Source organism: Clostridioides sp. ZZV14-6009, assembly GCF_020658095.1.
GTDB lineage: Bacteria > Bacillota > Clostridia > Peptostreptococcales > Peptostreptococcaceae > Clostridioides.
Map to the genome: position 1 here is coordinate 1 of NZ_JAGWDG010000017.1, position 57,671 is coordinate 57,671.

Sequence of the window (57,671 nt, forward strand, 5' to 3'; positions counted from 1 at the left end):
TTATCAAAATATCTGGCTTTATGGTTTGTTTCTTGTTTTATAAATTAACCTACTGTTTAATTTTCAAAGTTCATTTTGCTCTCTTTCGAGTACAGTAATAATAATATCACCTTTTAAATAACAAGTCAATACATTTTTTTATGTTTTTTTACATTTTTTCTATTCTTTTGTAAAAAACAAATTTATCTTGTTACACATTCATGTAGAATCAATACTTATTTTGTTTCTACTTTATTATCTATTAATTGTAAGTTATAACTTCTAATAACTTCTATCAGTAGTTCTGCATATATACGATTCCCACTTTTGTCTTCAGCTGTACTATATCCAGCATCTTCTAATGCTTGTGCTTGACTAATATAGTCTTTTGATTCAAACAATCCATTTTTTCTATACCTTTTATTATTCACTAAAAATAAACCATGGTCTTTTACAGAGTCCTCCAGTGAACCATATGACCTAAAACTTGCTACAATCTTTTCATTATAATGTTCAGAAGTTGAAATTGCTACACTTTTTCCCTTCCATGCTTTATCTGCCTTTATACCAAATAAATTATTACTTTGCTTTGTAAGTTTAGAATTACCCCACCCAGATTCTAATATTGCTTGTCCAATTGTTATAGATGGTAATATGCCATAATCGATATACTCTCTTATAGCTGAGTCTTCTAATTTCTTTATAAACTTAATTTTTTCATCACTATCTTTTAATTCTTTATTTCCAAGATACGTGTATTCTAAATCCTTCATGTATTTTTTTGCTCTACTTTTTTGAGAAGTGTCAAATTTCAATTCATTCAATACTTTATTAAACTTTTTTACCTTGTATACTTTTTCTCCCTTATCATTTTTGTCTTCTACTATAAATTTTTCACCGACATTTAATGTATCTTTCTTTTTTATATTACTTAAATCTTCATCATATATTACCATATCTATAGCAAGTAACTCCTTCCAGCTTAATTGAACTTTTCCGCCCCCTGCTTCATCAGCTACATCCATATAGTATTCAATTTTAGTAGTTTTTATATCTCTTACCTTGTATAAGTCTTCAAAATATTTTGTTATATTAAAAACAGCTATTATACTTGCTATTATAAATACAGTAATAAATATCTTTTTAAATATAAGCTTTAATCTTCTTATAGTTTTATTTTTACCTAAATTTTTTATACATTTTCTAGCCATATTATTCCCCCTTGCTAATTGTATTCCTTATCTTATCATAATTTTTATATTAAGTGGTTATATTTTAATTCTATCTTATATATAAAATTTAAATTAAGTTAATAAAAGCTAATTTAAGTATCTTCAATTAAATTTTTTCACTATTACATCCACTATATACTTACTTGCATTTCCATCCCCATATGGATTAGACGCTTTACTCATTTGAATATAATTATTTCTATTTGTTAATAATTGTTTTACAGAATTATATATATTTTCTTCATTTGTACCTATTAATTTAAGTGTTTTTGCTTTAACACCTTCTATTCTTTCTGTCTTTTTTCTTAACACAAGTACTGGTTTTCCTAGTGATGGAGCTTCCTCTTGTATTCCTCCACTATCAGTCATTATCATATAGGATTTGTTTAAAAAATTATGAAAATCAACTACTTCCAAAGGCTCGATAATGTGAATTTTTTTAGAATTTTTCCCAAATACTTCACTAGCTATACTACGTATTTCAGGATTTAAATGTATAGGATATACTACCTGTACATCTTCAAATTCATCTACTATTCGTTTTACAGCTCTAAATATATTTCTCATGGGTTCTCCTAAGTTTTCTCTCCTATGAGAAGTCAATAAAATCATTCTGTCATCACCAAGCTTATCTATTATAGGATGAGTATAATTTTCTCTTATTGTCATCTTTAATGCATCAATTGCAGTATTACCTGTTACAAATATATTGTTTTCAGACTTTCCTTCTGAAATTAAGTTTTGTTTTGCCAAACTAGTAGGGGCAAAGTGTATATCAGCAATAATTCCTGTAAGCTGTCTATTTAGCTCTTCTGGAAATGGAAAATATTTATCATAAGTTCTAAGTCCTGCTTCTATATGACCCACTAGAATTTTACTATAAAATGCAGTTAAACTAGTAGCTAGAGTTGTCGTTGTATCTCCATGTACTAAGATTATGTCTGGCTTTTCTTTATCTATAATCATGGGAAGTTCATTTAAAACTTTACATGTTATATCATTTAAACTTTGCCCTTTTTTCATTATGTCTAAATCATAATCTACATTTATATTGAAAGTTTCTATAACCTGGTCAAGCATTTCTCTATGTTGTGCTGTCACACACACAATACTGTTTATATGCTCTCTTTTTTCAAGTTCCTTAATTAAAGGAGCTACTTTGATAGCTTCAGGTCTAGTTCCAAATACAGTCATAACCTTGATGTCATCCATTTATATCTCTCCTAATCAACTATTTATATACTATAATTGTCTATTTATATAACAAGTTTATTTATACCAAGATTTAATAATCTTTATACTCTCTTTTGATGGATAAAAGTTTTTTTCTTCATCAATTTTACCTACACAAAATACAGAAAAACCATTTATCCAATCTTCTTTTTCAAAAACTCGCCTATATGCTTCAAAGCATCTTGCTTGTTCTTCATCATTTATAATTTCTGAAGGAACATGATTCCATGGTTGAGAGCTTGCATTTTCTCTATTTGAAAAACCTAATTCTCCAAAAAATATCGGTTTACGATGAACCTTATAAAGATTATATAGCTCTTCTTTTATATTTTGTCCTCTATTATTCACAGTAGATGAATGTAGAGCAGAAACCAATTCATCAACTGTATTGACAGATTTATCACTTAACTCAAAATACGCTGCTATGGATATAAAGTCTAACTTATCAAAAAAATTATTATTTAGTTTTTGTTCATAAGATAATTTACTATTTAAATCACCTTTTCTCGTATACCACCAATTAGTTCTATATGTTACAAGACCATCAAATTTTGATTGTACAAAATCTATTATTTCACCCCAATTTTGTTGATATTCTTCTAAGTATACAAAATTAGAGCCTACATTTAAAACCTTTACATTCAATGGATTTGATACATCTTCTATAAGTTCATTTAATACAGTATTTTGCCAGTTATAAAAAAATCTTTTTTTATTCATAGGATTCCAATCGGTCTCATATAACTCTCCATTTTTTATCCATGGATATGCTTCTAATATTGTGGAAATACCCTTCTTATTTAATTTTTTTATTAGTTTAATTGCCTTTTTTTTGCTATTATTATCTATTGACATGATATAAGAATTAATATCATCCACATTTATAACTATAGGTACATTTATTGTATTCAATCCTAGCTTATCTATATCCTTCATAACTTGATTTATTTCATAATCTATAGATAAATTGGCTGATTTAATCTTGCCCTCATACTGGCTATTTACTAAACTTCTATTTTTTAATTCAACATTTACAAAATAAATTATAAATATAAAAGTTAAAATAATTCCTAAGATTAAAATATTTTTCTTAAATTTAAATTTGTTTACATTTTTATTCAAATCATATACCTCATTTTAAAATAATACGTTTACTGTATTATCTTCTTTTATATTTCTTAATAAATAACATTGATAGAATTACAGCTACAACTATAACAATAAAAGAAACAACAAAAAAAACTTTAGCTGTTTTACTTATATTCAATTCTCTACTCGAATCTTTTATTTCTTTATTTATTTTTGTATTATACGTTAAATCTTTTACTTCTCCATATTCATCAATTGTTAATGTATCTCCTTTTAAATCATTCACTTGACTTTTATTTAATAAATAATCCATTCCTAAATATAAATTTTTTTCATCTATTGAACTTATTACCATAATATTTTTTTGATTATTGTAAGGTGATTTTATCAATTGTATTGATGAAATATTTTTACCATAATCGTCAATAAAGCTTATCTTATCATTTGATAAAAAGTTAGAATAGTTTTTATTGAACTTTATATTTAAGTTGCTATTTATCATCTTTATAACAGAGCTGTTAAGTGGTACTCCAAAAACTATAATATTCGTATCTTTATATTTATTGCTAAACTCTTTACCTCTAATTACATTTATGTTTCCCTCATGCGAATTCATATTTGCACCTAAATTAACACCTAGTCTGGACATCCATGTCATTGCTTGGGACCCTGAATAATCTGGCATTATCACAGTTAAATCATTAAACTTATCATTCTTAACAAATGGATATGGATAACTTTCAAAACTCAGTGACTGATTCTCTTTTGTTGATAGTTCCAAATAAGAGCTATTTGACACATATGCCCAAGGATTATTACTTTCTCTTGTAACACAATTTAAATTTTTTATACTTAAATTAAACACCAGCTTAACTTGATAATAGTTTTTATTATCTATATCTTTAGGTATTTTTAATTCTAGTTTGTCATTATCTGAATATGCCCTATCTAATTTTTTACTTCCTACGACAACATCATTTATATACACTGTAACTAATGATTTGTCAAAATCCAAATTATCAGAATATCTTAAATTTAAAACAATCTTTGAGCCATTATCTAACTTTCTACCTTTTGGTATTCTAACATCAAATAAAGCTTGTTGACTAAATGCACCTTCCAGCAAAATATCTGTATATCCTAGGTCTTCTAAAGTCATATGACCTAAATTTAATTCTTGTTCACCAGCAGTCTTTATATTAGTATCTTTATTTACAAGTATTGATGATGATAAAATTTGATTAGAAAGTCTATTGTCTATCAATAAATTTGATGCTTTTATTAAATCTTCTTCATTACTACCTATTACTACTAACATCTTCTTATTATTGTTGTATGGAGAATTTATCTGTTTAATTATACAATTTGAAGATAATAAAGTTTGTTCCTTTGCACTTAGAATATTTAAAATTTCTTCTGCCGTATTTTCAGGTTTACCAATGTATATAATGTTATCATCTGACCAGTTCTTCATTTCTGAATATAATTTAACATCAAACTGTAACTTATCGTTCTGTGTTATTTTTCCAAATTCCGATGCTAAATTAAACACAGCTGTAGATTCACCCCTACTCATATTATCTGGAACTACTAAAGTTGTGTCTAATTTAAAATTTTCTTCAATTTCTATATATGGATATGGATACTCATTTATTGAATTGCCCAATTTTTTCTGCTTATATCTAATTGATGTATAAGATTCCTTATGAATAACCATCCAGTTTCCAGTGTTAGAATCATCTTGACATATTTTATCAGATATTGTTTTATATGCTTTTACTTTTATTTCATTATATCCTTGTATTATATATTCTTTTGGTATTAATACTTTTAGTGTATCTTTATAATCTTTTTTGGCATTTAGTTTAATTGATTTTATTGGTACATTATTTATTAAGATAGTTAAACTTGAAACATCTCCATTTAATATTTGACTCTTACTAAAATTAAGATTAAATGACACTTCCTCAACGTCCCAATTTTTGTTTACTTCAAAAAAAGTACTATTGCTCCCTATAACTCCATCAATAGTTACATCTCTTTCAAACTTATAATTTTTGACTTTAGTTTCATCAGCTTTTACTTCATCTACAAATGCGATATTTGAAAAAAACAATACTAAAGATACAATTAATACAACAAATTTTTTCATATTAATACCTCCTGTACATGAATTAAAATCTTTCCGTTTTATACCATTTGACCTCTCTTTTAAAAATTATATCTTTTAAATACTCTACCATTCCTTTTATAGCAACAAATAGCCATAGTTGAGAATATGTAAAATACATAAGTGCTACTATAAATATATTCTCGATTGTAGCCTCACCTTTTTCTATAGTTAAGCTTATACTCACTTCTATGATAAATAAAATGTACGATAGTATCCATATTATGATAAAGTTGATTGGAATAGAAATCTCTATTAATTTAAATACACTTAAGACAAATAAAATATCTGAGATAATAACAGATGTTAAAAATAGAAAATATACAGAAAAAAAGTAGGCTATATCAAATACAATTTTATTTTTCCCTTGTTTAAATATATTTTTTATATATTTCATTAAAACGTATATATTACCTTTTGCCCATCTAGTCCTTTGCTTTATCCAAACTTTAATAGTTTCTGGTTCCTGCTCCCATGTTATTGACTGTGGCACAAGTTTTATCTTATATCCTAACTTATATATTCTAAAGCTAATTTCTGTATCTTCTGCAATTGCTTTGCTATCCCATCCCCCAATTTCTTCTATAATACTTTTTCTCAATATAAAGTTAGTTCCTGGTATTGTACATAAATTAAATAATTGCCATCTACCAGCTTGAGACATCCATTGAAAGCTTAAAGTTTCTATATTTATAAATTTCGTCAATAGATTTTTACTTTTATTTCTGGTTCTAAACTTTCCAATAACAGCACCTAATTCATCATCTAGAACTATTGTTTGTATTAAATACCTAAGTGCATCTCTATCTGGAGTATTATCTGCATCATAGACTGCTATAAACTCTCCTTTTGAAATTTTATATCCAATATTTAATGCATTTGATTTTCCCTTACCTCCAGTTATGCTATCTGTATTTATAATAGTAAAATTATAATTTTTATATTTATTCTTTATGCTTTCTAAAATTTCTCTACTATTATCAGAAGAATTGTCATTTATCACAATAAGTTCCATTTTATCTTTAGGATAATTAAGTAGTAGTAAAGATTCCACAGTCCTACCTATTACCTTGGCTTCATTATGAGCAGGAACAAGTATTGATACCATTGGATATCTATCAATTTTTTTTATTTTTTTATCAAAGTTCCTAAAATAAAATAAATACCCCCCCATAGCTAAAACTATATTTATAAGTAGTAAAGACCATATACTAAATAAACTAAATATAAATAGATACTCTGATACATTTAATCCTCTCATAAAATTCTCCTAAAATCTTTTTAAATCTTAGAACTTAATCTAAAATTTTTTATTTTAAAAATTTCTTTTTGTCTATTTTTTTAAAATACATAAATATAATTACAAAAACTAAAACACTTATGGATACTATTGATATTAAGATTTTGCTGATTTTAGATATAGATTTAAACCTAGTTTCATCTTCTTTATTTTTTTCTAAATTTCTATCATAGTTGACTTTAATTTCATTACCATCATTTCTTATTTGTATCTCATCAACCTTTACCCAATTATCAAAATCTCTTAAATCCATAAACTCTATATTTTGTTTTTCTAGGTATTCTATTGTATCTTTCAAATATTTTATATCTAAATACGAATGAAAGAAAAAACCGCCACTAAAGCCTCTGACAATAGATACTGTATCTAAATTTTCTTTTATATTTTGAAAAGTAAACTTATCCTCTGGGTCTATATATCCCAAATTCTCAGGTACAAATATATTAAACTCTTCTGTATCCCTAATAACATAGGGATATGTATTTGTGCTAAATTTTTTATCATTATTTTGATGTTGTCCTACATAAGTAGAAAAATATTTTTTTAATTCTTTATATCCTTCAGATTCTATTGCATAATGAGGAGCTTCAAATGCAAGAGGATAAATCCCATTTTCTATACATATTCTAAGCCCTTTTAAAACTCTATCTTTCACAAAAATTGTCATATTTTCTTTTAATGGAGCATCTTTTTCCCCATCCCAAAATTCATATCCTTCTCCAGAAACTTCTTCATTTTTATATTGATGAGTGTATCCATGTAATATCACTGTACCACCCTTATCTTGCATGTATTTTACTGCTTTAACAATCTCAGGGCTTTCTGATAAAGTAGTTATTCTATGATTTTTAGGATTTACATAAGCTGGTATTAAAGCAATTGTAAATGGTATGTTCTTATTGCTTAAATAATCAGCTATTTTTATTAATTCTTTTGGTTCTCTAAATGCATGTACATCTTCTATTCTTACAAATATGCGACCATTATTGAAGGTTTCAATATCAAACACATCATTTAGTGAATCACAAAATATATAAAATAAAACACCATCTAAATCCAACTTTGACACATAGAAAAGATTTTTGTCATTTACAATATACGGATATTCATTTACTGTATCACTAATAGTTCCTATAATTTTATTGCTTTTATCTGTTGATTTTACAATATTAAATAAATGGTGTTCATCTAAGTTATACTCTTTACCTTTATAGGTTACACTGTTTATATTATTTGTTTTTTTTACATATTCTAAATTATATTTCTTATATTCCAACAGATTTTCTATACCATATCCTAACCAACAGATGACTCCTTTATAGGAATCTAATGAATTAATTAAGATGTTAGTTTTTTCATCATTAATATATGAATTTTCATTTATCCCTATAATAAATATATGACTATAATAAGTTTTATTTATCTCATTATCATAGTTGCTTAATTTTAATAACTCGATATTTGAGCTAAATCTACCTAATAGAGTTCTTACAATTTTCAATATGTCTTGATTGTAAGATGTTTCTTTCTTAGAATCATAGATAACCAATACCTTATTTGTATTAGAATAAGTTTCTAGTGCATATGAGTGTATATTAAAATTTGACATTATCAATACTATTAAAAGCACAATTAATACTTTAGATAAATTTTTATTGTAAGTTTTAAACATCATACTGCAATTCCTCTTCAACCATATTCTTAAAATTTATACTATCTCCAAAAGTATCTCTATACTCTAAAATTGCAATTTTCACATCTATATTTACATATTTTCCTTTATCATTTAAATCTAAGTTTAACTCTTTTATCCTCTTCTTTATTCTATCTCTAACAACCTTTGAACCTTCTAATGCTGTGTTTGGCATCAGTATTCCTATCATATCTTTTTGTAAACTGTATATTATATCTTCATTTCTTGTACACTCTACAATATTTGAACTAATATATTTTACTATTTTGTTAGTTTTACTTTCACCAAATATAGTCTGTAGGTTTTCATAATATGGTAGTTTTACTATCATAAGAGAAAAAGTAGTAGTATGTCTGACTGACTTACTTATTTCCATATTTACATCATTATAAAAAATTTTTAAGTTTCTAAGCCCAGTTTCATTATCTATAGTTACTAGTTCCTCATATTGTTCAGTTAATTTTATATTTGTAAGTTGTAATTCATTTATATTTTTATTTATATTTCCCATTATAATTGAAGATATTGGTACTGCTATTATCCATATATATGATATAAACTCAATATCTATATTATGAGTAATATTGTTATATAAAATATAGGACGTATATATAAATATAATTATTGAACTTGTTATTAAACCAACTACTGAGTTTGATAAATAAGTTAACATTATTATAAAAAAAATAACTGATAACATTATAAATACATTCAATTTATTTTCTGTTCTAATAGATAGTATTACTATCCCAACAATTAAAAATATAAAAACAAACAAACTTAACATTAATAAATCTATCTTTTTATTTGTCCCATTCATTTTTTATAAATTTACACCTCCAATTATTTTATTAAGTTGCCCATTTTTTCTAATTATTATTAAAATCAATATGCAAATAATTTTTTAACTTAGTAAAAATAAATTAAATTATATATGTATATAAATAATAAAAAAACAAACAAATATTTAACATTAATGTTCTCTATTTGCTTATCTTCAAAATAATTATCATGTATGTATTCATAGTAAATAAATTATATATATCTATAACATATACATATATAGATATAAGTAAAAAAAATAAAACTGTTCAATAATTAGAAAATAATTTCTAAATAAGAACAGTTTTATTAAGTAAATATTATTAAATAAATAATACTCTATTTTGATTTTAACTCTATCCAAGCTTTATCGTATAACTTGATATTTTCACCAATATCTTCAAAAGTTTCACATTTAGCAAGCACATCTTTAGATGGATATGCAACAGGATTGCTAGTTATTTCTGGGTCCAATAACTTTAGTGCTCCTGTATTAGGTGTTGAATATCCAATGTATTCAGCATTTACTTTTGCATTTTCTGGGTCTAACAAGAAGTTTATAAATAACTCAGCTTCTTTTTTATTTTGTGCTGTTGTAGGTACACACATAGCATCCACCCACTTGTTCGTACCTTCTTTAGGTATAGCATAGTCAAGGTCAGGATTTTGATCCATCAATGTAACTGCATCTCCAGAATACAACATCCCCATTGCGACTTCTCCACCTAATAATCTGTCTTTTCCTTCATCGTTTACATATGCTAGGACTAAATCCTTCTGCTTTATTAAAAGATTTTTTGCTTCATTTATTTCTTTTGGATTTACACTATTCATACTGTATCCTAATTTTTTAAGAGTTATCCCTATAGTATCTCTAACAGAGTCAAACATCATCATGTTTCCTTTGTATTTTGGATTCCAAAGTATATTCCAACTATCTATAGGCTCTTTAACTTCTTTTTTATTATATAATATTCCAAGAGTACCCCACATATATGCAACACTATATTCGTTAGTTTCATCATATACAGGATTTAAAAAACTCTTATCTAAATACTTCATATTAGGTATGTTTTTAAAATCTATTTTTTCCAAAAGACCTTCATTTTTCATTTTTTCCACCATATAATCCGATGGAAAAACTAAATCATAATGAGTACTACCACTCTTAACCTTTTGATACATCATTTCATTAGTATCATAAGTTGAATATTGAACTTCTATTCCTGTTTCTTTTTCAAACTTATCTATAAGAGATTCATCTATATAATCACCAACATTATATACATTTAGAACCTTTGTAGAATCTGTTGATTTATTGCATCCTGTAAATAAAGTAGCTGTAATCATACCTACAGTTACAAGGGATATTATTTTCTTAAACTTAATCATTATTTAGTCCCCCTTACTATAGATTCTTTTTTATTAGCCAATAGAAGTAATCCTAAAACCACTGCAAACATTATCGTTGATAATGCATTTATTTCAGGCTTTATACCTCTTCGAGCCATTCCATAGATTTCTATAGAAAGATTACTTACACCATTTCCAGCATTAAAGAAACTTATTATAAAGTCGTCTATTGACATAGTAAATGCAATTAAAAATCCAGAAACTATACCTGGTTTTATTTGTGGTAAAATTACTTTTCTAAGAGCATACATAGGTGTTGCTCCCAAGTCCATAGCTGCATCTTCTATATTATCAGGTAATTGCTTCATTTTTGGTAAAACTGAAAGTATAACATATGGCAAACAAAACATTATATGTGCTAATAACATTGTTGTAAAACCAAATTCCATTTTTACAAATACAAATAGACTCATAAGGGCTACTGCTGTAACTATTTCTGTATTTAAAATAGGAAGGTAGTTTACATTCAGTATTAATTTTTTACTCTTCCCTCTCATCTTATGTATTCCTATAGCACTTATAGTTCCTACTATTGTTGATATTACGGATGCTAATATAGCTATCACAACAGTGTAATATAAAGCACTCATTATACTTTCATTTTGAAGTAATTGACCATACCACTTCCATGTAAATCCATTCCATCTTGCCATTGATTTTGAATCATTAAAAGAAAATAGTACCAATGCAAATATGGGTGCATACAAAAATAAGAATACTAATGCTAAATATATATTAGAAGTTATTTTCTTTAATTTTAAAATAGTAACCCACCACCTTCTTTGTCAGATTCATCTCCAAATTTTGACATTATCGACATGGATATTAATATTACTATCATCATAAATATTGATATAGCTGAGCCAAAGTTCCAATCTCCAACAACTGTGAATTGTTGTTCAATCAAATCTCCAACTAACATTATTTTGCCTCCACCTAGCAGTCTTGATATTGCAAAAGTAGTAACTGCTGGCATAAATACCATAGTTATTCCAGACATTACCCCAGGCAGACTCAAAGGAAATATAATTTTTCTAAATACTGTCATGTTATTTGCACCTAAGTCATGAGCAGCATTTATTAAATCATTATCCATCTTTGAAAGTGCTGTATATATTGGAAGAACCATAAATGGTAAAAAGTTATATACCATACCTAAAAGTATAGCAACATTAGTATACAAAATTGCTAATGGCTGTATTCCAAACCATCCTAAAAACGTATTTAAAAGTCCATTTTTTCCTAATATAGCTACCCATGCATATGTTCTTAAAAGAAAGTTCATCCACATAGGAAGAATAAACAACAGTATTAATGAACCTCTTCTACTTACATGAGCTTTTGAAATTATATATGCCACTGGATAACCAACTACAAGACATATCAATGTAGCTACTCCTGCTAAAAGAATAGAGCGAGCAAATACTTTAATATATATAGGGTCTATTACTTCTTTATAATTCTCAAGTGTAAACACATAACCTGTACTTGAGTCTTTTGTAAAACTGAAAAATACTACTAGTATTAAAGGAATTATTACAAATATCGCACTCCAAACTACATATGGATATGCTAAAAAAGATTTCTTCTTCATATTAGTTACTCTCTTTTCTCATTATATGGATGTCTTCTGGATATATATCCATGCCTAGTTCTACTCCAACTTCAGCATTTTTGGTATTATGAAGTATCCACAATCTTCCATTTTCATTTAATTCTATTTCATAGTGCACTCCTTTAAATACTGTAGATGTAACTTTCCCCTTTAACATTCCTTCTTCTGGCTTTACCATTTTTATATCTTCTGGTCTTATTACTACTTCTATATTTTCATTTTTTTCAAATCCTTTATCTACGCATTCAAACTCTCTCTTACAGAAATTTACTTTATAATCTTCCATCATAATTCCATCAAATATATTACTTTCACCTATAAACTTCGCTACAAATGAATTTTTAGGTTCATTGTATATGTCTTGAGGTGTACCCATTTGTTGTATTTTACCTTTATACATTACAACAATAGTATCTGACATAGTAAGAGCTTCTTCTTGGTCATGAGTTACAAATACAAATGTTATTCCTAACTTTTTTTGAATTCTTTTTAATTCTATTTGCATTTCTTGTCTTAATTTTAAATCTAATGCTCCAAGTGGCTCATCTAACAACAACACTTTTGGTTCATTTACTAAAGCTCTTGCTATTGCAATTCTTTGTTGTTGACCTCCACTTAATGAGTCTACTTGTCGTCTTTCAAATCCTTCTAATGCAACAAGTTTTAAAACTTCTTTTACTTTAGTATCTATTATATCTTTTGGAGTTTTTTTAATTTTCAAGCCAAAAGCTACATTTTCATATACATCCATGTGTGGAAATAAAGCATATTTTTGAAAGACTGTATTTACTTGTCTTTCATATGGTGGTAAATTATTTATTTCTTTACCTTCAAATAAAACTTTGCCATCATCAGCATACTCAAACCCTGCTATTATTTTTAATGTAGTAGTCTTTCCACATCCACTTGGCCCAAGTAAAGTTAAAAACTCATTTTTCTTTATATCTAAATTGAAATTATCTAAAACAGTAAGTTCCTCATAATGCTTAGATATATCTCTTAATTCTATTATATTTTCTACCAATTATTAAACACCTCTATTCTAAAATGATGGTGGCGTACTTACCCAAATCACTTTTGCTGTCGTTTTTCCTTCGTTTGATATATAGTGATTTGCTCTTGGTCTAAAGTAAAAGCTTTCTCCTTTTTTTACCTTATTTTTCTTTTCGCCTATATGAACATATATTGAACCTGCTAGTACATATCCAAATTCTTCACCTTCATGTGGCTTTTCTTCTTTATATTGTCCACCTGGATACAATGTTATTATTATTGGCTCCATTTCATTTTTTTGTGAATTTGGAATTAACCACTTTAATTTATATTTTAAGTCCTCATCTTCAGTTTCAAACATGTCTTCTTTTGTAAAACTAATTCTTTCGTCATCTATTTCATTAAAAAATTCCCTTAAATTTGTACCTAATATCTCAAGTATATCTATAAGGGTAGCTATGGATGGTGATGTTAAGTTATTTTCTAGTTGAGAAATAAATCCTTTTGACAATTCACATCTATTAGCTAACTCTTCCTGGGTCAGTTGTTTTTCTGTTCTTAATCTTTTTATCTTTTCACCTATATCCATGTTGCACCTCCTAATTTGTGTTTTATTTTACTAAACATTTTGTTTACTAAACATTGAGTTTAAAATTTGTAAACAACATAGGTAATTATATATAAAATTCAGATATAATACAAGACTTTTTTGCTAATTTTTTTATTTTTTTAGTTAGAATAAATACAAGTATTTTAAAGGCTTTGAAAATACACAATTTGAATGTGTTTATATTAATATCTATAAAGTTTAGTATCTCTAATTATAAATAAATCAATTCATCTAACATATATAAAAGCTTTTAAGGTCTTAGAATATGTTAAGTAAATAAAAAATTGCTAAAAATCTATATTTTATAGTTTTTTAGCAATCCATATCTTTTAATATTTGAAATTTTATATATTTACAAGAAAATTTTTATTTATAATTACTATATACTCTTAATTAATTCTTTATAGGACTATTTAGCCATATTTTGAGTGGCAGGTTTTTTATCTCCACTCATATATAATTTTATAAATTTTATATCATCTATTATAAATCTATGTTTAATTTTACTACAATCTAATTTAAACAAATTAAATAATATTTGTGTAAGATATCCTAGGCCAAATGCACTTATTATAGTTCCTATACCAACTTTTCCACCTAAGAAAAATCCAACTATTAATGCACCAACTTCTATAGTTCCTCTTATTAAGTTAAGTGATTTTCCTGTTTTCTTTTGAAGAGCAACCATCAAACCATCTCTAGGTCCACTTCCTAGACCACTTCCCATATAAAATACCATTCCAAGAGCTAAAAGCCCCAAACCTAAAATCAACATAATTATTCCTATTAATACACTATCAGTCTTTGGAATTAAGTTAGTGTATAGAAGTAAATCCATAAAAAAGCCAATTAATAACATATTAAATACAGTTCCCCATCCTACATTTTCACCAAGAATAACATCAGCTATAACTACTATAGAGCCTACAATTATAGAGGCAGTCCCTATAGTTATTCCTACATGATTTGAAAGACCTTGATGAAACACATCCCAAGGAGATAAACCAAGGTTACAATTTATCGTCAATACTATACCAATTGAACATATAAATAGACCTAAAACCAGCTTTGAAAATTTCCATAATACTTTTTGTAACAAAATCTACCCCTCCTAAACATAATTTAACTACTCACCTTAAATACCAAAAGTCAGCAGTTTTCATACAAAAATCCTATTTTATAAATTTTATAATACAACTCTATGATACATCATTTTATGCTAAATAACTACCATTTTATTACAATTTGGTTACAAATTTTCAGATTATTTTTTCGAAGAGATAATTTATATATTTCTATGTTGAAATTCTATATTTTAAAATCTTTTTTAGGCCTATTTATAATGAAATAGTAAAACCTAATGTGAGATTTTAAATTAATATAAAGCAAAAAAATACTGTTAAGAAAGTAGTTGCACTTAACAGTATCAGTATTTATCTATTTTTATTTTATTTTGACTTTATAAATTTTCTTCTATTTATTTTTGATATACATACTAACATAACCGACATAACTAACATAGAAGTTCCGCCTAAAACCAATTTAGAGCATGCTGTTGTTTTACTCATAGAACCTCCTCCTTTGCCTCCAAAGTTTCCAGCTTCTTTTGGACTACCTTGATTTCTATCCATTTTCATATTACCATTTTGCTTATTATTCGTATCGCCTTTATCCATATTTCCCATACCTGGCGGCGTATTACCATCCATTCCTTCAGGTGGTTCTGGCATTCCATTCATACCTTCATCAGCTTCTTTCATGTCTTTATTATCACTTGAATTCTCACTATCAGAGGTTTCCTTCGTTGAAGAAGACTCTCCACTTAATTGAGCTTTTATTGTTTTACTCATACTTTCTGCTACCTCTAAAACTCCTGGTATTGATTTTCCTCCTTTACCCATAGGACTTTCTAAATTTTCTTTACTCTTATCGTCACTTTCATTGTTATTTGTACTATCTTTGTTATTTGTATTATTCTTATCTTCATTATTGTCTACAGCTTGACTATCTGCATTATTTTTAGTTTCACTTAAAGTAAGTTCCGCATTGACTTCTTTTTCATCACTTTTATTTTCGTTATTTTCATCATTAGAATCTTTATTATTAAATTCTTGATTGCCAAAGCCCTTATTACCACCTTTATCATCATTAGAACTTTCAATTGAAGATGTTATATTTTTTTCAAATTCTTCATATGTATAAAATGCTGTTGGGTCTTCTTTTACATATGATACTATTAAGTCATGTACTTTTGTTGTCATATTTTCTAGATAATCTGAACCTAAATATTTTGTTACTATCTCTTCTAGATATTCATGGTATTTTGTTTTATATGTCTCATTTTTTAATAATGCAGATATTAGAGGTCTGTCTTCTAAATTACTTGTCGTTGGTTCATCAATATATATTGATTGCCCATCTCCGCTTTTACCAGTACCACCAAACCCACCAAATGACATATTAAAATCCCATGGTAACATAGAAAATACTCCATCTTGCTCATACAGATAGTAATTGTGAGCAAAATTACCTTGATAGCTATCGAGATTTAACAAAGCTGTATTTATTGCTATATTTTTAAGAACAGAATCTACATCAAGATACTTTTCAATGTCTTCACCTGTATCTAGAGATTTTAATAGTTTTGTGACCTTAGACCAATCAGCTGTTTTTTTATCACTTTCAACGATTAAATTTGAATAACTTTCTGAATCATCTCCATTGTACTGCAATGAAGCGCCTTCATCAGACTTGTATAAATCACCTGTTACATCTCCAAAGTTATTTTCAAGATAAGATTCTTTTAATCCTTCCACTGCTAAATATAAACCATGATATTCACCATTTATAGAAACCTTTGCATATGCAAATTCTGGAGTAGCTAATCCCATATCTTCACAAATACTATATGTTATAAACTCTCTCATATAAGAGGGGTCAGAGTAACAGTTATTAAGATTTAATTGAGTAAGCCCTTCCATACTTTTACTAGTGTTATATTTATCAAAATTAATCTTATAACTATATCTATCACTATCACTATTTGCTACAGATGTAAGACTTGAATTTCCTTTAGTCCTGATTCCAACATTTCCATATGCATCACCATCTACGGTTACTTTTGCAACTTTAAATTCTTCTTTTATAGCATTTTCATTCATATCTTTTAAATCACTATCATCTATTTCTATATTAATTTCCATAACTTTATCTCTATCAAAATATTTTTCAATATACGCATCACTATATAAATCAACACCTTTATTTCCAGATATACTGTATATTCCAACTATTGCGCATAAAAATACAACCATAAATGAGATAAGAAGGGTAAGTTTTTTATCTTTCATAAAAGATTACTCCTCTCTATGCTACATAATCACCATTGTAACTTACAAGAACTGCATTAGTAACTCCATCTACTTGACTTAAATCATTTATAAGACTTGTTTCTCCATCTTTCATTCTAACTTCAAACACCAACTCTATTCCTTTTTCTGGTGTCACGCTCTTTGATTTTATTTGATATTTAGAAAATACCCTTTTGATTTTGTCAGTTGCAATGTCTTCTGAATCTTCATTATTACAATTTACCATTAATATATATGGTGTTTCAGAGATTGTTTTGTTTGAAAAGAAGATTAAAATTAATCCCATAATTACTGAACCCATTACAGCTAATGGAATTAAACCTGCACCCAAAACTATACCTGAACCCAATGACCAAAATAGAAATACTAAATCCATTGGGTCTTTAATTGCTGTTCTAAATCTTACTATAGATAAAGCCCCAACCATACCTAGAGATAAGACTACATTTGATGTAACTGCCAATATTACAAAAGTTGTAAGCATAGTGAGTGCTACAAGTGATACATTAAATGGTCGAGAGTACATAATTCCCATATATGTCTTCTTATAAACCATATATATAAACAAACCTACTAAAAATGCTGAGCCTAGAGCTAAAGCACTATCCACAAATGAAAAACCTGATACGTTTTCTATAAAACTTGACTTAAAAATATCGTTAAATGTCATAATTAAAATCATCCTTCCTATTTCTTCGTTTTTTCTTTAAATTTTATTTAAACATGTCTTTATCTAAATCTTAAATTTTTATTCTTATGTATATAACCTACTTGATGCATACTTTGAAACAGCTGTAGAAGTAGTCTTATTAATTTGAACTAAATCTTTTATAAAGTCTGGTATAAATTCGTCATATTTAACTTCCAATACAGTCATATTTTCGTCAATAACTGAAACAGTTGGCAATTCTTTATTAAATAAATCTGTTGAGTTTACAGCAGTTTTAATGTCACTATCAATTGTCACTCTTACATTCCCAACTGGATAAACAAAAGCTTCTCTATCGTAATCGACTATACTTTTTGCCTCCAATCTTTCACATTTTATCTTTAGATAAAACTCCCTTAATAAACAGTTTGTTGATTCTTTTAAGAATTCAATATCATTATTTAATATCTTCAATACTTCTTTTTTAGTTAAACTAGCTGACAGCTTTGATGTCATATTATAGTGCTTTATTTTTTTTTCTAATTTTATAAAAGAACAATCATTATTATAAAATCTTATTCTAAACTTTTCTCTTATTGCAACACCATTTAACTTATCAAGAAGAGCTTTATCTTCTGGTGTATCAAAATATAAACTTCTAATAAGATATTTTCCATCTTTTGATGCATTTGCATCTTTTTTCATTATTGGATAAAGTCTTGATTTCAAAGCTAACACATCCGCTTCAGTTATTTTATGTTTCATTTCAAATCTGTAGTTTAACTTTTTATCCATTTTTATCACCTCTCAATTTCTTAACTATATTTGATTTATTTTATATTTAGAGTATACTTTACTCGGCTTTGTTAAATCTCCGTAAAATAAGTGCATCTTTATGGCATATATGTGGCAAAGAAAGTTTTCCAGATAATTTAATGTTTCCAATTTTATCTCATGCTTAAACTTTACATTGTAATGACAAAATAAATAGGCTATATAGAATACACCAATATTTTGTATTCTACATAGCCTTTATTCATGTTACTTATTTTCAAAGTAAGTCATTGAGTTGGATTTATTCTCTAAAAATCATGGAATATAGATTATGAATCTTCCATTAAATTATACAACTTCTTCATCATATTCTCTTGAAAATTGACTATTATAAAGTTCCTCATAAAATCCTTTATTCTCAAGAAGCTCTTTATGGCTTCCTTGTTCAATAATAGTACCTTCTTTCATTACTAATATTAAATCTGCATCACGAATAGTTGATAATCTATGTGCGATAACAAAGCTAGTTCTTCCTCTCATCAAGTTATTCATAGCCTTTTGAATTTCAACTTCTGTCCTAGTATCTACACTAGAAGTTGCTTCATCTAGAATTAACACTGATGGGTCTGAAAGTATTGCCCTGGCAATTGTTAAAAGTTGCTTTTGACCTTGAGATAAATTAGAAGCATCTTCAGTCAATATAGTATCATATCCTTTAGGTAAAGTCCTTATAAAATGGTCTACTCTTGCTGCTTTTGCTGCTCTTACAACATCTTCCATTGTAGCATCTGATTTACTGTATGCAATATTTTCTTTTATGCTTCCATTAAATAGCCATGTATCTTGAAGTACCATTCCAAACATCGTTCTAAGTTCTCCACGTTTTAAGTCCTTTATATCAATACCATCAATAGTAATTCTACCCTCTTGTATCTCATAAAATCTCATAAGTAAATTTACAAGAGTCGTTTTTCCGGCTCCTGTTGGTCCAACAATTGCAATCTTACCTCCTGCATTTAACTTAATATTAATATCTTTCATAAGAATAGAATCATCATTATATCCAAATTTAACATGTTCAAATTCTACCTTACCTTTAGGTATATTTATAACTTTTGAAGGCTCTTTATCTTTTACCTCCTCTATTTCATCCATTACTCCAAATACTCTCTCAGCAGATGCAATTGCTGCTTGAAGCATATTTGTAATATAAGATATTTCTGTGGTAGGCTCTGATGATTGATTTACATATTGAATAAATGCCTGTATACTACCAAGAGTCATTGTTCCATTTGCTGCAAATATACCACCTACAACTGCTATAACCACATACCCAATTTGATTTACAAATCTAATGATTGGAGATATTGAATATGATGAGAATTGTGCTTTTCTACTAGCATTATAAAGATTTTGATTTACTATTTTAAAGTTTTTAATAGTATCTTCTTCTTTACTAAACGCCTTAACTACTACTTGACCAGTAAACATCTCCTCTATATTACTATTTAATTCACCTAAAGCCTTTTGGTTTTCTGAAAATCTTTTTTGTGATTTCCCCGCAATTACAATAGTAATGCATAGCGAAACACCTAATGTTATAGCTGATACTATTGTAAGTGACATACTTATGTTTATCATCATAACTATAGAACCAATCACCGTAACTACTGCTGTAATAAGTTGCATTAATCCTTCTTGCAGGCTATCTGCAACCTTTTCTAAATCATTTGTAACTATACTAAGAGTTTCTCCCTTTTTATGTGAGTCATAATACTTAAGAGGAAGTTTATTTAGCTTATCACTTAAATCTTTTCTCATACTAAGAACTAAATTTTGTGCAACTCCTGACATAATATATTGTTGTATATATATAAATACTGAACTAAGAAGATACAAGCTTAAAAGTACTGATATTATACCTCCCATAGTACTAAAGTTTACACTAAATTTTGTGCCAGTTTGAACTGCCGTTTTTATTCCATTAAATAGTTGGTCAATAGCTTTTCCCATAATCATTGGTACTAAAACCGTAAGAGCTGAACTTATTAATACTGCAATAAAAATTGTCAGTATTTTAAACTTTTGTTTTGCCATATATTTTAATAGTCTTTTTGTAGTTTTTTTTGCGTCCTTAGCTTTTTCTGCTGACATACCATCTTCAAAACTAAGTACATCTACTTCTTTTTTTTCTACTATATTTTCACTCATATTACACCTCCAAATAAACAAATTGAATTTCTCTTTTGCTATGCAAGTTCTTCTTTACTAAGCTGTGAATCTGCAATTTGCTTATAAACATCACATTTTCTAAGTAAATCTTTATGTTTACCAATACCTACAATTTTACCTTCATCTAAAACTATAATTTGATTGGCATCCATGATTGTACTTATACGTTGTGCTATAATTATAGCTGTTGAATCTTTAATTTCATTTTTTAATGCTCTTCTAAGTTTTTTATCTGTCTTAAAATCTAATGCAGAAAAACTATCATCAAATATATATATTTCTGGCTTTCTAACTAATGCCCTTGCAATAGAGATTCTCTGCTTTTGTCCACCAGATAAATTATTTCCACCCTGAGCTACAAATGAATCATAATTATCTTCCATACTAGAAATAAATTCATCAGCTTGAGCTATGTTTGCTGCATGTTTTATTTCTTCAATACTTGCATCTTCTTTTCCATACTTTATATTTTCTTCTATTGTTCCACTAAACAAGAATGCTTTTTGTGGTACAAATCCAATTTTATCTCTAAGCTCTTTTTGAGACATATTCTTAACATCTTGACCATTTATAGATATCTCACCTTCTTGAATTTCAAAAAAACGTGGTATTACATTTGCAATCGTAGATTTGCCAGAGCCAGTACTTCCTATAATTGCAGTTACTTCTCCAGATTTTGTTTCAAATGTTATATCGCTTAAGACAGGTTCCTCTGATTCTGAATATGAAAATGTTACATTCTTAAAGACTAAATGCCCTCTTTCTGAAATAATATTTTCAGAATTATTTCCATCTACAATTTCAGGTACTATGTCTAATATTTGATTTACTCTATCTGCACAAGCCCCTGCTCTGGGTATGTACATAAATACCATTACTGCCATGATTAGATAAAATAAAATTAAAATACAATACTCAACTAAAGCCATTATATGACCTATTTCCATATTTCCATTACTTACTCTTATTCCACCAAACCAAATAATACTTACTATACCTAAATTCATTATTAACATTACAATAGGCATAAGTACTGCAAATATCTTATTTATTGAAATTGCTGTTTGAGAATAATCCACTGCTGTTTTATCAAATCTATTCTTTTCAAAACTAGTTCTATTAAAAGCTCTTATAACTCTTACTCCAGTTACAGCTTCACGTAACACTCTATTCATATTATCCATTTTTGTTTGCATTATCTTAAATAATTTGATAACTCTTTTACCAACTAAGCATGCAAACAGCATGAATAAAACCATTATTATAACAATAATAATTGTCATTACTCTATCTATAGAATAAGCTAAAAATAATCCAGAAATAGTTATAATTGGTGCTGGTAACACCAACTCAATAAACATAAATAAAGATTGCCCTATTAAAGTAATATCACTAGTACTTCTAGTAATCATAGATGCTGTACCTATTTTATTAAAGTCATTTATTGATAATTCTTGAGCTTTTATAAATACTGCTTCTCTAATATCTCTACAAAATCCTGATGAAAGATTTGCTGATACTTTACATACTAATACAGCTGATAGAGCTGTTATTCCTGCTACTATTAGCATTAATACACCTGTTTTTACAATATAATCTATATCTCCTTTTACTACACCGTTATTTACTATACTCGCGGTAAGAGTTGGTATATATAAAGTTCCAAGTGTTTGCAAAAACGTAAATATTAACATTGTAACAATTAAAATCCTATAAGGTTTTAAAAAACGAATTAATTTTTTCATACTTTCACACTCCTTTACAAAATATTATGATAAACTATACTGTAACAGGATAGTCAAGGAGGAATTTTAATTATGAGCCAAAATTCAAAAAATTACTTTACCACTGGTGAGTTTGCAAAGATTTGTGGAGTCAATAAAAAAACACTTTTTCATTATGATGATATAGGTCTTTTCTCTCCAGAATTGAAAAAAGAAAATGGGTATAGATACTACTCATACCATCAACTTAGTATTTTTAGCATAATCTCATCACTTAAAGAAATAAAAATGCCTTTAAAAGAAATTAAAACTTATATAGATAAACGAACTCCTAGTTTGTTAATTGAACTTTTAGAAAAAAAGAGTATTGATATTAACAATGAAATTGAAAAATTAAACAATATTAAGACTTTAATGGAATCCACTATTGCACTTACTAAAAAAGCTTGTGATATTGATATAAATACTATTACTTTAGAAGAACATGAAGAAGAATACATAGTTAAAAGTCCTCTTATAGAAACAGAACAATTTATGGGAGATGATGAAGAGAAATTCTTATATGAATGTATCAATTTTATGGATAACTATGAATTAAGTGATGATTGCTTGATTGGTTCGATTATTAAAGGTGAGGATATACTAAATAAAAATTTCGAGTCATATTCACACTTGTTTACTAAAGTTAATCGTGAATACAAAAAATGTCCAATATCAATCAAACCAAAAGGACTCTATGTAACTGCTTATCATAAAGGAAGTTATGATACACTTGAAACAACTTATGAAAAACTATTAAATTTTTTTAAGTATAATGATTTACGTATAGGAGACTTTGTTTATGAAGAATATCTTCTATATGATATAAGTATTCGAGATATTGATGAATATATAACTCAAATCTCAGTTGAAGTTAAACAACTTTAAAAATAACTACAACTGATTTTGCTTTTACACAAAACTTAAACTTAAATTAGTATAATTATCAGAAATCACCCTATTTAATTCTTTGACTCTTTTATATAAGTTTATCTCTATAAATTAACTATATAGACAAATAAAAAAGTGATAGTTAAATATAGCTATCACTTTTTCATCCATTAATTATAAGTATATAAATTTAAAGTTATTCTAAACATTAACCAATTTATATATGTAAAGGTACTTCTTTCTATTCTATTAGATTCATTTTATTTTCTTCTTTTCCCATCTATTTTTTGATTTTTGATAAATTAAATAAGCAGTAATTGTATATAAACATGAAAACAAAGAAGCAAATCCAGAAACTCGTGTAAGACCTAAAATACCTCCAATTCCAAATCCAAATGTAAAAATTATAACAGCAATTCCACCTAAAAAAGCAATGCTTGCAAGAATAATCAAAATAATTTTCTGCCAAAATATAGTCACACACAAAGTAATAACAAAATATACTACTGCTTCAATCAACAATAATGAACCAAGATAAACAGGTGATACGTGGATTAAGTAACGTGAAAAAGCTATTGAGTGAAGTCCAAACACAATAAGTAAAATTGCTATAATAAGACTTCCATAGTTAAAAAGGTGTTTTGCACCATTTTCTAAGATAAAATCCACAATCCGCAAAACACCACATAAAATCATATATCCAACAATAACATAAAACATGCCTCCAAGAAGAAATTCAGGGAATATTAAAAATGCAATTCCCATGCCTCCAAGAAAAACCGCTCGCAGTATTGCATGCTTTGTAAACTGTTTATAGAGTAATAAATTCATAATCAATCCCACCTCTCTTGGAAGGTATGATACCATGTAAACATTACTCTCACATGAATCTCTACTTACAATTTTGTAATGTTAACCATCTTTCTGCATCTTCATAAAGCTTATCAACCATTTCTTTTCTATCTATTCCAGGAAGTTCTTGATTTATTTTATATCCATCCTTACTCAACATATAAGAAAGATTTGCATACGTTGGTCTATAATTTTTTATTTCACTCTTAGAAACTTTGACATCACTATTCTGATAAACTGGTAAAAGTATATCTTTTTCGTATATAGCATCCATAGATACTATATACCACATATCATCTATCTTTTGAGTTTTATACACAAGCTTAACATCTGACTGAAGTTCAACTAAATTTCCATCTATCTCATTTCTAATATGAATAGCCGCCATTGTAATTGATACTGCCTTATTATTATTTATCCAAACTACTGTATTATAAACTTTATGAGGTGCATAAGACTTCATCTTACTTGATTCTTCTACAAAACCTTCTCCACTCCCTTGGTACCAAGATATTGATACTGTTGAATCTTTTGCAAAACATTTTTTCATTTCATCCCACAATGCATTATCTCTACAAAATCTCTCAAATTCTATAAGTTCTTTTACACTATTTTTATCTATTATATCTTGTATAGAATTATTCTCTAGTCTTTTTAATAACATATTTTTAATCTCCTTTAGTATAATATTTCTTTTATTTTTTTACCTATATTCATCTAATAATACTCAAGCTACTATCTTACTCTCTTACCTTTTATCCATACACCTTCTATATTTCTAGTTGCTGTTATATCTTTAGTTGGGTCTCCCTCAACCATTACTAAATCGGCTCTTTTTCCCTCTTTTATTACTCCACGGTCATCAAGTTCTAATAATTTTGCTGGTAAACTTGTTGTACTCTTAAGTACTTCAGTTGTAGTAAGCCCTGCTCTAACTAATAATTCAAACTCACGATGAATGGATTCTCCATGCTTTACTATGCTGACAGAGTTTTCATCATTATTTGAATCAGTACCAGCTAGTATATCTACTCCAGCTTTTTTCAGTGCTGCTGTATTTTCTATTGCTGTTTCTAATCTAATATCTTCTCTTCCTGTGACTTTATTTATATTTGATGCTATTTTTTCCATCATAACTATTGTTGGAACTGAAATAAGATTTTTATCTTTTATATTTTTAATTACCTCATCAGATAATTTACCTATAAATGGAATGTGATTTATTACATCAACACCTGCTTTTTCTGCATATTCATAAGCTATAGTTGTAGGTGCATGAGCGAATACTTTTTTACCATTTTCATGAGATACTTCAACTACTCTTTTTATAGTTTCAAAATCAAAAGCTGTATTTGATGTTTTTGGATCTTCTATTATAAGCTTTACAAAATCTGCTCCTTGTTTAATTTGTTTCTTAGCAAAATTTTCAGCATCTTCAATAGTGTATATTTTACTGTCTTTAAATCCCATTCCCATAAGGTGAGGATGTGCTGCTGGTGCTACAGGTTCATATACACTACGAATATCTGTTAATCCCTCTCTATTTCTCAAATAATCTACTATCTCTTTACTATCAGTTGCCATATCAAGCATAGTAGTTATACCCCAGTTAGTTGCATCCTCCAGGTTTTTTATACTATCTAAATGTATATGAGAATCAATAAATCCTGGAAGTAAAGTACATCCTTCCCCATCTACAATAATGTCACCAGTTGTTTTTGATGATATTAATCCATCTTCTATAACAATACTTTTTGCTTCTAAGAGCTTTTCTCCATCAAATATTCTAGCATTTGCAATTTCAGTTGTTGCCATAGTCTTACACTCCTTTTATTTTTGAATTTATTAAGACATTTACCTTTTATTAAGTTATTATTTTTATTACTTTGAATCTTTCTTAATTTATATAACTAATTATATATAAATAATTTTATCTAAACTATGTATTACAATTTAAACTTTGTTGTAAAATATATTATAGTGATTGTGCTATAGCACAATCAAATATGATTATAGGAGTTTTAGAATGAAACTAATAGATTTAATGAAAGAAATATCTCAGTATATATCAGTTTTAAAGCCATTTTCAGACGAAGATATAGATATCACCAGCTTAAATATTTATAAAAATAAGCAGACTGAATTTATTTCAGGATGTTTGTATTTAGGAAATATATCGGATATTCCTGTAAATTTGACCAATATAAATTTTTTAGGTATATTTATACAGAATGAAAATAACAGTGATTTGAAAATATACAATTTAAATTCAAATATTTGTATCATAAAGTCTAAAAAAGAAAAATATGACCTTTTTAGTGAACTATTAAATGTCATCAATCAAGAAATACATATTAGTTTATCTTCTCAAAAATTTTTTAATGTAGTCTCTGAAAATAAAGGCATACAATATTTAATTGATATAGCATATGAGGAATTTGGCTATCCTATAATAGTTAGAGATTCTAGCTTCAAAGTCTTAGCTTATTCTTGTAATGTTAAGGATATATTGCAACTTAATGAAGATTCTAATGGTGACACATATTTAAATGAAGAAACTATAAATTACATAAAATATCAAAATATACACAAAAAAATATATTATAACAAATCTACTAAAGATGAAAATAAACCAAATAACTGGCTTGGCACACTAATTTCATCAGTATGTGTAGAAGAAATCGAGGTAGCTCATATAGCCGTCTGTGAATTGAAAATACCCTTTAAGAATTTTCACTTTAAACTATTAGAATCACTTAATAAAGCCATCTCTCTTGAACTACAAAAAAATAATTTATTTAATATAGATAAAAAACTTATTCCTAATTATATACTTTCTGATTTATTGGAAAAAAAATATATAGATGATGATACTATAAGTAAAAGATTTCACTATTTAAATTGGACTAAATCAAATTCATTAAATATAATGGTAATAGTAAACAAGGATAATAATTCTTTTGACAGTAAAGTACCTTTTATTATGCAATCTTTAAGTGCATTTATACCTTCTAATAACTGTGTAGTATATAAATCTGCTTTAGTTGTTTTTATTAATGATTCCTTGATTCCTAATTTAATCGATTGTGAAAATAAGGATTTTATTGATTACTTAAAGCTAAATTCACTTTATGCTGGTATAAGTTCAAAATTCTCAAAGTTATCTGATAGCCATAAATATTATAATCAAGCTAAAAGAGCCAGTGAAATTGCTCAAAAATATGGTATAAATTTTTCTCCATTTGGAAAAAGCATACCATATATACTTTACGAGCTACTTAGTGCAAACTATGATTTATATGATCTTAATCATCCTGCTGTAACTAAATTGATGGAAGAGGATAAAAAAAATGGTTCTAATTTCTTAGAAACTTTAAAACAATATATATACTTCAGTAACTCCCCCAGTAAGGCAGCTAAGATTTTAAATATTCATAGAAATACTTTATTTTATAGAATTAATAAAATAAAGGAAATTACCGGTATTACATTAAATTATGCTGATGAAATACTTCAAATTTATATTTCTATAAGGATGCTTGAAATTAATAAAAAAATAGACTACTTGCCTAAGTGATGTTTACAATTAAAAATAACTACAGCTAGTTTTGTATTTTCACAAAATTAACTGTAGTTCCAAGTTATAATTATATTCTAAAGATTTATATAATCATCTATCACATAACTATACATATTAATCAAATTTTTATTGTATTAAAATTAATGTATATAAATATCTTCTTCAAATAAACAATATGAATTTTTTCCAGATGCCTTTACATTATAAAGTGCTCTATCTGCATTTTTAAACAATTCTAAAAATGAATTTCCATTTTGAGGATACCTTGCAATACCAATACTAACAGAAGCATCAAAGCTAAAACTTAAATCTTTGTAATTATCTGTAAGAACTCTGTTTAATTTTTTTGCTTTTTTATGTATATTTGCTTCTGTATAATAATCTCGCATATATACCACAAATTCATCTCCACCAATTCGACCAATTAAATCTTCATTATCAAAATTAGCTTGAATCTTCTCAGCAAAAGTTTTTAGTACAAAATCTCCAAATGGATGTCCAAAATTATCGTTTATCTCTTTGAAATCATCTAAGTCAATAATGAATAAAGCATCTTTTTTATCACCTTTATTCATGACTATAGCTTCTTCTACTAATTTTTCAAATACCCCTTTATTATATACATTAGTTAGGGAGTCTCTTTCTGCTCTAGTTTTTAATTCTTCATATTTTTTTATATCATTATCTACATCTACAATTACTCCCACAACTTTTAAAATCTCATTCTCATTATTACAAATATTTGTTGCTGATGTTCTACACCAAATATACTCACCACTAGATTTTCTTAAACGATAAACTGCTTGATTATGTTTGTTATTCTTTTGAATACTTTCAAAAAAACTCTCAAAGATATTATAATCTTCATGATGAACTAAATCTTTATCTCTAATTTCTTTAAAAATATTTTCACAAACACTACTATATCCAAATTTTTCAGTCCAAATTTGAGACACAAATGACTTCTTCTCCTTGATGTTCCATTCAAAAACAACAGAATCAGTCTGTTCAACAATAGTTTTGTAACGCTCATTACTAAGCCTTAATTCTTCCTTATGAACTACTTCTTTTTCAAGCATTTCATATTTCATAGACAATTTAGTCTTTTCTATAATAGATTTAAATAAATAAAATACAATAAAGTTGATATATAAAATACCAACACTTGATATTAAGTTTAAAATTTTTAAACTTTGAGCTGGAAAAAATTTATTTATATCAAAAATAGAAATAGATAAAAATACACTAAATAAAGGTATTACAAGTAAAGGAAGCCAATATTTTATTGGCATATCTGAATGTATGTCCTTTTTAAAAAGGCAAACAATTTTACAGATAAATAAAAAAACAATTTTTGATAAAATTACAGCTAATACTCTTATGCTATTATTTTCAAACATTATTTTAAAATCTTCTTTTATAAATAAAACAAAGATACTTGTAACTACAACTTCTGATAGTATAAAAAATGAACTTAGTAATACAGTCGCAAATAATCGTGTCTTTATATTTCCTTCATACAAAAATGAGGACGAAAAAATAAGGATAAAAATTAAAGGCATTGTTACTATAGGATTTAAAGTTACTAAATTAGAAATACCTAAACATATCATAAAACCCAATCTAGCATATTTTATAGCTTTTGTATATTCTTCTCTTTGACCTAAAAAATCTGATAAAAACATATGGACAACAAAGGCTTCAAACACAACTGTTACTAAATTTGTAATATCAAAAAGCAGTTGTTCTTTCATAAATAATTTTTTGTAAAATCAAGGGTCTCTTTAAACTTAAATACTCCTCAGATTTTACTTTTCCTTTCTCTATCTATATTTAAACACGTACTTTAAATGTCAAATTTTACAATATATGTCAGCTTGATATTCTTCTTTTTTCAACAGTATACAATAGATATATGTAAAAAACAACTTTAAATATTACTATATTTTCTTTAATTACTCTTTATATTTTTTTATAACTTAAACACTATAGTAAATTTAGCACCCTTTTTCCCATTTTCTACATATATACGACCTCCATGCTTATTTACAATGGATTTAACTATTGATAATCCAATTCCATGATTTCCGCCAACTCCCTTGTAAAATCGGTCAAATACATGAGGTAAATCTTCTTTATTAATTCCTATTCCATCATCTTCCACTATTACAACTATATTTTTTTGATTATGTTTACATATTATTTTAATTTCACTCTTAGCATATCTTAAAGCATTTTCTATAAGATTCATAAATGCTTTGGATATATTTTTTTCATCACATTCAAATAGAACCATGTCTTCCTCAAATTCATAATTAAACTTTATTCCTTTATTTATAGCTCTTACATTTTGCCTAGAGCCACAGTTTGAAAGCACTTCTCTTAAATCACATTCTACCATTTCATAATCTTTAGTGATATTATCTATTTTAGAAATATACAGTAAATCTTCAACCATATCATTTAACCTATCACTTTCTTCAAGTATGATATCACTTGCATGTTTGCTATCTATAATATTATACTTTATAGCTTCTGCATATCCTTTAATAGACATAAGTGGAGTTCTAAGTTCATGAGATGCATTTTGGAAAAATATTTTTTGCTCATTATCATACTTATCCAGATATTCAGCACTCTTATTCATAACATTTGAAAGCTCTACTAACTCCTTATCCGAAAAATCAAAGTAATTTCTTTTAAAATCTCCTTGACCTATTTTTTTTGCAAATCCACATAACTCTTTTATAGGTTTTGCAATTTTTTCAGATAAAATCACAGCTGTAAATATCGCCAATATCCCAGCAAAACACATTACAGATATTAATACAATATTTATCTTCTGGGCTAAATTTAAAGTCTTTGATATATCTATAAAAAGTATTAAATAATTATCTTGTTCATCATTTATACTAGTAATTTTTACAGTGGAAATATAATAATCTCTATTTCCAGTAGAAACACGTGTATTATTATCTGAATTTAAATCCAATTTTTCATTTTGAATATAAGTTCTAATCAAATCCATTTCATCAATATTTTTTAAAAAATCATCCTCTCTAGTTGGAAATATCAGTTTATAGTTAGAATCAACTACCATTGCATCTGCATCTGATTGCATCTCTGCCATTCTAACCTTATCTTGTACATTTCTAATAAAGTTCGATAATTCTTTAGGAGGTAGCTTTCCATCATTCTGCGGAGGCTTAATAGGCTTAAAATTACTATCCATATGTTCTATCATTTCTGTAGATTTTGTAAGTTCTTCATTTGCTGTTGTTTTTATATATGTATTGACCAATATGTTAAAAGATACTAATATTATCAAGAAAACCACTACTGTCAAACCTAATATGCTCACTAAAATCCTAGTTTTTATACTTATATTTTTCCTTGAAAATTTCAATTTAAATAATGATTTAACTTGATTTTTTATACTTTTATTATTTTCATTTTCCATCTGATTTTTTCTCCTTTAATCTAAACCCAAATCCCCAGACAGTTTCTATTAAAATATTTGTTTCTAAAATTTTTTTACGTAGTCTCTTTACTGACGTATAAACTCTATAAATTTATATAAATACTTTATATTTTTTATAGTTTTATTTCCTTTTTCATCCTGCCCTATTTTGAAATTCATAAGAATATCTACTCTAGTTTAATATGGCAGTCCAAAGGCTTAAATTCGACCTCGTCAATGTCTACATATTAGCACAATCTTTTTATTTGATTTTCTATGCTAATTTAAGTAACCACACTGGCGATTACTTTTATAATTTGCTAAATTAATACTTGCATTTTTATCCCTATCAATCACAAGATTACATTTTTCATTAGGACATACATAAGTCCTATCTTTTAACTTTAAATCTTTTTTGATAGTTCCACAACATGAACACATTTTACTACTTGGATAAAATCTATCTGCTTTAACAAATTCAATTTTGTTCCATTTGCATTTGTATTCAAGTATAGTTATAAACGTATTAAAACATTGCTCTGAAATTGATTTAGACAAGTGTTTATTTTTCAATAAACCTCTTACATTTAAATCTTCTACTACTACTCTACAAGGCTTGGTTTTCACTATTGTATTAGTAGTTTGGTGTATATGATTTAATCTAATATCAGAAAGTTTTTTATAGACAAGTTTTATCTGCTTTTCAACTTTTATGATATTTTGAGTTTTTAAAAGTTTCTCACCTTTTTGAAAGGTGTTACCACTTTTCAACATATCATATTTCCTTGAAACTTGCCTTTGAAGTTTTCTAAGTTTTTTATTTAATCTTTTAACTTCTTTTGATTTATTAATGTTTTTAAAAGGCTCATCTATATTACTAACTATGGCTAAATCCTTGATACCTAAATCAACACCAACACTTTCATTAGTGAGTTTAATATCAGTTTGTTCCTCAACTTCCATTGCTAGTGACAAGTACCAATACTTTCCATTAAACTTTACCCTTGGATTTAGAACTTTTATAATCTAATTATAGCCATTGTGAAAATTACAGGAACACTCATAAATAGAGAGTTTCTTTTTTTACAAGTTTATTTAATTTAACATTTGACGAATTATAAAGTATTTATATTAATTTATAGAGTTTATACATTTTTATCTACAATCGCTACTTTGTAGATGCTATTTCGCTCACGCTAATAACCACTTCCTTTCAGAACGTGCAAAGACTATTTCTTCATCTTCAGCATTACCTGTTAAGAGCCACCCATTTCTTCCCTCAATCGCTTAGGGCTTTACGACCTCTCGGTCTAGTCGTTTGACCTTCCTATTTCTAGGCTTGGCGACCAAATCTCCATTGTATAAGCACTTAGGATTTAACCTTATGCCATCTCTACACTTGTTATGATTTCTCCCCATCATAAAGGTTTCTGATTCTATCCTTTATTGTGGTAGTAGAGCTTTAGGGTTTACTGGTTTTAAAGTGGTGTCCTATGCAGATTTCTCTACATACGCAGTATAGTTTATATTTTTATAATTTTTTTATAAAGTTTTATAAACTATTTGTTACTGTATCATCTGCAGCTCTTGTCTCAACTTCTATATCATATCCCCATATTTTGTTTAACAATTCATCCCTAGAGACTGCTCTATCTCTATTTTCAAATAAATATGTCAATAAATTATATTCATTTGGTGTAAGGTCTATATTGATATTTTTACTTGTAACCATCTTACTTTTTTTATTTATTGTTACATCTCCAAATTTTAATTCCATGTCTAAAAAATCATTACACTTATCATAATTCTGTTTCTTCTCAAATTCAATCCTTCTAAATATAGACTTTACTCTCATAACCAGTGACATAGGACTAAAGGGTTTTGTAAAATAATCATCACTTCCCAAAGTTATTCCTGTGATATAATCTATGTCAGTATCTCTTGCTGTAAGCATTATTATTGGTACTGTACTTTTTTCACGAAGCTTTGTGCATACTTCAAATCCACTTGAACCTGGCATCATTATGTCTAGGATTACTAAATCACATTCTTTTTTATTAAATTGTTCTAAAAGTTCATCTCCAGTTTTAAAATCTACAACATTGTTACCTTCATTTTTTAAAAACGTCTTTACTAAATTTCTAATATTATCTTCATCATCTGCTATATAAATTAATTTCTGCATAAAAAATTCCTCCTTATTTCACTTTTAATTTAAATTAAATAATCTAACATACTAATTGACTACTAATTTCTAATAAGATTTCTATTTCAGTTTTTCTCCTATACTTAAATTATATCAGTTTTTTGTAGTACGTTAGTTTCAAACTTGTTTGGATTTTAAGGCAAATTTATGGCAAATATAAGCTTTCGATAATATTATTGAATTGTATATAAGAAATAGTACAACGTAATAGTTCAATAATCGACTATATTTATTCGTTTTTTATTAAAAATGATATTTGCCATGTTTTTTATTGAATATTCTAACTATTACTATTATAATTATACTAAATACTATAATTTATTGTTTTTTTAATAAATTTTTGCATATTAAAATCTGTTCATCTCACTACTTCAACTATTTTAGATATTTCTTGAATCAGTTCAATAAAATTTAGGTTATAACAAAATCAAACTAGCTAAAATTCTTTTGAAAGGGGAATTTAAAATGAAAAAGTCAATTAGATATTTTTTATTTTTGATTATTTTAGTTATTCTATATCTTTTAGTTGTAAAGCTGAATTTTGACTACTATGTACAAACTCGCACTGACTTTGCCTTCAACTTTAATAAGCTTCTCTTTATTAATTTAATTTCATGTGGTCCCATTGGATTATTGCTGGGATTTGAATCATTTCTTAATGAATATAGAAAAAGTGGCAGTTGGAATATTGATGTACCAAGATTGATTATTCTTTGTTTACCATTTCTTTTACTATCAGCAATGCCTATATTAATCTTTAATTTTGGAATAGGAAGATTACCAATTGTAGGTAGCATTATTATAACTGATAACAAATTCTTAAGCATAACAATTTTTAATATATTATTTGGATATTTTTTAATAACAAGTTTTTACAAGAAATAGTATATATATTAAATAGTTTAAATAAAAATAGCTATCTTTAAATAATCAAAATTATTCAAAGATAGCTATTCTTTTAGAATTATCTTTCGTATTCTTATACTAGTTTGTAATCTTCTGGGTTTAACTTACTTGCTGCTGCTTCATCTACTATAACTATAGTATCTTTATGAAGTTGAAGTATAGAACCAGGAACTTCTGGAGTTATATCGCCATAAACAGTTTTATATACTGCATCAGCTTTTTCTTCTCCTGAAGCTAAAAGTAATATTTTTTTAGATTTTAAAATTGAGCCAATTCCCATACTTACAGCTTTTTTAGGAACATCTTCTCTTGATTCAAAGAATCTTGCATTAGCTTCTATTGTAGATTCTGTTAATTCAACTACATGAGTTCTTTTTGCAAATTTATTATCAGGTTCATTAAAACCTATATGAGCATTACGGCCTATTCCAAGTACTTGTACATCTATACCACCTGCTCTATCCATAGAAGCTTCGTAATTCATACATTCTTTTTCAATATCATCAGCCATTCCATTTGGTAAATGAGTATTTTCTGACTTAATGTTTACATGATTAAAAAGATTTTCTTTCATAAAATAATCATAACTTTGGTCATTAGATATTGGCAACTTATAGTATTCATCTAAATTAAAGCTTATTACATCTGAAAAATCTACTATATTTTCATTATATTTCTTAACTAAATCTCTATACATACCTATTGGTGTACTTCCTGTAGCTAATCCTAGTATTGAATTTGGCTTTAAAACTATTTGAGCCGCTATCATTTCAGCTGCTTTTTTACTCATTCCATCATAATCTTTACATACTAATACTCTCATTTTATTCCTCCTAAATTTTAGCTAATACTTTCACTGATATAAGTTTAATTTATTACTATTTTTAAATATCTTTTATTTTCTTTAAAGCTTATTTTTTACACACTACATAGTTTTGTATACTACTTCACCCAAGCATAGAGTCATCTTGCAGTCCAAATTTTTATCAAAGACAGCTATATCTGCATCTTTACCTATATCTAGACTTCCTTTTTTATCATTTATGCCTAAAGATGTTGCTGGATTTAAAGATGCTAAATTAATTGCTTCATTTACTCTAAGGTTTGTATTATTTAGAAAGTTAAGTACCATTTTATTTAAAGACAATACACTACCAGCTAATGCACCATTTTCAAGTCTTGCTTCATTACCTTTAACTATAACTTTTTGACCTCCAAGAGCATAATTTCCATCTTCAAGCCCACCTGCTTCAATAGAATCTGTTATTAAAATCAATCTTTCTCTACCTTTGTTGTTCAATATAAATTGAAATAAATCTTTATTTATATGGATTGTATCTGCTATTAATTCACTATATACATCAGTTGTAAGTGCTGCACCGACAACTCCAGGGTCTCTATGGTTTAATCCAGTCATTGCATTAAACATATGAGTTATATTTGTTACACCTAAGTTTATAGCTTCCTTAGCTTGCTCATAACTTGCATTACTGTGACCAATAGATAAAACTATATCTGTACATCTTTTGATTTCTCTAGTAAAGTCAAAATCTATATCCTTTTCTGGAGCATAAGTTATGACCTTTATAACATCCTTGTATTCTTTGATAAATTCATATTTTGAATTTATTATAAACTTTTCATTTTGTGCCCCTTTATAATTTTCATTTATAAAAGGTCCTTCTAAATGTGCTCCTAATACTTGAGCTCCTCCAGTTTTTCTACTTTTAGCTTTTTTAATAACTTCAAGTGCATCATAAACATGCTCTTTATCCATTGTCATTGTAGTTGGAAGAAAAGATGTTACACCATGTCTCATTATTGATTTTGAAATTGTCTCAATAGATTCATCAGTTGAATCCATTGTGTCTTTCCCCATATTTCCATGTATATGAATGTCAATAAGACCTGGAGATATATATTTACCATCAACATCTATAACTTCACAATCTTTTGGTATCTCATCAGCTATATCAATTATTTTTTCATCAAATACTAATATTTTATTTTCTAAAATTTGATTTTTTAATACTATTTTCCCATTAATTAAACATTTCACCTTATTCACCTACTCACTCAATACTATTTCATATTGATATTTATCTGTTCTAAATATCGATATGGTATACTCTATAGGATTACCTTCTTTATTATAAGAATTCCTATGAAGTTTAAGGGCTAAAGAACCTTCTTCTGTTTCAAGAAGCTTACTTTCTTCATCTGAAAGTATAATTGGCTCCATTACTTGCTCAGCTTTTTGTATCTTGTAGCCATATTTTTCATTCAAAACTCTATATAATGAAGAATTATCTAATATTCCTTTTGTAAGACCTTTACACATTTCTTCTGATAAATACACTATTTCTAATCCAAATGGCTCTCCATCTGTATATCTAAGTCTAATAATTTTATATATATTTGTTGTATTATCACTTATTCCAAGCTTTCTTTTTACTAAATCGTCTGGTAGTTCCATCTCAAAGGATAATATATCCGTTCTTATGTTTACTCCCTTTTCCTTCATTACATCAGTGAAACCTTTTACATTTGAGAACTGATACTTCTTTTTTTGCTTTGCGACGAATGTACCCTTTCCTTGTACCCTGTAAAGAAGACCTTCTGTAACTAAGCCAACAATAGTTTTATTCACTGTCATACGACTTACATTTTGTATATTACAAAGTTCTCTTTCTGGTATTATTGCATCACCTTCTTTAAGCTCACCTGTTTCTATCATCTCTCTTATTATGGCACTTAGTTGAGTATGCAATGGTATATTACTAGATTTATCTACTATTTTCATAAAATCACCACTTTTCAATATGGTATATACCAATTTTGGTATATACCAATTATACTTTAAAAGAAAATTTATTTCAATACTTTTAACTTATTTTGTAAAAATTTTAGGAAAATCTAAAGACAAAAAAGAAATTGGAGTTTATACTATATAAGAAGCTAAATAATTGAAAATACATGAATAATTACATTATTTATTATAAATTTCACTAATACTAATACATATACTGTGAAACACTACTACATAAGAGTAGTATGACTAAATTGTAAATATAAAATGAGAGGATGATTTTAATTTGATAAAAATAGGTGATTTTAATAAGCTTATAGTAAAGAGAAAAACAGAATTTGGATATTTCCTAGATGGACAAACTAATAACACAAAGGACGATGTGCTTCTTCACAATAGATTAATAGGAAAAAATGAAATAAATATAGGCGATGAAGTAAATGCTTTTATATTTAAAGATTCTGAGGATAGAACTGCTGCAACTTTAATACCTCCTTTAGCTAAAGTTGGAGATGTTGCATATCTAAAAGTAGTTGATAACACAGACATTGGTACTTTTATAGATATGGGGCTTACAAAAGACATACTAGTTCCTTTTAAAGCTAAGACTTATCCATTGTTTAGAGATGAAAAATATTTATTTTATATATATTTAGATAAAAGTGGAAGAATAGCTGCTACTACAGATATAGATTCATATTTAGAGACAGACCATACTTACAATGCAGGGGATGTGGTAAATGGAGTTGTGTATGGATTCCAAACCAACAACTCTGCTATGATATGTGTTGACAATAAATATGCTGGTGTAATCCTTCATAATGAATACTTTACAGAATTAAAAGCTGGAGATGTTCTTGAAAATTTACATGTTATAAAAATATATGATGATGGTAAATTAGGGCTTTCTCCTAGAGGAAACAGAAAAGATGAACTTGATACCTTAGAAAATAAAATTTTAAGCTATTTAGAAGGTTCAGATGGATATATGAGATTTAATGATAAATCTGACCCTAAAGATATTTCTATCTTATTTAATTCAAGTAAGAAAAATTTTAAACGTGCTCTTGGAGTACTTATGAAGAAAGACTTAATTTATCAAGATGAAGATGGAACTTATCTAAAGTAAATTATATAACACAAAAATCGAAGTAAAAATGAAAGATATTTTCTATTTCATATTTACTTCGATTTTTGTTTAAGTTACTACCTATATTTATTGCGCATTTACTACATCTATTATGTCTAATTCACAAATCTTTTTAATTGGTTTTCTTACTGATAGTAAAGTTATTAGTATCATAGTCACCACAATGATAAACAGTAAATCAAAAGGTATTTGCCACTCTATATGAAATTTTAATGTTACTAAAGATACAAATATATACCTATGTAATATTAATCCAAGTACACTACCCAATAAACACCCACTTAAAGCATATGTACTTGATTCTACTATTACCATTTTTCTTAATTGCTTATTGGACATGCCTATTGCACGCATAATACCATAATAATTTATTCTACTTGTAACACTTATACTCATACTGTTTATGATATTAAACATACTTATAATCGCAATTATAAATACAAACCCATATACAAAAATTGCCATAGTGTAAAATGAATTTTTAGCTTCTAAGTTACCTTGTCGCTTATCTCGAACCTCTAAAGTATCATCTAGCATACTTCTTATATTTTGAATTAAATTTCCAGGAGCATCTTCATCAACTTGAGTATCAATTATTATATAGTCTTTTATACCTGTTACATTTGTAAAAGTATTTTCAGATGTTATAATATTTCCAATATATTTGTCTTTAACATCAAATGGAGTTGAAGAAAGTATACCCGCTACCTCTATCTCTTTCTTAGAATTTCCATTTTTAATATATATCTTATCTCCAATATTAAACCCATGACCTTCCTCTACCAATCCAAGATTTTCTGACTCTAATTTTTCTTCATTAATTTCCCCTTTTACTAGATACTTTTTAGCCCAGTTAAATTGATTCTTTTCATAAGAAATTAGCTGAGATTTTGCCCCTTTATTATCATATGTAGCCTCTATATCTGTCATCATTCTACTATATACTTTTTTTATTCCTTTGATATTACTTATTTCATTAATATCTTCTTTAGTAAGAACAGATTTAAAGTCAGGGTCAACAATAGATATATGAGCAGCTTCTGGCTTTATAGGTTTAAGTGCTTGATACATAAAGTCTATAAATACACTAAAACCTAAAAATAACACAATACTAATAGCAAATGAAGAAGTCATCAGTATAAAAGATTTTTTTCTTGAAAAAGCATGATTTATTCCCATAGAAGTATCAATTTTAGAACTTCTTGCATTAGCAATTTTACTTGCTTTTTCATTAGTTAAAATTTCTTTGAACATTAGATTTCCACGTATAGCACTTAGTGGCGATACTCGAGAAGCTTTTTTTGCTGGAACAACAGCTGATAATATTACTGTTAAAAATCCTACTATTATTCCAAACACAATACCTATAAAGCTAACCTTTAAAATTGGCATCGAACCAAATAACTCTGTATTCACATATTTGAGAAATATAGAGGATATAATGGTTACAATACTTCCTAATAACACCCCTATTGGAATAGCCTTTACACTTAGAATTAAACTTTCTAAAACAACAAATTTTTTGACTTGGAGTTTTGATGCTCCCAAGCAACGTAATAGTCCAAAAAATTTTATTCTCTCTACTACACCCATATTAAAACTATTGTATATCATGATAATACTTGCTATTAACACAAGTATAAAAAGTACTCCTGCTGTCAAGTAAAGTGGTTTAGAATAATCAGAGTCACCTTGACCTATAATAGAAAGTAATTTTTCATTTTTACCAACTTGTTTATCACTTAAGTTTAAGGTGTTTTTAATATCAGAGGTTGCTTTTCTAATATTAACTCTGTCTTTAAATGTAATATAATAATTATTATATGTTTCTGATTTTTCAATAGCTTGTATACCTAGTATTGAAAGCATCAATCCATGTTTATCTGAGGCTTTTAATCCTGCCATTGATGAATATACGCCTACTATCTTATAGTTTTTATCTCTCCCATCTGACAACCTTACTTTTATAAAGTCTCCTACTTTTAAATTAAATTCCTTAACTGCATCTATATCTATTAAAGTTTCATTCTCTCCAACAGGATAACGCCCTTTTATTATTTCTAGACCTAATTGTTTTGCTAAATCTTCATCTAAACCTTGTATCAAAATCTCCCTTGATTTAAATTCTCCATTTTTAGCAACTTGCCCTCTCCCATGGTGAGCTATATCTACTCTACTACTTATTTCTGATATAGCTTCTTCATTAAGATTTTTAAGTACTATGTGCCAATTTCCATCATCCTTAATAAATTGTACTTTTTGACATTGTATAGCCATATCTGCTAGTCCAAAAATAGCAGTAACTAAACATACTGCAATGACAATACATAAAATTGTAGTTTTATTTTTTTTCTTATGTACCTTTGCATACTGTGGTACTAGCTCTAAGTAGCTTCTCATTCTCTATTCACCCCCAGGTCTTTAAGCACTCCGTCAGAAACCTGCAGTATCCTATCTGCTGTAGAAGCTATATTTGTATTATGAGTTATCATAATAATAGTTTGATTATATTTTTCTGCTGTCACTTTTAAAAGTGAAATTACATCACTACTATTTTTACTGTCAAGATTTCCCGTTGGCTCATCTGCCAATATAATTGATGGCTTTGTAATCAGTGCTCTTCCAATTGCAACCCTTTGTTGCTGACCACCAGATAATTGATTTGGAAGATGGTTTTTTCTATCTTTAAGACCTAAAATTGTCAATACTTCATCTAGATAAATAGTATCTGGTTTTTTGTAATCTAGTAGTAAAGGAAATACTATATTTTGTTCCACAGTTAATTCAGGTATAAGATTATATGATTGAAAGACAAATCCTATATTACGACGTCGAAAAATAGTCTGTTTTTCTTCTTTCATTGAACATATTTCTTTACCATCAATAAATATTTTTCCTGAGGTTGGAGTATCAAGACCTCCTAAAAGATTTAATAATGTACTCTTACCTGAGCCAGATTCTCCAACTACAGTCACAAATTCTCCCTTAGAAATTGTAAATGATACATCTTTTAACGCCTCTACTTTTGTGTATCCATTTCCATATGTTTTACATAAATTATTAACCATAAGAATATCCATTTGCTCTCTCACCTTTCTAATTGATTAATATCATAATAATTCATACACCTTACTGTAAGATGTATCCTATCTTACATATTAGTAAGCTTTAAAAAACTTAGAGTAAATGTACATCCTTGTGAAAAATTACTTTCTACAGTGATGGTTCCATTGTGTTGTTCTATGATAGATTTGACTAGTGGCAACCCTAGTCCAAGACCTTGATTATTTTTTGAAAACTTACTCCTATAAAATCTTTTAAATATATGATGTATATCTTCAATATGAATTCCATTTCCAGTATCCCTTACTGAAATAATAGTTGTTATAGGTGTTTCAATCCACTCTATCATTATTTTATCGTTCTCTTTTGTATTATCTAATGCATTTTTTATAAGATTACTTAAAGCTTCTGACATCCATTCATAATCGCAAAATAAGTTTGTATTTTCTAGGCCTCTTATAGAGATAATCTTTCCTTCTTTTTCTGCTCTAGTTTCAAAACTATATAAAATTTTAGTAATCATTTTTTTTATATTAACACTATTTTTGTTAAGAATTATTGTCTTTGAATCTATCTTTGTAATCTTTAATAAATTTTGTATCAATGATTCTATACGCTCTAATTCATTTTGACTCTTCTGGACAAAACCTTCAATAACTTCACTATTATGAATCTCTTCTTGCAATATTTGATTGTACATCATCAATGCAGTAAGTGGAGTTTTTAGTTGATGTGATATATCTGAAATTGTATTTTTAAGAAATTCTTTATTCTGTTTTTCTTTCAATATATGCGTGTTTAGAGATGTTGACATAGCATCTATTGAACCAAATAACTTTGATAAGCTACCTTCTTCATAAGTATTTAACCGTACATTTATATTTCCATTCATAAATGAATCAATTTTATAACTAGCTTCTTCTATCTTGTTTTGTTGCCTAAAAAAATACACATACAGTATAAAAATAATCAAAGCAAAGAACATAAATAAATACAGAAACATAGTTTTTATATATTTACTTTGAAACAATTTCACACTTGGCATAAAACTATCATCTGTATCAAAGTCATATCCAGCTGTATTTAAGATTTCTTTTCCTTTTAGAAGATACTTATCTTCATTAGTAGTGAATACTGCTGGTATTTTTGATTTATCAATACCCATACTCTGTAAATATCCAGCTATATTATAATCATGTTGTACCAATGCTCTTTTATAATCACTGGTTATATTTACAACTACTACTTGACCTACTACCATAAACATCAATAAAACGGATATAATCGCCAAAAAAAATATTTTTATGTCTTTATTAGAAAATATCTTCATATTAACACCCTCACTTTATAACATTCCATTTATAGCCCATTCTTCTAACTGTTAATAGAAATTTTGGATTTTCTGGATTATCTTCAATCTTATTTCTTAGTCTTCTTACATATACAGACAAAGTGTTATCATCTACAAAACTACCATTTCCATCCCATAGCTTGTCCAATATATTTTTTCTCGTAAGTACAATGTTTTTATTTTTCATAAGTAGGCACAATAATTTATATTCTGCTGTAGTAAGTTCCAGCTCAATTTCATTTTTAAAAACACGATTTTCAAGTAATTTAACAGTAATATTATTTGATTTTAATTCAGCTATATTTTCATTTGTAAAATTATAACGTCTAAACAAAGCTTTTATTCTTGAAATTAACTCATTTAATTTAAAAGGTTTTGTTATGTAATCATCTCCACCCATATCAAGCCCCATTACTACATTTACTTCTTCATCAGAAGCAGTTAAAAATATAATTGGCACATTAGAAATTTCTCTTACCTTTTTACAAATATCAAAACCATTACCATCAGGTAAGGATACATCCAAAAGCAGTAAATCATAATTTTTTTCTTTGTACATTTGCAATGCTTCTTTTACTGTTCTTGCTATATCAACACTAAATCCACTCTTTTGTATAGAAAATTCTAACCCATATATCAAACTTAAATCGTCTTCAACCAACAATATACTACTCATCTCAATCACTTCCATTTTATTTATTTTTATTTTTCATATATTATATACCTAACTTATTATATTTTTACTCTGTTAAAAATACAATACCTTGAAATCAATGATTTAAATATTTTAAAATTATTTTTATATGATTTTATATCATTAATTTAATACTTTGAAATCTTAATAATTAAAAAAGCTTAAAATACACTAAGTATTCTAAGCTTTATTTAATCATATTTTATATATTTATATTATTTATTTTTTTAAAATACTATTTTCAATACTGCCTTTATCAAACATTTCATTATCTTTACCATTACCTATAGAAATATCACTTATATTTCTAATATTTGTTGAATAGTTACCACTAAGTTCCATCTTATCGAAATTCATATGCCCTAGCTTTTGTATTACAAATCCCATTGATGCAAGTAAAATAGCAAATATTATATACTGACTAAAGTTACTCATATAATAATTTATAATGTTATATTCATTCCCTGTGACTGTTAACTGTTTTGTAGATAGCATAGTATATATATATTCAGTACAATTTATAAATACATATATACCATAAATAACCAACAAAATAGATAAACAGTACATTATAATTGAAACTTTTGATATTTTTTTAAATTGCTTCACTCCAAAACTTTTTTTCAACTTCTCAATAAAATTTTTCATTTTAACTCCTCCAATACATTATTTAATAAAATATAATAATATTAGTATATAGAGTTAATGTGTTTATAGTATTAAGTTTTAATGAATTTTATATGAGTTATTGATTTTGTATAAGCTTATTTCCAGCGCTTTAATGTTGGAAAGAAATTATTCATCATACTTCTTGCTTCATCTTCAGTCATACCTTTATTACTTTGAACCATAGGAGGTATACAGATTTCTATCATCTCTTCCATACTTATATCAGCAGTAAATTCACCATCTTTAAAACAATAGCTACAGTAATCATCACTTTTACTTCCATCTTTATTTGTTCCATACAATTCATTAGTACATCCCATTGGCATACCACAACATTGACAAAATCTAGTTTCTTCCATTATAATCACTCCTTGTATATTTTTCTTTGGCTCCTAACCATATTTAAATTATAGCAATATTAATATGACATGATTATGTCATATTAAAAATAAAAAGACTAATAAAATTATATATTAAGATATAAATTCTATTAGTCTATATTTTATTTACTCACTTAAATTTTTGATTCTTAAATAAAGGTTATATTCTATTTACTTTAGTCTTTATTGCTGCTTCTTTAACTGCTTCAGCAACATTTTTTACTACATTTTTATTAAATACATCTGGTAATATATATTCTGGACATATTTCTTCATCAGTTATTGTATTAGCAATTGCATATGCAGCTGCTATTTTCATTTCTTCATTTATTTCTTTAGCTTTCACATCAAGTGCCCCTCTAAATATTCCTGGGAATGCTAAAACATTATTAACTTGATTAGGGAAATCTGAACGACCAGTTCCCATTATAAACGCTCCACCTAATTTTGCTTCTTCTGGCATTATTTCTGGAGTAGGATTTGCCATTGCTAGTATTATTGGTTTTTCAGACATACTTTCAACCATTTCTTTTGTTACAGTTTTTGGACCTGAAACACCTATAAATACATCTTTACCTTTTATAACATCTTTCAAAGAACCTTTTTCATTTCTTATATTAGTTACATCTAACATTTCTTTTTGAACCAAATTTAATCTTTCCATGTTAGCTTCCAGTGCACCACTTCTGTTGCATAGTACTATATTTTTAACATTCATTTTAAGTAATATTTTTGCTATTGCTATGCCCGCAGCACCTGCTCCATTTATAACTATTTCTAAATCTTCTATTCTTTTGTTTTCAATTAACTTTATTGCATTTATTATTGCTGCTGCCACTACTATTGCAGTACCATGTTGGTCATCATGAAAAACAGGTATACTCAAAGATTTTTTTAATCTATCTTCTATTTCAAAACATCTTGGAGAAGATATATCCTCTAAATTTATTCCTCCAAATACTGGTTCCATTAATTCCACAGACTTAACTATTTCATCTACATCATTAGTCTTTAAACATATTGGAAAAGCATCTACATCTCCAAATTGCTTAAATAATATAGATTTACCTTCCATAACAGGTATAGCTGCTTCAGCACCAATATTGCCTAATCCAAGTACAGCACTTCCATCACTAACTACTGCTACTAAATTACCTTTAGAAGTATATCTATAAACATCCTCTTGATTTTCATGTATTTTTAGACAAGGTTCTGCAACACCTGGCGTATATGCTGTTGATAAATCATCCTTAGTTTTAACTTCTACCTTACTTTCTACATTTATTTTCCCTTTATTAACTTCATGCATTTCTAATGCCAATTTTGCGTAATCCTTAGACATCAATCTTCCTGCTACTCAAAATATGGTCAAATATATCCATATCGAGATTTTTCCTTCTTCACTGAACCTCGCCTTGCCTAAGCTACTACGATTTGGTATAGTTCTCCAAAGGCTTAAATTCCGAAGTTAGCCCTCCGTACATATATAAGTGCTTTTGAACCACGTGTGGGAAAATTACTTTGTATTTAAGCTACCTTATATTTTTTAGCATTTTTAAGATTAATACTTGCATTTAAATCTCTATCAATAGATAATCCACAACTACATTTATAAACTCTATCTTTAAGTTTTAAATTCTTATTAATCTCTTCACACTGGCTACAAGTCTTTGATGATGGATAAAATCTATCAACAATTCTAAGTTCTATATTATTTTGCTTACACTTAGACATTAGTTTAGTTTTGAACTCAAAGAATTTCTGACTTGCTATAGCCTTTGATAAATGCTTATTTTTCATCAAATTAGAAACTGCTAAATCTTCAATAGTTATATAGCTTGGTTTTTGCTTTATAATCGAAGATACAGTTTTATTAATATAATCAGTTCTTATATTAGTCAATCTTTGATGAAGTTTTTGTACTTTAACTACTTGCTTTTGGATATTTTGACGAGTAGCTCTCCCTTCTTCTATTTTATTTCTTATTTTTAAACTTTCATATTTTCTTGAAAGTTTTCTTTGTTCTCTTTTTAATTTCTTCTCAACTTTCTTAACTGTAAAAGTTTTATTTATATTTTTAAACTTCTTTTTATCTGAACATATTGCAAAATCTTTAATTCCTAAGTCAATACCTATTCCTTCATTAGTACATTTAGATACTCGAATATCATTTTCCTCAACTAATATAGATACATAGTATCTACTAGATTTTTGACTTACTGTACCACTCTTAACTATTGAATTTATTGGTATATATCCGAATTCTTTTAATCTTACCCACCCAAGAGTAGGTATTTTAACTCTATGCCTTTCAATAGCCCAATCAGTCTTATTATTCTTAGGAAAATATGCTTTTACATCTTGATTTTTCTCTTTCTTGAACTTAGGAAAGCCTTTAGCACCTTTAAAAAAGTCTTTAAAGGCTTTATCTCCATTCATAATAGCTTGTTTAGTAGCTTTAGAGGATACATCTTTAATCCATTTCATATCTTTATTATTAGGTACATACTCGTTATTTATCCATTTAGAAAAGTCCATACCACTCACAAATTTTCCTTCTTTTTCATAAATCTCTTTACTATGAGCAATATAGAAGTTGTATATAAACCTTGATACACCAATAGTTTTGTGTATTTTAGATTTTTGTTCATCAGAGGGGTTAATCTCTATCTTGTATGCTCTTTTCAATATCTTCATCCTCTCTAATCTTTTTCTTGTATTTTCTTAATCTATTATTCCTTTAGAATTGGCATATTGTCTAAGAAATTCAACTTGATTTTTTAAATTATCTTTTTGATTAGAGCTTGAAACCCTTGTATAAATAACTATTTTTCTATTATCTGTTTCTTTATGTATTCCTGTATATTCTAGATATTGTTCATAAGTGTAATACCTTCTATTCGTAGGCGTTCTAAATGCCTTTAATTTACCATCATTATCCCATCTTTGCAGAGTTATAACTGACATATTTAATAATTCTGCAAATTCTTTAGGTTTATAATGTTTACTCATATAATCACACCTTTCTGTGATTATATTTAAATATATTTTTATTTTCTAATTACAACTCCTTAATTTTAATCCTTAAATACTATAAAAAGTAATTGTAAAGCAAAAGAATTTTAAAAATATAATAGCACAATAAACATGACAACAGAATGTCATGTTTATTAAATAATATTAATCTATTACCATTATAAAAGAAATTAATTCTAAACTGTTATAAACCAAAGATAGCAAAATTACATTGACTTGTAAAGTTTTTAGAAGTAGGATATAAATATTAAAATTAATAAACTAAGGTTTTTAAATGAAATGTATCAATAAGATTACATAAAGATGGGATGGAGATTTTATATGAAAAAAATGCCAGAAGAAAAAATAAATACAGATACGCAGGAAATATCACAACAAAAAGTTAGAGAATGGAAATCTGTATATGAAAAATATAGAAGTACTTTAAATGTAAATGCTAAGTCTATTTTAGAATTAATAGAATATTTAAAACAAAAATATACACTAAAAGAAGAAGCTTCGGAAGAATTTAACAATGTAGTCATTAATAATATTAAGTTAAATAAACCTTTTTCAAAAAAGATACCGAGCAATAAAGAATTAAAATCTATTGTATTTACAATTCAAAATGAAGGAAATGCAAAGACTTTATATGAAAATCAGGAAGAAGTTTATAGTGCTTGTTCTATTGTTGTGGGTATGGAATTTGAAACAGGCTGTGTTTTTGTGGAAGGGAGTAGTGAACTTACTGATGAAATAACTGTATTTAAAGGATTAGATGAAGATGATATAAATAATTATTATCTAGTAGCAAATTATGTTAGATGTCTAAAGAAATATAATCTTATAGATTAATAAATACTTTAAATTAGGTAGAGTAAATTTAGTATAGTTAATTTACATACAGTAAAGCTTATAAGTATAACTTATAAATATAAAATTAGATAGAGTTGCCAAAGTAAAATTGGCAACTCTATCTAATTTTACTTTGGCAACTTTATTTTTTTGTAAATATTTTTACTTAAAGCATAAAAGAAATGACTTTATAATACTATATATGGTAATATATGACTAATATAATTGGAATTTATAAGGGGTTGGCTTTCTGTGCAAAAGGCTATTAAAATCATAAAGAAAATGTACTGGATGGGCTGTATTGGAATTGTTGGTACAATATTAAATATTAAATTGTTGGAACTTTTTTATTTATTTTTCTTACTTGCTATTTTAGAGTTTATTTTATCGCTTATTTTAGTATTAAAATGTGATGATGATATGCAAGAAGTAAAAGACTTAAAATTTCTTTTTCAAAACATTGGTATGTTAATAGGGATACCAATTATTTACTTGAGAAATCTATTTCGATTACCTAATGTCTACAATCACAAAACAGTGAATGGTTATATTCTTCCATTCAATGGAAGATGGCTTGTTGCAAATGGAGGAATTGACAAAGAAAACTCACACTCTTGGGGAATATGTAATCAACGATATGCTTATGACTTTGTTATAGAAAGAAAGGGAAAATCATATTCCAACAACAGAACTTCTGTAACTGATTATTTTTGTTACAATCAACCTGTTATAGCACCTGCCGATGGTATTGTAGTGGAAATTAAGAATAGTTTTGAAGACACTCCTATTTCTAATAAAGTAGAAGTACAATGCTCTGCTTCGGATATAAGGGGAAATTATATTGTGATTAAGCATTCATCAAATGAATACAGCACAATAGCACATTTAAAAAAAGATAGCTTTATAGTCAGTGTAGGTGATTTTATAAAGCAAGGACAGCAAATAGCAAGGTGTGGAAATAGCGGAAATACAAGTGAGCCACATATCCATTTTCAAATTCAGCAAGGTAAGAGTTTTTTGTTTTCAGCAAGTTTACCTATATACTTTGACAGCATTATAAATTGCACAGAAGATACAGATGTTCATTATATTACTGGAGGACAGACTGTAGAAAATCAAAAGAAGTACATAACTGTGGATTTAAAAGTCAATTAATGTGATTTTTATAAAAAGTGTTTGATTTTACAAATTGTATTAAACTCATATACTATTTTTACTAATTTGCTACTTCTAAACTCTAAAATATATCAAGATATGAGAGCATATGTAAATATACACTAAATGAAAACATAAAAAAGACCATAAATAAAGGCGATACCAATATTTGTGGTCTTAAAGATATATAATCAAAAAAGCTATAGAATTATAATTTGAAAAAGATAATTTATTATGTTTTATTTGTAGATATTAATCTATTATTATCATTCTATAATATCTATACAGTCAATAATATCCATTTTTTTAATTTTTCTTAACGGAATAAGAGTAGCTATAATACATGCAATTATAGCAACAAGTGTAGCTTGTGAAATCTAAATAATTGGGATATTAGTAAAATCAATTTTTTCTATAGTAGCAATGTTTATTATAACAGCACTGGCATATCCTGCAATTGAACCAAATATAGCAGCAAATATTCCATAATAGCAACCTTCCCATAAAAACATTTTGTATAAACTACTGTTACTCATACCAATAGCTCTCTTAACTCCAATTTCATTAATTCTAGTATTAATGTTTGTGTGAGTTGTGTTAATAATGTTTAAAGTGCCAATCAATCCTACAAATAGTATAATGGCCCATGCTAAAAATTGTATTTGTTTAAAACTTTCTTTAAGTTGGTTGTCTGATTCAATGTACGATATCCAACGAGAGCCTGGATTGTTTTTACAAATTTGTTCAATAGATAACTTTATTTCTTCTAAATTTGATTTATCTTTAGCATAAACATTTATCTGACTGAATCTATCTTTATTTGTTAGGGTGTCATATACAGTATCATATACAATAACATCAATACCATTTAACCAACCACTACCTTGTAAATTAATCATTTTATCTACAGTATTATATACTTTTAATTGTTTTTTATTAATTGTAATATTATCCTTTGTTTTTAGGTTTGTAGCCTTAAATTTTGTATCTGGTGTAGAAATAGCAATTGGATTTTTTATAAGGCATAGAGAACCATTTTTGAAATCCTCTAATAAAGAATCTGTGATAGAAGGTATTAATTCTTTAAGAGTTTGCTAATCAATTCCAATAACTTTTAACATTTCAGAACCATTTTCAAAGTTAATATCTGTATTTATTTCTCCTTGTTTATATTCAGAGTATTTGATAAAAGAGGTACGATTGATATTTTTCATGTTAACTATTTTATCAAGTGTAGATTTATCAAAGCCAGGAACTTCATTTGTTAAAGAAAAATCTCCTTTTTTTAGGTCGCTAACCGATTTGGATACATCTAATACATTAGAAAATTCACTCAGTGCAACAAATACTGTTATACTCATAAATAATGATAGTATAGTGATTATAGTTCTACCTTTATTTCTTTTTAGGTTTAGCCATGCTAGATGTCTTTCGAAGTTTTTGATTGGTTTTTCTCGTTTAATTTTAATTTTTCTTTTGATTTTGGTAGTGTTACCAGCCATAGCAATTTTAGGAGAAACATGTGAAGCATATATTGCTGATGGTAAAGCCGCAACAAATGAAAATACTAGTGAAATACCAACGCTTAATAATAGTGGTATTAAGTAGCCTGTTGAAATTTTATGTATAAGTTCAGTCATTTCTTTAGTATTATTTACTAAAAATATATCTGGATTTAAGATATTTGTAATCATTTTAGCTATACTTTCAGAAGAAACAATTCCAATTATGGCTCCAATAGGTATAGCAATAGAACATAAAAATAAAATTTGTAAAATAATAATTTTATATAGTTGCTTTGGTTCAGCTCCAATTGCTCTTAAACATCCATACTCTTTAATTTTCTTTGTAACAGAAATCTTTAAAATATTATAGATTACAAGTCCAGAGGCCAGTAGTACTAATAGTGCAACAAATAAAGATATTACTATAATTATAGATATGCTGTCACTATTGGAACTGTTTTTATCTCCTTCAAAGTTAATTCCTAATGTATTTAAATAAACCCAGTTGTATTGAATTGAACTACGGGGAATATTGACTTTTCTAGCTAATTGATTTACAATTTCTTGAAATTTATTTTGTTGCTTTATTTTAAAATCCAATGATGATAAAGTATATCTTTTAGGTAATAGTTTTTCTGATGTACCTTTACCTACAACACTATTTACTATTCCACTTGCATAGCCTGTATAGTCATTTTCTAAAATACCAATTAGTTTAAAATTGGTTTTATAACTATAGGGCTGTTCTGTATCATTTAAAAGTGAGATATTTAAATCCATAGGAATAGTCATACCAAGCTTTGGTTTTATTCCCATAAGCTGTAAGGTATTTTCATCTAAGGCAATCTCATTTTTATTTTTAGGAAGATTTCCAGACTTTAATTTCATTAGTTTTGGATAGTTGGAAAGTCCTACCTTATCGTATTCTTTTACAAGTATAGAGATACCTGTATTCTTTATTTTACTAGTGCCAAGTGTTGTTGAAAGACCAGCTTGATAGATTCTATTATCTTTTTTTAGTGTATCAACTTGAGTTTTATTAAGCTGGTGAAAGGATACATGTCTATCACCATTAAAAGAGCGAGCTTGTTCAGTTCTTAAATTTTGAAGTATACCAATTGATTGACCTACTACAGTTGTCATTATAGTCGACATCATTATTGCAATAATAATTAATGTAGTCATAAGTTTTTGGTTTTTTAACTCTTTTATTGAAAGTGAAAGGTAATTTTTCATTACTATTTCACCTCCATAAGTATACCATCAATTATTGAAAGCTGTCTGTCAGCAAGCTTTGCAATCCTATCATCATGAGTTATTACTACTAGAGTCTTTTTAAATTGCTTTGATGTTTTAATAAGAAGATTCATAACTTCACTACCACTTTTGCTGTCTAAGTTTCCTGTAGGTTCATCAGCAAATATTACATTTGGCTTTGCAATTAATGCTCTAGCAGTGGCAACTCTTTGTTGCTGACCTCCTGAGAGTTCATGTGGAAGATGATGCAATCTATCTGAGATTCTAAGCAATGATGAAATTTCATCTAAGTATTTTTTGTCAGGTTGTCTTTTATCTAATAATACAGGCATTGAAATATTTTCTGAAGCTGTCAAAACAGGCAATAGATTAAACTGTTGAAATACAAATCCAAAACATTTTCTTCTAAGAGTGGAAAGTTCCTTTTCACTATATTTATACATGTCTTTCCCATCAAGTAATACTTGGCCAGATGTAGGACTATCCAATCCACTTAAGATATGTAAAAGTGTACTTTTTCCACTTCCAGAAGGTCCAATGATAGAAACAAATTCACCTGTATTTATTTCTAAATCAATATTGTTTAGTGCAATAACTTTGTTGTTATTAGAACCATATATTTTTGATAATTGTTTTGCTTTTATAATCATAAAAACACACTCCTTTTTTGTATAAGAAGAGTGTAAGTTATAAAACTCAATTTTTTCTCAACTTTTCATATAAATAGAAGTAAATTCTAGATAAAAAGAATATATTTATGTTTAAGATTTTATCTTTTATTAATTAGCTACTTTTATAGGGTGCATGTTAATAAAGCTTAAAAGTTTATTATGTTTTATACAAGGAAATCCAGATAAATCCAGATAAATCCAGATTAAAAATTAAAGTATCTCTAGTCTTTTGTTGAGAACTTTATTGTAATTTTAGCACTACCAATTAAATTATTTTCAATAAAAATAGAACCTCCATGTTTTTCACATAATACTTTAGATATATAAAGACCCATGCCAAAATTTGAGTTGTTATTATTTAAAGTCTTATCTTTATAAAAAGGTTTTAATGCTGATTTTAGAGATTCTTCACTAAATCCCACACCATCGTCATCAATTACAAAAATAAGGAATTTTTGCTCAAGGTATATAAGTATAGATACTTTATTTTTTGCATATCTAAATGCATTTGATATTATATTTTCAATAACCCTATGAATAATATTTTCATCAAATAATATGTTTATACTGTCCACCTTATTTGTAAGTTTAAAAGATTTTCCAGTTTGTTTTGATAAAATAGATATATTACTATCTAAATTTTCTATAAAATCATTTATATTCAATATAGTTTTTGTAATAACTATGTCTTCTAATCGTTGAGCATTACTCATACTATTTACATAGTATTCAATTCTGTCAATATGTTCAGACATAAGTTGTGTAGTTGATAAAATTTTTTTATCACTAAGTTTTCCTGTTGGTATGTATTTTGTTAAATAGTCTGAGTATCCTTTTAGAACTGTTAGGGGATTTCTTAAATCGTGAGAAAAAGCAGCATTAAGCTGTTTTCTATCATCTATCATGGTCCACATTTTTATATTATTTTTATTTAGTTGGGACCTCATTTTCTCGAAAGCATTGCACAGATTACCTAATTCGTCATTACTCTTATATTCTAAGTAAAAATCTAAGTTATTATTGGATATTTCACTTGCTCCTTTATTAAGTATTTCAATAGGTGTCTTTAATTTTACCTTATAAAAAATTATATCAGCCAATAATAGAAGCCCTATAAAAAATACAAGTGGGAGTACAAGCTGAAGTGTACTAATAATATTAATCAACACTTTATCAAAATCGCTGTATTGATTTATATTATTTTGCATTATGGTTATAGTTTCTGTGTATAAGGGAGTTTGTAAATATTTGTCTTGTATAGAGTGATATATATAATTAAGTAAAATGTATGAGATAGTTGTAAGTACTGATGCTATAATTAATGAAGATAGAGTGAGAAAGAAAAAAGATTTTTTTAATGACATATTTTTTATTTTATCCATTTGTAACCAGCTCCCCATACCGTTTCTATGTAATTTTCAAGGGTATATTTTGATAATTTAATTCGTATTTTTCTGATATGTTCCATTATAACATCACTATTTCCATTGTTATCATAGCCCCATATTCTATCATAAATCCTCTCCCTATCAAATACTTGACCAGGATTCGTAGAGAGAAGTTCTACGATATCAAATTCTTTTTTCGAAAGTGAAACTTGATTATTATCAATAGAAATTGACCTTTCTTCATAATCTATTACTAAATCTTTATAAAATTTGACTTTAGTGTGATTTGATTTTCTTTGTTCACGTCTTAAATGAGCAGAAACTCTTGCACCAAGTTCTTCTAAATCAAAAGGTTTTACAATATAATCGTCAGCACCAACACGAAAACCATTAAGTTTATCAGTGTTTTCAATTTTAGCTGTTAAAAACAAAATAGGGCATGATATATAATCTCTAATTCTACTGCAAACTTCAATTCCATTTATTTCAGGCATGTTTATATCAAGTAGAATAATGTCTGGATTTTTAGATATTTTTTCTAGTGCTTCTTTTCCATTATGGGCAGTGTAAACTTCATAATCATTTATTTCAAAATAATCCTTTAATAAAGTGATGATACCTTCTTCATCATCTACGACGAGTATTTTACTGTTCATAAAAATTCTCCTTTCTAAATAAAACTTTTTAAACAACTTTTATTTTAGTATAAAAATCTCAATAATTTCTCAAATTATTAAATCTACATAAAAATATGCTATTTTTAGTGATTAAAATCAGTATATTTTTATATACTAAATAAATCAAGTGTCTAATTATTGGAAAATTTAAATATTAAAAGTGATAAACCATATATTTTTGCTGTAGTAACTTGTGGAGGCGTGATAGGTGGAAGCGCAATTTATGATGTGGATGCTTTGTTGAAAGAGAAGGGTCATGGACTAAATCTAGGTTCAAGGATACAGATGGTTTCTAATTACATTTGTGAGTTTAAAATAAAAGATGATAAAAAAATTGACAATTTACTTAGAAAAGCAGAAATCAAGGTTAATGAAGTGTCAGAAGATATTGTAAATAAGAAAAATAATAAAATTGGCAGAACAAATTTTATATACAAAAAGTTTTATAAAAAATATATTTCATCTTGTGCAAATAAAGACAGGCATTTTTCAGTTGAAGATAGCTGTATAGAATGTGGTATTTGTTCAAAAGTATGTCCTGTAAATAATATAGATATTGAGGAGGGCAGACCGAAGTTTTTACACAATTGTGAACATTGTTTAGCATGTGTACATTGGTGTCCTAAGCAAGCAATTCAATGGAAAGATGTAACTAAAAATAAAAAGAGATACCAAAATCCAAATATAAAGTTGGAAGATATGATAAGTGAGAAAAATAAGGATATTTAATAAAGGTAATAACTACTAGTAACCAATTAGTAATTAAGAGTAGTTGGTATAATTACAATAATAAAAACCCCATAAACATTTTAAATAATTAATTTATGGGGTCATATAATTTTTTATTTTAAAATATTAAGTTCATATAAGTCTGTTCTTCTATGTTTAAGTAATGGCAATTGTTGTTTTATATTAGGAATTAAATCTCTATTAATATCAGCATAGATAATGCATTCTTTTTCATCAGCCTGAGCGATAATTTTTCCCCAAGGGTCTGAAATTCTTGAATTACCAAAAGCTATGTAAGAAGCATCTTTATTTCGAGCAGGTGCAGCACCAACATAGAACACTTGATTATCTAAAGCACGCATTCTGATAGATAATTCCCAATGTGCAGGTCCAGTTGTCATATTAAATGCTGCTGGCAAGATAACTATTTCTGCACCTTCAATAGCCATCAAACGTGATAATTCAGGGAAACGAATATCATAGCAAATAGCAATACCCATTTTTCCATATTCAGTATCTATTATAGTAACATCATTTCCAGCAGTAAGAGTATCAGATTCTTTAAAGCTAACTTTTCCTGTAACTTCAATGTCAAATAAGTGCATTTTGCGATGTTTTCCAATTAAAGTTCCACTTTTATCAAATACATAACAAGTATTATAGATTTTGCTATCTTCTAATTCTGGAATACTACCAGAAATTAGATAAATTCTATGTTTTTCAGCTAGTTTACTCAATGTATTTGTTGTTTCACCTGGATATTCTTCAGCAAATTTAGGAAAGTATTTATTTTCATATGGACAGTTAAACATTTCTGGTAAAACCACAATTTTAGCTCCATTATTGGCAGCTTCTGTTACCATTTCTACAGCATGATTAATATTTTTAATCTTATTTTCTGTAGTCATCATCTGACATACTGCAATTTTGTAGGAATTCATAAAAATTACTCCTTTCGATATTTTTATGTTATTATAACATATTAAATAAAAATTAGATATAAATACAAAATATGTAAGTTGAGTATGTTATATAACTGAAGAGTACAAATTACTATAGATATATATTTTAATTTATACTCTTATAATTTATATCATATCACTATATTGACTTTTTTTACCTATGTTGATAGTATTATTTTAAAGACAATAAAATAATAATAGAGTTTTATAGGGTTCCGCAATTATTAATGATTGGTCTGGTCCAAGATAAAACCCACAACATAATTTTGTTGTGAACACGGAAGGATAAAAACCTGGGAGATATTTTATAATATTTCTCAGGTTATTTTATTGCTAAAAAAGAGAGATATTATTTGAAAAGAGGGATGATTTTATGAAATGGTTATTTTTATTTATTGCAGGACTATTTGAAGTTTTTTGGGCATTCCAATTAAAAAATTCACATGGATTTTCTAAGTTGACTCCAAGTATACTTACTGTTGTTGGGATGATTGTTAGTTTTTATTTT

The 57,671-nt window shown here is 27.1% G+C and carries 50 protein-coding genes, 1 pseudogene and 1 riboswitch (1 of these 52 running past the window's edge); of the genes and pseudogenes, 8 read left to right on the forward strand and 43 right to left on the reverse strand.

Annotation, left to right across the window (positions count from 1 at the left end):
* Positions 1-215 precede the first annotated feature (215 nt).
* From KGF36_RS16660 to KGF36_RS16745, 18 genes are all read right to left on the reverse strand, one after another.
* Positions 216-1,190, reverse strand: coding sequence for a glucosaminidase domain-containing protein (locus KGF36_RS16660; RefSeq protein ID WP_227830091.1), 975 nt, complete (start codon positions 1,188-1,190; stop codon positions 216-218).
* A 123-nt stretch (positions 1,191-1,313) separates the two neighbouring features.
* A complete protein-coding gene (gene wecB / locus KGF36_RS16665; RefSeq protein WP_227830092.1) occupies positions 1,314-2,423 on the reverse strand; it encodes a non-hydrolyzing UDP-N-acetylglucosamine 2-epimerase in 1,110 nt (369 codons plus the stop codon).
* A gap of 57 nt (positions 2,424-2,480) precedes the next feature.
* Positions 2,481-3,566 (reverse strand): glycoside hydrolase family 113, encoded by a 1,086-nt coding sequence (locus KGF36_RS16670; protein WP_227830093.1) that lies wholly within the window; start codon positions 3,564-3,566, stop codon positions 2,481-2,483.
* A gap of 37 nt (positions 3,567-3,603) precedes the next feature.
* Positions 3,604-5,685, reverse strand: coding sequence for a cellulose biosynthesis cyclic di-GMP-binding regulatory protein BcsB (locus tag KGF36_RS16675; RefSeq protein ID WP_227830094.1), 2,082 nt, complete (start codon positions 5,683-5,685; stop codon positions 3,604-3,606).
* A 22-nt stretch (positions 5,686-5,707) separates the two neighbouring features.
* The gene (locus KGF36_RS16680) at positions 5,708-6,964 is read right to left on the reverse strand and encodes a glycosyltransferase (protein ID WP_227830095.1); all 1,257 of its coding nucleotides are present in this window, start codon (positions 6,962-6,964) and stop codon (positions 5,708-5,710) included.
* A 49-nt stretch (positions 6,965-7,013) separates the two neighbouring features.
* The gene (locus KGF36_RS16685) at positions 7,014-8,678 is read right to left on the reverse strand and encodes a DUF2334 domain-containing protein (RefSeq protein ID WP_227830096.1); all 1,665 of its coding nucleotides are present in this window, start codon (positions 8,676-8,678) and stop codon (positions 7,014-7,016) included.
* Positions 8,668-9,516, reverse strand: a complete 849-nt coding sequence (locus tag KGF36_RS16690) for a GGDEF domain-containing protein (protein ID WP_227830097.1) — start codon at positions 9,514-9,516, stop codon at positions 8,668-8,670. The genes KGF36_RS16685 and KGF36_RS16690 overlap by 11 nt, the downstream gene beginning before the upstream one ends.
* Positions 9,517-9,857: 341 nt before the next feature.
* Positions 9,858-10,910: an ABC transporter substrate-binding protein gene (locus tag KGF36_RS16695; RefSeq protein ID WP_227830098.1), complete on the reverse strand. Its 1,053-nt coding sequence runs from the start codon at positions 10,908-10,910 to the stop codon at positions 9,858-9,860.
* The gene (locus KGF36_RS16700; protein WP_227436781.1) at positions 10,910-11,584 is read right to left on the reverse strand and encodes an ABC transporter permease; all 675 of its coding nucleotides are present in this window, start codon (positions 11,582-11,584) and stop codon (positions 10,910-10,912) included. Before KGF36_RS16700 ends, KGF36_RS16695 begins: the two co-directional genes overlap by 1 nt.
* 104 nt (positions 11,585-11,688) lie before the next feature.
* The gene (locus tag KGF36_RS16705; RefSeq protein WP_227830099.1) at positions 11,689-12,525 is read right to left on the reverse strand and encodes an ABC transporter permease; all 837 of its coding nucleotides are present in this window, start codon (positions 12,523-12,525) and stop codon (positions 11,689-11,691) included.
* A 1-nt stretch (position 12,526) separates the two neighbouring features.
* Positions 12,527-13,570 (reverse strand): spermidine/putrescine ABC transporter ATP-binding protein, encoded by a 1,044-nt coding sequence (gene potA, locus KGF36_RS16710; RefSeq protein ID WP_227830100.1) that lies wholly within the window; start codon positions 13,568-13,570, stop codon positions 12,527-12,529.
* 18 nt (positions 13,571-13,588) lie between these two features.
* Positions 13,589-14,128: a helix-turn-helix domain-containing protein gene (locus tag KGF36_RS16715; RefSeq protein WP_021383760.1), complete on the reverse strand. Its 540-nt coding sequence runs from the start codon at positions 14,126-14,128 to the stop codon at positions 13,589-13,591.
* Between the two features lie 430 nt (positions 14,129-14,558).
* The gene (locus KGF36_RS16720; protein ID WP_227830101.1) at positions 14,559-15,248 is read right to left on the reverse strand and encodes a hypothetical protein; all 690 of its coding nucleotides are present in this window, start codon (positions 15,246-15,248) and stop codon (positions 14,559-14,561) included.
* Between the two features lie 349 nt (positions 15,249-15,597).
* Positions 15,598-17,499, reverse strand: coding sequence for a CotH kinase family protein (locus KGF36_RS16725; protein WP_227830102.1), 1,902 nt, complete (start codon positions 17,497-17,499; stop codon positions 15,598-15,600).
* A gap of 16 nt (positions 17,500-17,515) precedes the next feature.
* Positions 17,516-18,190 (reverse strand): DUF4956 domain-containing protein, encoded by a 675-nt coding sequence (locus KGF36_RS16730; RefSeq protein WP_413841505.1) that lies wholly within the window; start codon positions 18,188-18,190, stop codon positions 17,516-17,518.
* Between the two features lie 84 nt (positions 18,191-18,274).
* Positions 18,275-18,964, reverse strand: a complete 690-nt coding sequence (locus KGF36_RS16735; protein ID WP_227830104.1) for a polyphosphate polymerase domain-containing protein — start codon at positions 18,962-18,964, stop codon at positions 18,275-18,277.
* A 327-nt stretch (positions 18,965-19,291) separates the two neighbouring features.
* A complete protein-coding gene (locus tag KGF36_RS16740) occupies positions 19,292-21,154 on the reverse strand; it encodes an ABC transporter ATP-binding protein (RefSeq protein ID WP_227830105.1) in 1,863 nt (620 codons plus the stop codon).
* Positions 21,155-21,192: 38 nt separating this feature from the next.
* On the reverse strand, positions 21,193-22,920 hold the full coding sequence (locus KGF36_RS16745) for an ABC transporter ATP-binding protein (protein ID WP_227830106.1): 1,728 nt from the start codon (positions 22,918-22,920) through the stop codon (positions 21,193-21,195).
* A gap of 72 nt (positions 22,921-22,992) precedes the next feature.
* Between KGF36_RS16745 and KGF36_RS16750 the strand changes: the two genes are divergently transcribed.
* Complete coding sequence (locus KGF36_RS16750; RefSeq protein WP_227830107.1) at positions 22,993-23,826, forward strand: MerR family transcriptional regulator; 834 nt, start codon at positions 22,993-22,995, stop codon at positions 23,824-23,826.
* Between the two features lie 258 nt (positions 23,827-24,084).
* On the opposite strand, the gene KGF36_RS16755 is transcribed toward KGF36_RS16750, so the two are convergent.
* From KGF36_RS16755 to KGF36_RS16765, 3 genes are all read right to left on the reverse strand, one after another.
* Complete coding sequence (locus KGF36_RS16755; RefSeq protein WP_227843022.1) at positions 24,085-24,696, reverse strand: hypothetical protein; 612 nt, start codon at positions 24,694-24,696, stop codon at positions 24,085-24,087.
* 25 nt (positions 24,697-24,721) lie between these two features.
* Entirely contained in the window at positions 24,722-25,345 is a 624-nt protein-coding gene (locus KGF36_RS16760) for a hypothetical protein (RefSeq protein ID WP_227830109.1), read from the reverse strand.
* 71 nt (positions 25,346-25,416) lie between these two features.
* Positions 25,417-26,496, reverse strand: a complete 1,080-nt coding sequence (locus KGF36_RS16765; protein ID WP_227830110.1) for an amidohydrolase family protein — start codon at positions 26,494-26,496, stop codon at positions 25,417-25,419.
* A 211-nt stretch (positions 26,497-26,707) separates the two neighbouring features.
* Here KGF36_RS16765 and KGF36_RS16770 point away from each other — a divergent pair, with 211 nt between their 5' ends.
* Positions 26,708-28,258: a PucR family transcriptional regulator gene (locus KGF36_RS16770; RefSeq protein ID WP_227830111.1), complete on the forward strand. Its 1,551-nt coding sequence runs from the start codon at positions 26,708-26,710 to the stop codon at positions 28,256-28,258.
* 143 nt (positions 28,259-28,401) lie between these two features.
* On the opposite strand, the gene KGF36_RS16775 is transcribed toward KGF36_RS16770, so the two are convergent.
* The 4 genes from KGF36_RS16775 to KGF36_RS16790 form a co-directional block, all read right to left on the reverse strand.
* The gene (locus KGF36_RS16775) at positions 28,402-30,015 is read right to left on the reverse strand and encodes a sensor domain-containing diguanylate cyclase (protein WP_227830112.1); all 1,614 of its coding nucleotides are present in this window, start codon (positions 30,013-30,015) and stop codon (positions 28,402-28,404) included.
* Positions 30,016-30,233: 218 nt separating this feature from the next.
* The gene (locus tag KGF36_RS16780; protein WP_227830113.1) at positions 30,234-31,721 is read right to left on the reverse strand and encodes a sensor histidine kinase; all 1,488 of its coding nucleotides are present in this window, start codon (positions 31,719-31,721) and stop codon (positions 30,234-30,236) included.
* A gap of 279 nt (positions 31,722-32,000) precedes the next feature.
* The gene (locus KGF36_RS16785) at positions 32,001-32,747 is read right to left on the reverse strand and encodes an RNA-guided endonuclease InsQ/TnpB family protein (protein WP_413841516.1); all 747 of its coding nucleotides are present in this window, start codon (positions 32,745-32,747) and stop codon (positions 32,001-32,003) included.
* Positions 32,748-33,273: 526 nt separating this feature from the next.
* Positions 33,274-33,906 (reverse strand): response regulator transcription factor, encoded by a 633-nt coding sequence (locus KGF36_RS16790; RefSeq protein WP_227830114.1) that lies wholly within the window; start codon positions 33,904-33,906, stop codon positions 33,274-33,276.
* Between the two features lie 486 nt (positions 33,907-34,392).
* On the opposite strand from KGF36_RS16790, the gene KGF36_RS16795 reads away from it, so the two are divergent.
* Positions 34,393-34,812 carry a hypothetical protein gene (locus KGF36_RS16795; protein WP_227854906.1) on the forward strand — a complete coding sequence of 140 codons (420 nt, stop codon included), beginning with the start codon at positions 34,393-34,395 and terminating at the stop codon, positions 34,810-34,812.
* Between the two features lie 94 nt (positions 34,813-34,906).
* On the opposite strand, the gene nagB is transcribed toward KGF36_RS16795, so the two are convergent.
* From nagB to KGF36_RS16810, 3 genes are all read right to left on the reverse strand, one after another.
* A complete protein-coding gene (nagB, locus tag KGF36_RS16800) occupies positions 34,907-35,656 on the reverse strand; it encodes a glucosamine-6-phosphate deaminase (RefSeq protein ID WP_227830116.1) in 750 nt (249 codons plus the stop codon).
* 102 nt (positions 35,657-35,758) lie between these two features.
* Positions 35,759-36,892 (reverse strand): N-acetylglucosamine-6-phosphate deacetylase, encoded by a 1,134-nt coding sequence (gene nagA / locus KGF36_RS16805; RefSeq protein WP_227830117.1) that lies wholly within the window; start codon positions 36,890-36,892, stop codon positions 35,759-35,761.
* Positions 36,893-36,901: 9 nt separating this feature from the next.
* Positions 36,902-37,636 carry a GntR family transcriptional regulator gene (locus KGF36_RS16810; RefSeq protein WP_227436666.1) on the reverse strand — a complete coding sequence of 245 codons (735 nt, stop codon included), beginning with the start codon at positions 37,634-37,636 and terminating at the stop codon, positions 36,902-36,904.
* Between the two features lie 292 nt (positions 37,637-37,928).
* Here KGF36_RS16810 and KGF36_RS16815 point away from each other — a divergent pair, with 292 nt between their 5' ends.
* Positions 37,929-38,771, forward strand: a complete 843-nt coding sequence (locus KGF36_RS16815) for a S1-like domain-containing RNA-binding protein (RefSeq protein ID WP_227830118.1) — start codon at positions 37,929-37,931, stop codon at positions 38,769-38,771.
* An 87-nt stretch (positions 38,772-38,858) separates the two neighbouring features.
* Here KGF36_RS16815 and KGF36_RS16820 read toward each other — a convergent pair whose 3' ends face one another.
* The 9 genes and pseudogenes from KGF36_RS16820 to KGF36_RS16860 form a co-directional block, all read right to left on the reverse strand.
* The gene (locus tag KGF36_RS16820) at positions 38,859-41,192 is read right to left on the reverse strand and encodes an ABC transporter permease (RefSeq protein WP_227830119.1); all 2,334 of its coding nucleotides are present in this window, start codon (positions 41,190-41,192) and stop codon (positions 38,859-38,861) included.
* Entirely contained in the window at positions 41,189-41,872 is a 684-nt protein-coding gene (locus KGF36_RS16825; protein WP_227830120.1) for an ABC transporter ATP-binding protein, read from the reverse strand. Before KGF36_RS16825 ends, KGF36_RS16820 begins: the two co-directional genes overlap by 4 nt.
* Positions 41,873-41,943: 71 nt before the next feature.
* Positions 41,944-43,185 carry a sensor histidine kinase gene (locus KGF36_RS16830; RefSeq protein WP_227830121.1) on the reverse strand — a complete coding sequence of 414 codons (1,242 nt, stop codon included), beginning with the start codon at positions 43,183-43,185 and terminating at the stop codon, positions 41,944-41,946.
* A gap of 10 nt (positions 43,186-43,195) precedes the next feature.
* Positions 43,196-43,882, reverse strand: coding sequence for a response regulator transcription factor (locus KGF36_RS16835; RefSeq protein WP_227830122.1), 687 nt, complete (start codon positions 43,880-43,882; stop codon positions 43,196-43,198).
* A gap of 237 nt (positions 43,883-44,119) precedes the next feature.
* Positions 44,120-44,548 (reverse strand): hypothetical protein, encoded by a 429-nt coding sequence (locus KGF36_RS16840; RefSeq protein WP_227830123.1) that lies wholly within the window; start codon positions 44,546-44,548, stop codon positions 44,120-44,122.
* 116 nt (positions 44,549-44,664) lie between these two features.
* Positions 44,665-44,928, reverse strand: coding sequence for a zinc ribbon domain-containing protein (locus tag KGF36_RS16845; protein ID WP_077705485.1), 264 nt, complete (start codon positions 44,926-44,928; stop codon positions 44,665-44,667).
* Positions 44,929-45,109: 181 nt separating this feature from the next.
* The gene (locus KGF36_RS16850; protein WP_227830124.1) at positions 45,110-46,291 is read right to left on the reverse strand and encodes an NADP-dependent malic enzyme; all 1,182 of its coding nucleotides are present in this window, start codon (positions 46,289-46,291) and stop codon (positions 45,110-45,112) included.
* Between the two features lie 185 nt (positions 46,292-46,476).
* Positions 46,477-47,637: an RNA-guided endonuclease InsQ/TnpB family protein gene (locus KGF36_RS16855; protein WP_413926890.1), complete on the reverse strand. Its 1,161-nt coding sequence runs from the start codon at positions 47,635-47,637 to the stop codon at positions 46,477-46,479.
* A 42-nt stretch (positions 47,638-47,679) separates the two neighbouring features.
* Positions 47,680-47,961 (reverse strand): annotated as a pseudogene (locus KGF36_RS16860) (MerR family DNA-binding transcriptional regulator); the annotation flags it as partial.
* A gap of 345 nt (positions 47,962-48,306) precedes the next feature.
* Between KGF36_RS16860 and KGF36_RS16865 the strand changes: the two are divergent.
* Together KGF36_RS16865 and KGF36_RS16870 are read left to right on the forward strand one after the other, a co-directional pair.
* Positions 48,307-48,819, forward strand: coding sequence for a hypothetical protein (locus tag KGF36_RS16865; RefSeq protein WP_227830388.1), 513 nt, complete (start codon positions 48,307-48,309; stop codon positions 48,817-48,819).
* 252 nt (positions 48,820-49,071) lie between these two features.
* Positions 49,072-49,974 carry a M23 family metallopeptidase gene (locus KGF36_RS16870; RefSeq protein ID WP_227830389.1) on the forward strand — a complete coding sequence of 301 codons (903 nt, stop codon included), beginning with the start codon at positions 49,072-49,074 and terminating at the stop codon, positions 49,972-49,974.
* A 377-nt stretch (positions 49,975-50,351) separates the two neighbouring features.
* Here KGF36_RS16870 and KGF36_RS16875 read toward each other — a convergent pair whose 3' ends face one another.
* The 5 genes from KGF36_RS16875 to KGF36_RS16895 form a co-directional block, all read right to left on the reverse strand.
* Positions 50,352-50,873, reverse strand: a complete 522-nt coding sequence (locus KGF36_RS16875) for an FtsX-like permease family protein (RefSeq protein ID WP_227854908.1) — start codon at positions 50,871-50,873, stop codon at positions 50,352-50,354.
* Positions 50,874-51,068: 195 nt separating this feature from the next.
* Positions 51,069-52,715, reverse strand: coding sequence for an FtsX-like permease family protein (locus KGF36_RS16880; protein ID WP_227830391.1), 1,647 nt, complete (start codon positions 52,713-52,715; stop codon positions 51,069-51,071).
* A gap of 2 nt (positions 52,716-52,717) precedes the next feature.
* Positions 52,718-53,386 (reverse strand): ABC transporter ATP-binding protein, encoded by a 669-nt coding sequence (locus tag KGF36_RS16885; protein ID WP_227830392.1) that lies wholly within the window; start codon positions 53,384-53,386, stop codon positions 52,718-52,720.
* Positions 53,387-53,628: 242 nt separating this feature from the next.
* On the reverse strand, positions 53,629-54,789 hold the full coding sequence (locus KGF36_RS16890; RefSeq protein ID WP_227830393.1) for a sensor histidine kinase: 1,161 nt from the start codon (positions 54,787-54,789) through the stop codon (positions 53,629-53,631).
* Positions 54,777-55,451, reverse strand: coding sequence for a response regulator transcription factor (locus KGF36_RS16895; protein ID WP_227830394.1), 675 nt, complete (start codon positions 55,449-55,451; stop codon positions 54,777-54,779). Before KGF36_RS16895 ends, KGF36_RS16890 begins: the two co-directional genes overlap by 13 nt.
* A gap of 159 nt (positions 55,452-55,610) precedes the next feature.
* Between KGF36_RS16895 and KGF36_RS16900 the strand changes: the two genes are divergently transcribed.
* Positions 55,611-56,201 carry an EFR1 family ferrodoxin gene (locus tag KGF36_RS16900; protein ID WP_227830395.1) on the forward strand — a complete coding sequence of 197 codons (591 nt, stop codon included), beginning with the start codon at positions 55,611-55,613 and terminating at the stop codon, positions 56,199-56,201.
* Between the two features lie 113 nt (positions 56,202-56,314).
* Here the strand turns inward: KGF36_RS16900 and KGF36_RS16905 are convergent, their stop codons facing one another.
* Positions 56,315-57,142 (reverse strand): carbon-nitrogen hydrolase family protein, encoded by an 828-nt coding sequence (locus KGF36_RS16905; RefSeq protein ID WP_227830396.1) that lies wholly within the window; start codon positions 57,140-57,142, stop codon positions 56,315-56,317.
* Positions 57,143-57,359: 217 nt separating this feature from the next.
* A riboswitch (guanidine-I (ykkC/yxkD leader) is annotated at positions 57,360-57,465 on the forward strand.
* A 71-nt stretch (positions 57,466-57,536) separates the two neighbouring features.
* Between KGF36_RS16905 and sugE the strand changes: the two genes are divergently transcribed.
* Positions 57,537-57,671, forward strand: the 5' end (the start) of a protein-coding gene (gene sugE, locus KGF36_RS16910; RefSeq protein ID WP_227830397.1) for a quaternary ammonium compound efflux SMR transporter SugE. Its footprint extends 186 nt past the window's final position; the window shows 135 of its 321 coding nt (coding positions 1-135); it begins with the start codon at positions 57,537-57,539; its stop codon lies beyond the right edge, outside the window.

Bases quoted from the DNA above. Each gene is read 5' to 3' on its own strand.
- KGF36_RS16660 (WP_227830091.1), bottom strand. From the start codon at position 1,190: ATGGCTAGAAAATGTATAAAAAATTTAGGTAAAAATAAAACTATAAGA.
- wecB (WP_227830092.1), bottom strand. From the start codon at position 2,423: ATGGATGACATCAAGGTTATGACTGTATTTGGAACTAGACCTGAAGCT.
- KGF36_RS16675 (WP_227830094.1), bottom strand. From the start codon at position 5,685: ATGAAAAAATTTGTTGTATTAATTGTATCTTTAGTATTGTTTTTTTCA.
- KGF36_RS16680 (WP_227830095.1), bottom strand. From the start codon at position 6,964: ATGAGAGGATTAAATGTATCAGAGTATCTATTTATATTTAGTTTATTT.
- KGF36_RS16685 (WP_227830096.1), bottom strand. From the start codon at position 8,678: ATGATGTTTAAAACTTACAATAAAAATTTATCTAAAGTATTAATTGTG.
- KGF36_RS16690 (WP_227830097.1), bottom strand. From the start codon at position 9,516: ATGAATGGGACAAATAAAAAGATAGATTTATTAATGTTAAGTTTGTTT.
- KGF36_RS16695 (WP_227830098.1), bottom strand. From the start codon at position 10,910: ATGATTAAGTTTAAGAAAATAATATCCCTTGTAACTGTAGGTATGATT.
- KGF36_RS16700 (WP_227436781.1), bottom strand. From the start codon at position 11,584: ATGGCAAGATGGAATGGATTTACATGGAAGTGGTATGGTCAATTACTT.
- KGF36_RS16705 (WP_227830099.1), bottom strand. From the start codon at position 12,525: ATGAAGAAGAAATCTTTTTTAGCATATCCATATGTAGTTTGGAGTGCG.
- KGF36_RS16715 (WP_021383760.1), bottom strand. From the start codon at position 14,128: ATGGATATAGGTGAAAAGATAAAAAGATTAAGAACAGAAAAACAACTG.
- KGF36_RS16725 (WP_227830102.1), bottom strand. From the start codon at position 17,499: ATGAAAGATAAAAAACTTACCCTTCTTATCTCATTTATGGTTGTATTT.
- KGF36_RS16730 (WP_413841505.1), bottom strand. From the start codon at position 18,190: ATGACATTTAACGATATTTTTAAGTCAAGTTTTATAGAAAACGTATCA.
- KGF36_RS16735 (WP_227830104.1), bottom strand. From the start codon at position 18,964: ATGGATAAAAAGTTAAACTACAGATTTGAAATGAAACATAAAATAACT.
- KGF36_RS16740 (WP_227830105.1), bottom strand. From the start codon at position 21,154: ATGAGTGAAAATATAGTAGAAAAAAAAGAAGTAGATGTACTTAGTTTT.
- KGF36_RS16745 (WP_227830106.1), bottom strand. From the start codon at position 22,920: ATGAAAAAATTAATTCGTTTTTTAAAACCTTATAGGATTTTAATTGTT.
- KGF36_RS16750 (WP_227830107.1), top strand. From the start codon at position 22,993: ATGAGCCAAAATTCAAAAAATTACTTTACCACTGGTGAGTTTGCAAAG.
- KGF36_RS16755 (WP_227843022.1), bottom strand. From the start codon at position 24,696: ATGGTATCATACCTTCCAAGAGAGGTGGGATTGATTATGAATTTATTA.
- KGF36_RS16760 (WP_227830109.1), bottom strand. From the start codon at position 25,345: ATGTTATTAAAAAGACTAGAGAATAATTCTATACAAGATATAATAGAT.
- KGF36_RS16765 (WP_227830110.1), bottom strand. From the start codon at position 26,496: ATGGCAACAACTGAAATTGCAAATGCTAGAATATTTGATGGAGAAAAG.
- KGF36_RS16770 (WP_227830111.1), top strand. From the start codon at position 26,708: ATGAAACTAATAGATTTAATGAAAGAAATATCTCAGTATATATCAGTT.
- KGF36_RS16775 (WP_227830112.1), bottom strand. From the start codon at position 30,015: ATGAAAGAACAACTGCTTTTTGATATTACAAATTTAGTAACAGTTGTG.
- KGF36_RS16780 (WP_227830113.1), bottom strand. From the start codon at position 31,721: ATGGAAAATGAAAATAATAAAAGTATAAAAAATCAAGTTAAATCATTA.
- KGF36_RS16790 (WP_227830114.1), bottom strand. From the start codon at position 33,906: ATGCAGAAATTAATTTATATAGCAGATGATGAAGATAATATTAGAAAT.
- KGF36_RS16795 (WP_227854906.1), top strand. From the start codon at position 34,393: ATGAAAAAGTCAATTAGATATTTTTTATTTTTGATTATTTTAGTTATT.
- nagB (WP_227830116.1), bottom strand. From the start codon at position 35,656: ATGAGAGTATTAGTATGTAAAGATTATGATGGAATGAGTAAAAAAGCA.
- KGF36_RS16810 (WP_227436666.1), bottom strand. From the start codon at position 37,636: ATGAAAATAGTAGATAAATCTAGTAATATACCATTGCATACTCAACTA.
- KGF36_RS16820 (WP_227830119.1), bottom strand. From the start codon at position 41,192: ATGAGAAGCTACTTAGAGCTAGTACCACAGTATGCAAAGGTACATAAG.
- KGF36_RS16825 (WP_227830120.1), bottom strand. From the start codon at position 41,872: ATGGATATTCTTATGGTTAATAATTTATGTAAAACATATGGAAATGGA.
- KGF36_RS16830 (WP_227830121.1), bottom strand. From the start codon at position 43,185: ATGAAGATATTTTCTAATAAAGACATAAAAATATTTTTTTTGGCGATT.
- KGF36_RS16835 (WP_227830122.1), bottom strand. From the start codon at position 43,882: ATGAGTAGTATATTGTTGGTTGAAGACGATTTAAGTTTGATATATGGG.
- KGF36_RS16840 (WP_227830123.1), bottom strand. From the start codon at position 44,548: ATGAAAAATTTTATTGAGAAGTTGAAAAAAAGTTTTGGAGTGAAGCAA.
- KGF36_RS16845 (WP_077705485.1), bottom strand. From the start codon at position 44,928: ATGGAAGAAACTAGATTTTGTCAATGTTGTGGTATGCCAATGGGATGT.
- KGF36_RS16850 (WP_227830124.1), bottom strand. From the start codon at position 46,291: ATGTCTAAGGATTACGCAAAATTGGCATTAGAAATGCATGAAGTTAAT.
- KGF36_RS16865 (WP_227830388.1), top strand. From the start codon at position 48,307: ATGAAAAAAATGCCAGAAGAAAAAATAAATACAGATACGCAGGAAATA.
- KGF36_RS16875 (WP_227854908.1), bottom strand. From the start codon at position 50,873: ATGATTAATTTACAAGGTAGTGGTTGGTTAAATGGTATTGATGTTATT.
- KGF36_RS16880 (WP_227830391.1), bottom strand. From the start codon at position 52,715: ATGAAAAATTACCTTTCACTTTCAATAAAAGAGTTAAAAAACCAAAAA.
- KGF36_RS16885 (WP_227830392.1), bottom strand. From the start codon at position 53,386: ATGATTATAAAAGCAAAACAATTATCAAAAATATATGGTTCTAATAAC.
- KGF36_RS16890 (WP_227830393.1), bottom strand. From the start codon at position 54,789: ATGGATAAAATAAAAAATATGTCATTAAAAAAATCTTTTTTCTTTCTC.
- KGF36_RS16895 (WP_227830394.1), bottom strand. From the start codon at position 55,451: ATGAACAGTAAAATACTCGTCGTAGATGATGAAGAAGGTATCATCACT.
- KGF36_RS16905 (WP_227830396.1), bottom strand. From the start codon at position 57,142: ATGAATTCCTACAAAATTGCAGTATGTCAGATGATGACTACAGAAAAT.